Annotated in this window: 47 protein-coding genes and 1 pseudogene (1 of these 48 running past the window's edge); 37 read left to right on the top strand and 11 right to left on the bottom strand. The window is 56.4% G+C overall.

Going from position 1 to position 57,671, the window contains the following annotated elements; genetic code table 11:
- The 10 genes from C7459_RS19345 to C7459_RS19390 form a co-directional block, all read left to right on the top strand.
- Positions 1 to 6,663: amino acid adenylation domain-containing protein (locus tag C7459_RS19345; protein WP_146201055.1), on the top strand; the 6,663-nt coding region annotated here is incomplete at its 5' end.
- A 159-nt stretch (positions 6,664 to 6,822) separates the two neighbouring features.
- On the top strand, positions 6,823 to 7,788 hold the full coding sequence (locus C7459_RS19350; protein WP_109690932.1) for an ABC transporter ATP-binding protein: 966 nt from the start codon (positions 6,823 to 6,825) through the stop codon (positions 7,786 to 7,788).
- The gene (locus tag C7459_RS19355; RefSeq protein WP_109690933.1) at positions 7,781 to 8,728 is read left to right on the top strand and encodes an ABC transporter permease; all 948 of its coding nucleotides are present in this window, start codon (positions 7,781 to 7,783) and stop codon (positions 8,726 to 8,728) included. The genes C7459_RS19350 and C7459_RS19355 overlap by 8 nt, the downstream gene beginning before the upstream one ends.
- Positions 8,729 to 8,904: 176 nt before the next feature.
- Complete coding sequence (locus tag C7459_RS19360) at positions 8,905 to 11,694, top strand: PAS domain S-box protein (protein ID WP_109690934.1); 2,790 nt, start codon at positions 8,905 to 8,907, stop codon at positions 11,692 to 11,694.
- Between the two features lie 283 nt (positions 11,695 to 11,977).
- Positions 11,978 to 12,355 (top strand): holo-ACP synthase, encoded by a 378-nt coding sequence (acpS, locus tag C7459_RS19365; protein WP_109690935.1) that lies wholly within the window; start codon positions 11,978 to 11,980, stop codon positions 12,353 to 12,355.
- Positions 12,356 to 12,497: 142 nt separating this feature from the next.
- Positions 12,498 to 13,496: an outer membrane lipoprotein-sorting protein gene (locus tag C7459_RS19370; protein ID WP_109690936.1), complete on the top strand. Its 999-nt coding sequence runs from the start codon at positions 12,498 to 12,500 to the stop codon at positions 13,494 to 13,496.
- Between the two features lie 112 nt (positions 13,497 to 13,608).
- Entirely contained in the window at positions 13,609 to 14,760 is a 1,152-nt protein-coding gene (gene alr, locus C7459_RS19375; protein ID WP_109690937.1) for an alanine racemase, read from the top strand.
- Positions 14,761 to 14,966: 206 nt separating this feature from the next.
- Positions 14,967 to 15,218 carry a CopG family ribbon-helix-helix protein gene (locus C7459_RS19380; protein ID WP_038094469.1) on the top strand — a complete coding sequence of 84 codons (252 nt, stop codon included), beginning with the start codon at positions 14,967 to 14,969 and terminating at the stop codon, positions 15,216 to 15,218.
- Positions 15,219 to 15,222: 4 nt separating this feature from the next.
- On the top strand, positions 15,223 to 15,573 hold the full coding sequence (locus tag C7459_RS19385; RefSeq protein WP_109690939.1) for a type II toxin-antitoxin system PemK/MazF family toxin: 351 nt from the start codon (positions 15,223 to 15,225) through the stop codon (positions 15,571 to 15,573).
- A 91-nt stretch (positions 15,574 to 15,664) separates the two neighbouring features.
- Positions 15,665 to 15,922: a hypothetical protein gene (locus C7459_RS19390; protein ID WP_109690940.1), complete on the top strand. Its 258-nt coding sequence runs from the start codon at positions 15,665 to 15,667 to the stop codon at positions 15,920 to 15,922.
- A 115-nt stretch (positions 15,923 to 16,037) separates the two neighbouring features.
- Here the strand turns inward: C7459_RS19390 and C7459_RS19395 are convergent, their stop codons facing one another.
- On the bottom strand, positions 16,038 to 16,463 hold the full coding sequence (locus tag C7459_RS19395; RefSeq protein ID WP_109690941.1) for a hypothetical protein: 426 nt from the start codon (positions 16,461 to 16,463) through the stop codon (positions 16,038 to 16,040).
- Positions 16,464 to 17,152: 689 nt separating this feature from the next.
- Between C7459_RS19395 and alaS the strand changes: the two genes are divergently transcribed.
- The 6 genes from alaS (at position 17,153) to C7459_RS19425 (ending at position 23,764) form a co-directional block, all read left to right on the top strand.
- Positions 17,153 to 19,780 (top strand): alanine--tRNA ligase, encoded by a 2,628-nt coding sequence (gene alaS / locus C7459_RS19400; RefSeq protein WP_109690942.1) that lies wholly within the window; start codon positions 17,153 to 17,155, stop codon positions 19,778 to 19,780.
- 157 nt (positions 19,781 to 19,937) lie between these two features.
- Entirely contained in the window at positions 19,938 to 20,462 is a 525-nt protein-coding gene (locus C7459_RS19405) for a GNAT family N-acetyltransferase (RefSeq protein WP_109690943.1), read from the top strand.
- Positions 20,463 to 20,693: 231 nt separating this feature from the next.
- Positions 20,694 to 21,602: a cell wall-active antibiotics response protein LiaF gene (liaF, locus tag C7459_RS19410; RefSeq protein WP_109690944.1), complete on the top strand. Its 909-nt coding sequence runs from the start codon at positions 20,694 to 20,696 to the stop codon at positions 21,600 to 21,602.
- The gene (locus C7459_RS19415; RefSeq protein ID WP_109690945.1) at positions 21,583 to 22,722 is read left to right on the top strand and encodes a HAMP domain-containing sensor histidine kinase; all 1,140 of its coding nucleotides are present in this window, start codon (positions 21,583 to 21,585) and stop codon (positions 22,720 to 22,722) included. The genes liaF and C7459_RS19415 overlap by 20 nt, the downstream gene beginning before the upstream one ends.
- Entirely contained in the window at positions 22,691 to 23,350 is a 660-nt protein-coding gene (locus C7459_RS19420) for a response regulator (protein WP_109690946.1), read from the top strand. The genes C7459_RS19415 and C7459_RS19420 overlap by 32 nt, the downstream gene beginning before the upstream one ends.
- Before the next feature lie 42 nt (positions 23,351 to 23,392).
- Positions 23,393 to 23,764, top strand: coding sequence for a sirohydrochlorin chelatase (locus tag C7459_RS19425; RefSeq protein WP_109690947.1), 372 nt, complete (start codon positions 23,393 to 23,395; stop codon positions 23,762 to 23,764).
- Here the strand turns inward: C7459_RS19425 and C7459_RS19430 are convergent.
- On the bottom strand, positions 23,749 to 24,231 hold the full coding sequence (locus C7459_RS19430; RefSeq protein WP_109690948.1) for a Fur family transcriptional regulator: 483 nt from the start codon (positions 24,229 to 24,231) through the stop codon (positions 23,749 to 23,751). The two genes, C7459_RS19425 and C7459_RS19430, sit on opposite strands and share 16 nt — an antisense overlap.
- Positions 24,232 to 24,290: 59 nt before the next feature.
- Here C7459_RS19430 and C7459_RS19435 point away from each other — a divergent pair, with 59 nt between their 5' ends.
- On the top strand, positions 24,291 to 25,463 hold the full coding sequence (locus C7459_RS19435; RefSeq protein ID WP_281272792.1) for an MFS transporter: 1,173 nt from the start codon (positions 24,291 to 24,293) through the stop codon (positions 25,461 to 25,463).
- An 86-nt stretch (positions 25,464 to 25,549) separates the two neighbouring features.
- On the opposite strand, the gene C7459_RS19440 is transcribed toward C7459_RS19435, so the two are convergent.
- A complete protein-coding gene (locus tag C7459_RS19440) occupies positions 25,550 to 25,735 on the bottom strand; it encodes a hypothetical protein (RefSeq protein ID WP_109690950.1) in 186 nt (61 codons plus the stop codon).
- A 131-nt stretch (positions 25,736 to 25,866) separates the two neighbouring features.
- On the bottom strand, positions 25,867 to 27,159 hold the full coding sequence (locus C7459_RS19445) for a DUF6612 family protein (protein WP_170119567.1): 1,293 nt from the start codon (positions 27,157 to 27,159) through the stop codon (positions 25,867 to 25,869).
- Between the two features lie 119 nt (positions 27,160 to 27,278).
- On the opposite strand from C7459_RS19445, the pseudogene C7459_RS19450 reads away from it, so the two are divergent.
- Positions 27,279 to 28,138: pseudogene (locus C7459_RS19450) on the top strand (cation diffusion facilitator family transporter).
- A 48-nt stretch (positions 28,139 to 28,186) separates the two neighbouring features.
- Here the strand turns inward: C7459_RS19450 and C7459_RS19455 are convergent.
- The 3 genes from C7459_RS19455 to C7459_RS19465 form a co-directional block, all read right to left on the bottom strand.
- A complete protein-coding gene (locus C7459_RS19455; protein WP_109690952.1) occupies positions 28,187 to 28,735 on the bottom strand; it encodes a hypothetical protein in 549 nt (182 codons plus the stop codon).
- Positions 28,725 to 30,092: an AAA family ATPase gene (locus C7459_RS19460; protein ID WP_170119568.1), complete on the bottom strand. Its 1,368-nt coding sequence runs from the start codon at positions 30,090 to 30,092 to the stop codon at positions 28,725 to 28,727. The genes C7459_RS19455 and C7459_RS19460 overlap by 11 nt, the downstream gene beginning before the upstream one ends.
- Before the next feature lie 115 nt (positions 30,093 to 30,207).
- Entirely contained in the window at positions 30,208 to 32,373 is a 2,166-nt protein-coding gene (locus C7459_RS19465; protein WP_109690954.1) for an ATP-binding protein, read from the bottom strand.
- A gap of 155 nt (positions 32,374 to 32,528) precedes the next feature.
- On the opposite strand from C7459_RS19465, the gene C7459_RS19470 reads away from it, so the two are divergent.
- Positions 32,529 to 34,802 carry a DEAD/DEAH box helicase gene (locus tag C7459_RS19470; protein ID WP_109690955.1) on the top strand — a complete coding sequence of 758 codons (2,274 nt, stop codon included), beginning with the start codon at positions 32,529 to 32,531 and terminating at the stop codon, positions 34,800 to 34,802.
- Between the two features lie 46 nt (positions 34,803 to 34,848).
- Here C7459_RS19470 and C7459_RS19475 read toward each other — a convergent pair whose 3' ends face one another.
- Entirely contained in the window at positions 34,849 to 35,124 is a 276-nt protein-coding gene (locus C7459_RS19475; RefSeq protein WP_109690956.1) for a hypothetical protein, read from the bottom strand.
- Between the two features lie 161 nt (positions 35,125 to 35,285).
- Between C7459_RS19475 and C7459_RS19480 the strand changes: the two genes are divergently transcribed.
- Positions 35,286 to 35,498 carry a hypothetical protein gene (locus tag C7459_RS19480; RefSeq protein WP_109690957.1) on the top strand — a complete coding sequence of 71 codons (213 nt, stop codon included), beginning with the start codon at positions 35,286 to 35,288 and terminating at the stop codon, positions 35,496 to 35,498.
- An 80-nt stretch (positions 35,499 to 35,578) separates the two neighbouring features.
- Here C7459_RS19480 and C7459_RS19485 read toward each other — a convergent pair whose 3' ends face one another.
- The gene (locus tag C7459_RS19485; RefSeq protein WP_170119569.1) at positions 35,579 to 36,094 is read right to left on the bottom strand and encodes a GNAT family N-acetyltransferase; all 516 of its coding nucleotides are present in this window, start codon (positions 36,092 to 36,094) and stop codon (positions 35,579 to 35,581) included.
- Between the two features lie 111 nt (positions 36,095 to 36,205).
- Here C7459_RS19485 and C7459_RS19490 point away from each other — a divergent pair, with 111 nt between their 5' ends.
- Positions 36,206 to 36,691, top strand: a complete 486-nt coding sequence (locus C7459_RS19490) for a GNAT family N-acetyltransferase (protein ID WP_170119570.1) — start codon at positions 36,206 to 36,208, stop codon at positions 36,689 to 36,691.
- A 192-nt stretch (positions 36,692 to 36,883) separates the two neighbouring features.
- Here C7459_RS19490 and C7459_RS19495 read toward each other — a convergent pair whose 3' ends face one another.
- Positions 36,884 to 37,156, bottom strand: coding sequence for a hypothetical protein (locus C7459_RS19495; protein ID WP_109690959.1), 273 nt, complete (start codon positions 37,154 to 37,156; stop codon positions 36,884 to 36,886).
- Between the two features lie 60 nt (positions 37,157 to 37,216).
- Here C7459_RS19495 and C7459_RS19500 point away from each other — a divergent pair, with 60 nt between their 5' ends.
- The 8 genes from C7459_RS19500 to C7459_RS19535 all read left to right on the top strand — a co-directional run bounded on the left by C7459_RS19500 (position 37,217) and on the right by C7459_RS19535 (position 48,488).
- Positions 37,217 to 37,600 carry a DUF309 domain-containing protein gene (locus C7459_RS19500; protein WP_170119571.1) on the top strand — a complete coding sequence of 128 codons (384 nt, stop codon included), beginning with the start codon at positions 37,217 to 37,219 and terminating at the stop codon, positions 37,598 to 37,600.
- Between the two features lie 51 nt (positions 37,601 to 37,651).
- Positions 37,652 to 39,046 (top strand): ribonuclease H-like domain-containing protein, encoded by a 1,395-nt coding sequence (locus C7459_RS19505; RefSeq protein ID WP_109690961.1) that lies wholly within the window; start codon positions 37,652 to 37,654, stop codon positions 39,044 to 39,046.
- Positions 39,043 to 39,735, top strand: coding sequence for an HAD hydrolase-like protein (locus C7459_RS19510; protein WP_109690962.1), 693 nt, complete (start codon positions 39,043 to 39,045; stop codon positions 39,733 to 39,735). Before C7459_RS19505 ends, C7459_RS19510 begins: the two co-directional genes overlap by 4 nt.
- Before the next feature lie 26 nt (positions 39,736 to 39,761).
- The gene (locus tag C7459_RS19515; protein WP_109690963.1) at positions 39,762 to 41,030 is read left to right on the top strand and encodes an adenosylhomocysteinase; all 1,269 of its coding nucleotides are present in this window, start codon (positions 39,762 to 39,764) and stop codon (positions 41,028 to 41,030) included.
- Between the two features lie 35 nt (positions 41,031 to 41,065).
- Entirely contained in the window at positions 41,066 to 41,794 is a 729-nt protein-coding gene (locus C7459_RS19520) for a gamma-glutamyl-gamma-aminobutyrate hydrolase family protein (RefSeq protein ID WP_109690964.1), read from the top strand.
- Between the two features lie 93 nt (positions 41,795 to 41,887).
- Complete coding sequence (locus C7459_RS19525) at positions 41,888 to 43,069, top strand: M20 metallopeptidase family protein (RefSeq protein ID WP_109690965.1); 1,182 nt, start codon at positions 41,888 to 41,890, stop codon at positions 43,067 to 43,069.
- A 252-nt stretch (positions 43,070 to 43,321) separates the two neighbouring features.
- Entirely contained in the window at positions 43,322 to 46,798 is a 3,477-nt protein-coding gene (locus C7459_RS19530; protein WP_109690966.1) for a S8 family serine peptidase, read from the top strand.
- A gap of 85 nt (positions 46,799 to 46,883) precedes the next feature.
- On the top strand, positions 46,884 to 48,488 hold the full coding sequence (locus C7459_RS19535; protein WP_170119572.1) for an S-layer homology domain-containing protein: 1,605 nt from the start codon (positions 46,884 to 46,886) through the stop codon (positions 48,486 to 48,488).
- Between the two features lie 553 nt (positions 48,489 to 49,041).
- Here C7459_RS19535 and C7459_RS19540 read toward each other — a convergent pair.
- Complete coding sequence (locus tag C7459_RS19540; RefSeq protein WP_170119573.1) at positions 49,042 to 49,284, bottom strand: YuzB family protein; 243 nt, start codon at positions 49,282 to 49,284, stop codon at positions 49,042 to 49,044.
- Positions 49,285 to 49,475: 191 nt separating this feature from the next.
- On the opposite strand from C7459_RS19540, the gene C7459_RS19545 reads away from it, so the two are divergent.
- From C7459_RS19545 to C7459_RS19580, 8 genes are all read left to right on the top strand, one after another.
- Entirely contained in the window at positions 49,476 to 50,762 is a 1,287-nt protein-coding gene (locus C7459_RS19545) for a YqaA family protein (RefSeq protein ID WP_109690969.1), read from the top strand.
- Between the two features lie 82 nt (positions 50,763 to 50,844).
- The gene (locus C7459_RS19550; protein WP_170119574.1) at positions 50,845 to 51,198 is read left to right on the top strand and encodes a BsuPI-related putative proteinase inhibitor; all 354 of its coding nucleotides are present in this window, start codon (positions 50,845 to 50,847) and stop codon (positions 51,196 to 51,198) included.
- A 67-nt stretch (positions 51,199 to 51,265) separates the two neighbouring features.
- Positions 51,266 to 51,910 carry a flagellar brake protein gene (locus C7459_RS19555; protein WP_170119575.1) on the top strand — a complete coding sequence of 215 codons (645 nt, stop codon included), beginning with the start codon at positions 51,266 to 51,268 and terminating at the stop codon, positions 51,908 to 51,910.
- A gap of 161 nt (positions 51,911 to 52,071) precedes the next feature.
- A complete protein-coding gene (gene crcB / locus C7459_RS19560; RefSeq protein WP_245884647.1) occupies positions 52,072 to 52,455 on the top strand; it encodes a fluoride efflux transporter CrcB in 384 nt (127 codons plus the stop codon).
- Positions 52,455 to 52,814, top strand: coding sequence for a fluoride efflux transporter CrcB (gene crcB / locus C7459_RS19565; protein ID WP_109690972.1), 360 nt, complete (start codon positions 52,455 to 52,457; stop codon positions 52,812 to 52,814). The genes crcB (C7459_RS19560) and crcB (C7459_RS19565) overlap by 1 nt, the downstream gene beginning before the upstream one ends.
- A 22-nt stretch (positions 52,815 to 52,836) precedes the next feature.
- Entirely contained in the window at positions 52,837 to 53,850 is a 1,014-nt protein-coding gene (locus C7459_RS19570) for a PfkB family carbohydrate kinase (protein ID WP_109690973.1), read from the top strand.
- A gap of 9 nt (positions 53,851 to 53,859) precedes the next feature.
- The gene (locus C7459_RS19575) at positions 53,860 to 56,139 is read left to right on the top strand and encodes a Tex family protein (protein WP_109690974.1); all 2,280 of its coding nucleotides are present in this window, start codon (positions 53,860 to 53,862) and stop codon (positions 56,137 to 56,139) included.
- Positions 56,140 to 56,471: 332 nt separating this feature from the next.
- Positions 56,472 to 57,671, top strand: partial view of a helix-turn-helix domain-containing protein gene (locus C7459_RS19580; RefSeq protein ID WP_109690975.1) — the 5' portion only. Its footprint extends 90 nt past the window's final position; 1,200 of the gene's 1,290 nt are visible here — the first part of the coding sequence; it begins with the start codon at positions 56,472 to 56,474; its stop codon lies off the right edge, out of view.

Raw genomic sequence — 57,671 nt, forward strand, 5'->3', positions numbered from 1 at the left:
GAGGTAACCGCGCTCTATGAGGCGGACGTTCTGGGAACCGACCTGTCGCTCGACAACCTCCAGATTCAATATGCCGACTATGCCGCATGGCAACGTGACTGGCTGCAAGGCGATGTGCTGGAGGGGCAACTTTCCTATTGGAGAGCGCAACTGGGCGGCGAACTGCCAGCTCTGCAATTGCCGACCGATCGTCCGCGCCCACCCGTGCAAACGTACAACGGCGCAACAGAGACCGTCGCGCTCTCAAAGCAGATGCAAGATGCGTTGCACGAACTCAGTCGCCGTCATGGAGCGACCCTGTTCATGACCTTGCTCGGCGCGTTCCAAACGTTGCTGTACCGCTACTCGGGGCAGGAAGACTTCGCAGTGGGCACGCCGATTGCCGGACGTGTTCATGAAGAGACGGAAGACCTGATCGGCTTCTTCGTCAACACGCTGGTCATGCGCACCGATCTGTCGAATGATCCGACCTTTGTTGACTTGTTATCTCGCGTGAAAGAAACGGCGCTTGGCGCTTTTGCGAACCAAGATGTGCCGTTTGAAAAATTGGTCGAGGAGCTTCAGCCGGAGCGCGACACCAGTCGCACGCCGCTGTTCCAAACGATGTTCATCTTGCAAAACACGCCGACGACCACCGCGCAACTACCGGGTTTGCAGCTCGAGTCGATCGAGATTGACAACCAATCGGCGAAGTTCGACCTGACGCTCACACTGGAGGAAACGGTCGCGGGCTTGAGCGGAACTTTCGAGTTCAACACCGACCTGTTCGACGCAGAGACGATTCAACGCATGTCTCAGCACTTTGAGAATCTGTTGACGGCGATGATCGCCAACCCGATGCAAAAAGTGGCGGAAGTACCGTTGCTGTCGGCATCAGAGGAGCAAGTCTTGCTGGTCGACTGGAACCAGACAGATGCGGACTTCCCGCGCACCGTGACGATGCACCACCTGTTCGAAGCGCAAGTGGAGCGCACGCCAGAAGCAATCGCGCTCGTGGTGGGCGAACAGCGTCTGACCTATCGCGAATTGAATGGCCGTGCAAATCAAGTAGCGCACTATCTGCGTCGTCTCGGCGTGCAACAGGAATCGTTGGTCGGGGTCTACCTACAGCGTTCCGTGGAGATGGTCGTCGGGATGCTGGGGATACTCAAGGCTGGCGGTGCTTACGTTCCGCTCGATCCGGCCTATCCGCAGGAGCGGATCTTGTACACGATGGAAGATGCGGAAGCGACCGTGCTGTTGACGCAATCAGACCTCCAAGAACAACTGCCTTCTTCATTGAAAACGGTATGTCTGGACTCCGAATGGGAGCAAATCGCACAGGAAGCGGATTGTAACCTCACCGCCGAATCGCTCAACACCTCTGCCACCCACTTGGCGTATGTCATCTACACCTCCGGCTCCACCGGCCGTCCGAAGGGGGTCGCGATCGAGCACCAAAGCGCCGTGGCGATGATCAATTGGGCACAAGGAGAGTACAGCCAGCAGGATCTCGAAGGTGTTCTGTTCTCGACTTCAATCTGCTTCGACCTCTCTGTCTACGAGCTGTTCGTCACGCTCAGCAGCGGAGGCAAGCTGATCCTCGCTGAAAATGCACTGCACCTGCCGCAACTGTCTGCCAAGGACGAAGTGACCCTGATCAACACGGTGCCCTCAGCGATCGCGGAACTGTTGCGCATCGGCGGGCTACCGACAACCGTGCGCACGGTGAACTTGGCGGGGGAACCTCTGCACCGCGTGCTGGTGGAGAAACTCTACCAACTGCCGCACATCGAAAAGGTCTACAACTTATACGGACCTTCTGAGGACACGACCTACTCCACCTACACGCTGGTGGAAAAAAGCAAGACCACAGCGCCGACGATCGGCCGACCGATTGCCAACACCCAACTCTACGTGCTCGACCGTTTGTTGCAACCCGTACCGCTGGGTGTCGTGGGCGAATTGTTCATCGCGGGTTCTGGTCTGGCACGCGGCTACCTGAATCGCGCAGAAATGACAGCTGAGCGCTTCCTCCCGAACCCATTCGGTGCAGGGCGGATGTACCGCACAGGCGACCTCGTTCGCTATCTGCCAGACGGTGAGTTGGAGTACATCGGACGCGCCGACCATCAGGTCAAGGTGCGCGGGTATCGGATCGAACTAGGCGAGATCGAGGAGCGACTCACGCTGTTGCCGACGGTGTCTGCAGCGGTCGTGTTGGTACGTGAGGACGAACCTGGCGACAAGCGCCTCGCCGCCTATGTGGTGTCGGAGTCCACGGTCAGCGAACTGCGAAGTGCGCTGAAAGAGACCTTGCCGGAATACATGATCCCATCCAACTTCGTGAAGCTCGACGCTCTGCCGTTGACACCGAATGGCAAAGTGGATCGCAAAGCACTGCCTGCACCTGAGCGCACGCTGATCGAAGCGGGAGCCTACGTGGCACCGCGCACAACTGGAGAACAGCGCGTAGCGGAGATTTTCGGAGATGTGTTGCGCGTCTCGCCAATCGGGGCACACGACAACTTCTTCACGCTTGGTGGGCACTCGTTGCTTGCGATGCAAGTGATCTCGCGCCTCCACTCAACGCTGGATGTCCAAGTGCCGCTTCGCGCCTTGTTCGAACATCCAACACCACAAGACATGGCAACCTTCATTCAAAGTTCGCAAACGGATCAAGCGCATCCAAGCGCCTCCTATGCGCCGATCTCCCGTGTGGACCGCGATCGTCATCTGCCGCTGTCCTTGGCCCAGCAACGCCTCTGGGTGCTCGATCAACTGCTGCCGAGCAACGCGTCGTACAACATCCCGCTGGCGGTACGTCTCGTCGGTGAACTCGACGTCCTCGCTCTGGAACGCAGCTTGAATGAGATCCTCGTGCGCCATGAATCGCTGCGCACGACGTTTGTCGAAGTCGACGGACAACCTGTGCAGATGATCGTTGCGCCATCGCATCACGTCTTGTCCGCACTCGATGTGCAGGGACGTGGGGAGCAGGAGATCTATGATCTGCTCCAGCGAGAAGCCCAACGGCACTTCGACCTGACGACAGGACCGCTCTTCCGCTTCCACTTGTTGCAGTCTGGTGAACAGGAGCACGTGCTGATGCTGAACATGCATCATATCGTGTCCGATGGCTGGTCGATCGGCGTGCTCGTGCGCGAATTGGCCGCCTTGTATGAAGCCTACGCACAGGGTCTGACATCACCGCTGCCGGAACTCACCGTGCAATACGCCGATTACGCGATGTGGCAACGAGAGCGCCTCCAAGGAGCGGCGATGGAGCAGCAACTCGCGTATTGGAAACACAAGTTGGGTGCGGAACTTCCCGTTCTCCAACTGCCGACCGATCGACCGCGTCCCTCCCTGCAAACACAGCGTGGAGCGCAGGAGTCTGTGGCGCTCTCCCAAGAGACATCAAACGCGCTACAAGCGCTCAGCCAACGCATGGGAGCCACGTTGTTCATGACGTTGCTCGGCGCCTTCCAAACGTTGTTGTACCGCTATACGGGACAAGACGACATCGCGGTAGGCACGCCGATCGCAGGTCGCGTTCATGAGGAGACCGAGCAACTGATCGGCTTCTTCGTCAACACCTTGGTCATGCGCACCGATTTGTCGGGGGATCTCAGCTTTGCAGACCTGCTGGCCCGCGTTCGTGAAACCGCCTTGGGAGCCTATGCCAACGCAGAAGTTTCCTTTGAAAAACTGGTCGAAGAACTGCAGCCGGAACGGGATCTGAGCCGAACGCCGCTGTTCCAAGTCATGTTCATGTTGCAAAACACGCCGATGCCGGCGGTGGAACTGCCGAACCTGACGCTTGAGTCGATCGAAGTGGACACCAGCACAGCGAAGTTCGACCTCACGCTGGCGCTTGAAGAGCGCCCCGAGGGTCTGTCTGGCGTGATCCAGTACAACACTGACCTGTTTGATGCGACGACCATTCGCCGCATGTTCCAGCATTTTGAATGCTTGCTGCAAGCGGCTGTCTCCGATCCGATGCAGAAGCTGGCACAACTTCCGTTGCTGTCTGAACAGGAACAGCAACAGATGGTGGTGGATTGGAACGCAACACATGCGGAGTACCCGCTTGAGACGAGCGTACACCAACTGTTCGAGGAACAGGTTGCGCGCACCCCTGAAGCGGTGGCGGTGGCCTATGAAGGGCAGACGATCACCTATCGCGAGTTGAACGAGCGCGCCAACCGCATCGCACATCACTTGCAAAAGCAAGGCGTGGGGCCAGAAGTCCTCGTCGGCCTCTACGCAGATCGTACGCCGGAGTTGGTGGCTGCCGTGTTCGGTGTGCTCAAGGCCGGCGGTGCCTACGTGCCGCTCGATCCGAGCTATCCACGAGACCGATTGGCCTACATGCTCAGCGACAGCGGTGTGCAGCACCTGCTCACCCAAGCGCACCTGATCGAGCATCTGCCAGCGCATCAAGCGAAGGTTCTATGCCTGGATACAGAGTGGGCACAGATCGCCGTAGAGCCAAGTCATAACCCAGCGAGCGACGTCGGACCTGAGAACCTCTGCTATGTGATCTACACATCCGGCTCCACGGGTCAGCCCAAAGGCACGATGATCGAGCACCGTGGCTTGACCAACTATCTGCATTTTGCCAAGACTGCGTATGAGGTGGAACAGGGAGCAGGGGCACCGGTGCATTCCTCGCTGTCCTTCGACCTGACCGTCACGTCGCTGTTCACGCCGCTCTTGACGGGTCGGACGGTTGTGCTGTTGCCGGAGACGGGCGATCTGGAAGCGCTCGGCCGCACGCTCAAGGAACAAGGACCTTTCAGCCTTGTCAAAATCACCCCGGCCCATCTGCAACTGCTCGCCCAGCAACTCGCGCCAGAGGAGATGGCCGATGCGGTTGGCACATTGGTCGTCGGTGGCGAGGCGCTGACGGCGGAGCATGTGCGCCCGTGGAAGACGCACGCGCCCAAGACGCGCTTGATCAACGAGTACGGCCCGACCGAAACGGTGGTCGGTTGCTCGATCTATGAAGTACAAGGCGATGAAGGGACACCGACGCTGTCGATCGGACGTCCGATTGCGAACATGAGCCTGTACATTCTGGACAGCGCGTTGCAGCCGGTACCGGTCGGCGTACAGGGGGAACTGTACATCGGCGGCGTTGGTGTTGGACGCGGCTATTGGAACCGTCCCGAATTGACGGCAGAGCGTTTTGTCCGCGATCCGTTTGCGAAACAGGACAGCGCGCGGATGTACCGGACAGGAGATGCCGCACGTTACTTACCAGATGGGAACATTGAATTCCTCGGTCGCCTCGACCATCAAGTCAAACTGCGCGGATACCGCATTGAACTTGGGGAGATTGAAGGGGTGCTGAGCCGTTGCGAGGCGGTGCGCGACCAAGTTGTGGTCGTGCAAGGGGACCGGTTGGTCGCCTACGTCGTCTTGGAAACCGAGGGGCAGGAGGTCCGCAGAGAGGTGCGTGCCTTCTTGTCTGAACAATTGCCGGAGTACATGATTCCTTCCGCGATCGTTCCACTCGACACCCTTCCGTTGACGACGAATGGCAAAGTGGATCGCAAAGCGCTGCCACAGCCTGAGGATGACCTCTTCGAGCGCAGTACGAGCTATGTAGAGGCTCGCGATGGTCTCGAAGCCCAACTGCTGAGCGTGTGGGAAGACATTCTGCGCGTCGAACCGATCGGTGTTCGCGACAACTTCTTTGAACGAGGCGGACATTCGTTGCTCCTCGTGCAATTGGGTTCCGCGATCCAGAAACAGTTCGGGCGCAAAGTACCGCTGGCGATGCTGATTCAGAATGCGACGATCGAACAACAGGCGAACTTCTTGCGCCAAAGCGAAGGGGTCTCCTACTCCCCGCTGTTGTCGCTCAAACGTGGCACTGCACAGACCCCGCCGCTCTTCTTGATGCATCCGGCCAGCCCCTTCGCGATCGGCTATCTGGACTTGGTTCGTGAACTGGGAGATCAGACGGTGTATGGGCTCCAATCCTACGGCATGAACGAAGGAGAAGCGCCGTTCGAGACGATCGAAGAGATGGCCTCCTACTATTTGGAGATCATCCGCTCCGCCCAAGGAGTCGGTCCTTATCGGATCGGCGGTTGGTCACTCGGGGGTGCGATCGCCTATGAAGTGGCGCGCCAGTTCGAGCAGCAGGGGGAAAAAGTGGAGCTACTCGTGCTGTTCGACAGCTATGTGCCGACAGAAGAGCATCGCCACCAAGCGCTCCAAGGGGAGATCGCGATGCTCCACGAATTCGGCTCGTCCTTGGCCCGCCGTGTAGGGGTCGACTTGGAACCGTTTGAAGATCTGCGCAACGTGACCGATCTTGAAGTTGCGATCCCACTTGTGCTGGAGCATGCGCAGCGCACCGGAGTGCTACCCGCCGAATTCGGAAGAGAGGAATTCGAGCGCCTGTACCGAGCGAGCAGTGCGAATCTCAAAGCCTATGGGAACTATTACCCGACGGGTTCGATCGAGCGGATGATTCTGTTCCGCGCCGAGGTCGACGCGATGGGCGTGCAGGACCCGACCTTAGGCTGGGATCAATTTGTGCAAGAAATCCAGATCCATCAGGCCGCTGGCGACCATCACGAGATGCTGACACCACCCTTTGTCTCTGGGGTAGGCGAACAGCTCAACCGCATCCTCTCGTCTACGGCATTCGAACGCACGAAATAAGAGAAAAAAGAGCAGAGGGAAGTTCCTCTGCTCTTTTTTTCGTTACATGAGAACTTCGTCACAATTTTATCTGCAACTTGTTCGAGTTGAAAAATACGCGATCGCAAAAATCTAGTGTAAAATCATCTCAAAACCAGCAAACAAAGGAGGTGGGACGTGATGAAGCAGGCAATCGTCGAAATTCGCGGGCTGACCAAAGAGATCGGAGGCAAACTCATCGTCGAGGATCTTTCGTTCGACGTACGAGAGGGCGAGGTACTCGGACTACTCGGGCCGAACGGGGCGGGCAAGACGACGACGATCCGCATGATCGTCGGGCTGATCTCGCGCACAGCAGGCACGGTGAAGATCGGCGGCGTCGATCTGGGTCGCGACTTTGAAGCGGCGTTGGCACAGGTCGGGGCGATCGTGGAGAACCCGGAGATGTACAAATTCCTGACCGGCTGGCAAAACCTCGTCCACTTCGCCCGCATGTCGAAGGGCGTCTCCGAGGCGCGCATCGAGGAAGTTGTGCGCCTCGTCGGACTGGAACAACGGATCAAGGACAAAGTCAAAACCTACTCGCTCGGCATGCGCCAGCGCCTCGGCCTCGCACAGGCGCTCCTGCACCGCCCGCGCGTGCTGATCTTGGACGAGCCGACCAACGGTCTCGACCCGGCGGGCATCCGCGAACTGCGCGACCATCTGCGACGGTTGGCAGAGCAGGAAGGCATCGCCGTGATCGTCTCCAGCCACTTGTTGGCGGAGATGGAATTGATGTGCGACCGCATCGCCGTCATGCAGCAGGGTCAGCTCGTCAGCGTGACGTCGCTCCATGAATTGGTCGGCCCGTCTGGTGCTGAGCAACTCCTCGACGTGCAGTTCGAGGTGGACGCAGCAGAACCCGCTCGTCAGATTCTGACTGCCTACGTAGGCGATGCGAATCTCGTGCGCGCTGTCGACAGGCCCTCGTCGAGTGGGCACCCGCATTCTGAGCTGCTCACGGTCCACGCCACCCGCAAGCAAATTCCAGACCTGAACGCCCGCCTCGTGCAAGCGGGGATCGCCGTCTATGGCATTCGCACGACGGTGAAGACGTTGGAGGATAAATTCTTGGAGCTGACGGGAGGCGGGGGCATTGGGTAACTTGATCCAGAACGAACAACTGAAGATCTACATACGCCCGCGCACGTGGGTGCTCGTCGGTCTGGTCGTCCTCTCCCTGCTCATCAACGCGATTTTTGCAGCGAAGCAAGTGGATGTCATGCCCGATTGGAAGGAAAAACTCACCCAACAGATCCAGCAGGAACAACAACAACTGCTCGATCCATCAGGCAAACTCAGCCCGCAGAAACGCAGTCAGCTTCAACAAAGACTCACCTTTGACCAATACAGGCTCGACCACAACCTCCCGCCAACGCACACCACTTCGTGGCTGTTTGCCAAGGGGTTCGCGGGACAGCTCGGTCTCGCCGCCATCGTCTGCATCGTGATCGCGGGCGACATCGTGTCCAGCGAATTCGCATGGGGCACGATCAAACTCTTGCTGATCCGACCGGTTACGCGCACGAAAATCTACCTGTCCAAATACATCGCGACACTCCTGTTCAGCCTCTTCCTGATCGTGCTGATGGGCGGGGGGAGTCTGCTGGTGGGCGGTCTCTTATTTGGCTTGGACGGGCTCGCTGAGCCCTATATTCCCAACGTCCCGCTCGAAGACATGGTGCCGGGCACGTTGAGCGTCGGACAGGATCTGCTGATCACCTATGGTGCAGCCTTGCTCTACCTCTGGGTGGTCTCGACCATCGCCTACATGTTCTCCGCCGCTTCGCGCAGCTCCGTTTTGGCGATCACGCTGACGATGGTCGTGACTGCGGTCGGGGAGATCGTCGCCAAGTCGTTACCTTCCTTCTCGGGCATGAAATTCTGGCTGTTCACCAACACCAGCCTGCTGCAGTATTTTGAAGGCATCCCGCCGTTCCCCGGCATGACGCTCGGTTTCTCACTCGCGGTGATCGCGGTGTATCTGCTGCTTTTCCACGCGATCGCCTGGGCGATTTTTACCAAAAGTGACGTCGCGGCGTGAAAAAAACCTCCATTCCAAATGGAAACGGAGGTTTTTTTATTCTGATCTTCTAATGTGAGTAGGAGAAATGTCACAACCTGTCGAAGTGAGAGTTTACCGATGCAAACAGAAACCCAAATTGGTCCCCAGACACCACGACGAATCGGGAGTACCGAACGGAGGAGGAGGAAGCGTTAGTGGAGAGCGAACGGCGGTTGCGCACGTTGATCGATGCCATGCCGGACTTCGTATGCTTTCTCGATATAGACGGTCGCTGGCTGGAGATAAACCGCTACGGACGTGAACTTTTAAACCTTCAAGAGGCGGAGATACGCGGGAAGACGCAAGCTGAGCTTGCTGAATTGAGCCCGCTGTTCGCCACGTTCGTGAACTTCGTCGAACAGGATTGTGAGCCAGATGGCCCGCCTGTGGTGACGGAGCAGCATGTCGAGCAGGCAGATGGCAATCTGGCAGTCTATGAAATGAAACGGGTGCCCGTCTACCGAGAGGATGGCACCTGTGAAGGAATGCTCGTCTTGGGGCGCGACACGACCGAGAAACAAGCTGCGATCCAAGACTTGCAGGAGAAGCAAGGGCTGTACAGCTCGATTATGGAAGGTTCAGCGATTGCGATCTTCCTGCACCAAGGCAAGCAGGTTGTGATCGCCAATGAAGCCGGATACAAGATGGTCGGAGCGGACGAGCCGACCGACCTCATCGGACGCTCCATCTTGGAGTTCATGCACCCCGACTTCATCAAGTCGATGCAGGCCAACGCCGGCCTCCAAGGCCGTCGCACCTACGAAGAGGAATGGATCTACCGCAGCGACGGCAGTATGCTGCCGGTCACGGTCACCGTCAGTCCGATCACGTATCAGAGCCAGCCTGCGATGCACATCTTCGTCCAGAGCCGCACGGAGATCAAGCAGGTGGAGGACAAACTGTCGGAGAGCGAAGCGAAGTACCAGATGATCGCTGAGAACACCTCCGACTGGATTTCACTGCTCGATGCCCAAGGCACGGTTCAGTATGCGTCACCATCCCATGAAGCCCTGCTGGGCTATTCGGTCGACAAGTTGGTGGGCAAAAGTTCGATGGACATCGTCCTCCCAGCAGACCAAGAGCAGGCGCGTGCAGCCTTTCAAGAGTGCGTGGCGACCAAGCGAACATCGGTGATGGAGTTCCGTTCTCTGACCAAGAACGGGGACATTTTGACTTTTGAAGCGAAGTGCTCTCCGATTTTCGATGAAACCGGCACGGTCAACCGCATCATGGTCGTCTCGCGCGACATCACCGAACGCAAGCGGGCGGAATTGGAATTGGAAGAGAACGAACAACGGTACAAATCGCTGTTCGAGTATAACTTGAACGCCGTCATTTCGATGGACCTCGAAGGTCATATCAAATCGATGAACCGGGCGGCCGAGGCGCTGTCCGGGTACGGAACGGACGAAGTGATCGGGCAATCGATCCTCAAGTTCATCCCGCGATCCAACTACAAGTTCGGACGGATGTCGATCGAGAAAGTCAAGGGCGGCGAACCGCACTACGGCGAGATCCTCTTGGTCAACAAGCGGGGCGAGCAACTGAACGTGGAAGTCGCGCTGATGCCGATCCACGTCAATGGCGAGATGATCGGCGTCTACGGCATGATGAAAAACGTCACGGAGCAAAAGCGCGCCGAAGCGCTGGTTTCGCACATGGCGTACTACGATTCGCTGACCGACCTGCCGAACCGCACGCTGTTCCGCGATCACATCTCCCGTGCGCTCGAACGTCGCAAGCCTGATGAGATGGTCGCGATCTTGTTTGCCGATTTGGACCACTTCAAGCACGTCAATGACACGATGGGTCACTCCGTCGGGGATCAATTGTTGAAAATGGTCGCTGAACGCATGCGCGAGTGCTTGCCAGAAGCAGCCTCCCTGAGTCGCAACAGCGGCGACGAGTTCGTGATCCTGCTCACAGGGCTCACAGATCGCACCGTCGTCGAGGACGCCTCACGTCGCCTGCTAGACGCCATCCACGCGCCGTTCACGCTGCATGGACAACTCACCTACCTGACCGGAAGTATCGGGATCGTGCTGGCCCCGGAACACGGCATGGACCCGGAGACATTGTTGCAGCATGCGGATATCGCGATGTATGACGCCAAGGACAAAGGCAAGAACCACTATCGGATCTTTGATTACATCCTGACCGAGCGCATGGCGAAGCGTGTGGAGTTGGAGCGTTCGATGCGCACCGCGTTGGAGCGCGACGAATTTGCGCTGTACTTCCAGCCGCTGATCTGTGCCAAGACAGGCAAAGTCGTCGGGGCCGAAGCGTTGATTCGCTGGTTCCGTCCCGGCCACGGGATGGTCTCGCCAGGGGAGTTCATCCCGATTGCGGAGGAGACCGGCCTGATCGTCGACATCGACCACTGGGTGTTGCGCACCGCCTGCAAGCACCAAAAGCAATGGCAAGCGCAAGGCTTTGAGCCGATTCAGATCTCCGTCAACCTCTCGACCCGCCAGTTCCAAGAGCCGAACTTCTTGGAGCGCGTGCGCCATGTCGTCGAGGACACCGGCGTCGATCTGAGTTGGATCGGGTTTGAGATCACAGAGAGCTTGATTATGCAGAACGTAGATTATGCGATCAAAGTGCTCAACGAATTGCGCGATATGGGCAGCATCATCTCGATTGACGACTTTGGCACCGGATACTCGTCGCTTGCGTATCTGAAAAAGTTCCCGATCGACAAGCTGAAAATTGACCGCACCTTCGTCCGTGACATCACCACACACGCCGAGGATGAGGCGATCACCAAGACGATCATCACGCTGGCGAAGAGCCTGCTCCTCAAAGTCGTCGCCGAGGGTGTCGAGACGATCGACCAGATCGAGAAGTTGAGACACTTGGAGTGCGATGAGTTCCAAGGCTTCTACTTCAGCCGCCCCGTGCCCGTCGAGGAATTTACGCACATGCTATCCCCACGGGTGCGCTGAGCAAGCAACCAGCGCCCCGTCAAAAAAGGAGGTGACCCGCCGCGGGTCACCTCCTTTTTATACGCTACTTTCGCTTGCGACGTTGGTCCGACTTGCCGAGCGCGACACAGAGCAGGACGAAGATGGTCGCAATCATCGCTAAGATTATGAAGCCCATCCCCTTGGCCCCCCTTCTACTACCCCCATCATATGGTCTAGGTCGACAAACCGTCACGGACAAGCAGGTCGCGTTTGCTGTACAATGTAAATAAACACTAGGCAGATGTAAAAGGAGGAGTCACCGATGATCATCGGGACCGGGATCGACATCACGGAAATCGACCGCATGGCAAACTTGCTCGAACGCCACGGCGTGACGATCTGGCAACGGGTCTTGGCCAAGGAGGAGCGTGAGATGTTCGACAACCCGAAGCGCCGCGCCGAGTACTTGGCCGGGCGCTGGGCCGCCAAGGAGGCCGCCTCCAAGGCGCTGGGCACAGGGATCGGAAAAGTCGGTCTGCACGACCTCGTGATCACCAAGACCGAACTCGGCGCTCCCCAACTCACCCTGCGCGGACATGCGGCCGAGCTCGCCGCCGAATTCGGCATCACGCACACCCATGTCTCGATCTCGCACAGCCAACAATTCGCGATCGCCCAAGTCATCCTCGAACGCAACTGAGATTCAACTTGTACTAAGCCCTGTCGGACAGGAATAGACATGTACCAGAGTGCATCGAATCGCAAACACTCGTCATAGTTCCCAAGGCAATTCCGACAAGTCCGCACACGGCTTGTCGACAAATGTGGGAGGAGTTGAGCAGATGAGAAAGACCTGGTATCGAGTCCTCGTCAGCCTGCTGATCCTGTCGCTCACCCTTGTCGGATGCGGCAAGCAGGATCAGGAAACGGTGTTGAAGGGCCTCACCGACATGCAGGGCAATTTGAAATCTTATGAGTCAAAAGCGACCATGACGGTCACCGCGAACAACACGCAACAGAAATACTTTATCGAGACCTGGTACCAAGCCCCGCACTTTTACCGCATCGCACTGGGGAACGACCAGAACCAGATCACCCAAGTGATCGTGCGCAACGACGACGGAATTTTTGTCGTGTCACCGCAATTGAAGAAAAGCTTCCGATTCAAAGGGGACTGGGCGGAAAACCAAGGCCACGTCTACCTCTACCACGCGGCGGTCGACCGGATCTTGCAAACGCAGGACAAGAGATTTAGCGCAAGCGATGGCAACGTGTCGTTCCTGATGAAGATGGAGCCGGAAAATCCGCTCGTCAGCACACAGCGCGTCACGCTGAAGGAAAATAGCTACGAACCGCAACAGATTGCCCTGCTGGACAAGGAAGACAAGGCGATCGTCGCAGTTGATTTCACCTCCTTCAAAACCGGCGTCGAGTTCAAAAAAGACGCCTTCACCCCGGAATCCGCGATGGCGATGGCACCGTCTGGCACCAAGCCAGTTCTGGCGGGTGCCAAAGACTTTGGCGTGATCGAACCGCGCTACGTGCCGTCGGGCGCGAAACTGCTGGAGCCGCAGGAAACGCAATCCAGCGTGATGCTGCGCTTCGCTGGCAAGGACCCGTTCACGATCATCGAACAGCGTCCGGCTGCCAAGGATTCCAACTTGAACAACGGAAAAGTGGTCGACCTCTGGGGCAGCACGGCCGTGTTGACCGGACTGGAAGGCGAAACGCGCACAATGCAATGGTTCAACAACGGTGTCGAGTTCTCGCTGACCGGTAAAATGACGTCCGATGAGATGATCAAAGTGGCACAGTCGATGATCAACTCCGGCGGGAAATAAAAGTTCTGGGGGTGCAAAGGGTGTCGGCGGACACCCTTTTTGCCTCAGGTGAAGGACACGAGTAGTCCTTGTCGAAGTGATAGTGTCATACAGAAGGAAAGAAGGGAATCTGATGTTTGTACGACCGACGTGGGCGGAAATCCACTTGGACAACCTCGCGCATAACATCCAAGGTATACATGCATTGTTGCCAGCGGGCACTCGGCTGATGGCGGTCGTCAAGGCGAATGCCTATGGGCATGGCGCGATCCCTGTCGCCCGCAAAGCGTTGCAAGCGGGCGCGACCTATCTCGCAGTCGCCTCTGTTGACGAAGCGCTTGAGTTGCGCAAAGCAGGCATCCATGCCCCGATTTTGGTGCTGGGGTATACGCCGCCTGGGCAGGCTGCCCTCGTGGTTGAGCACGACCTGACGCAAACCCTCTACCAAGAGGACATGCTGGCTGCCTTGAGCGCGGCCGCCTTGGAAGCGGGCCAGTTGGCCAAAGTTCACGTCAAGGCAGACACGGGGATGGGTCGACTCGGATTCACCACCGTGGCGGACACCACCGCGTTTGTCAAACAGGCGCAGAGTACAGCGGGCGTCGTCGTCGAAGGGCTGTTTACGCACTTCGCCACCGCAGACGAAGCGGATACGTCCTATGCAGAGGAGCAGTTGGCGCGTTGGCGGGACCTGCTGTCCGCTTGTGCCGAGGAAGGTCTACAAATCCCACTTCAGCATATATCAAATAGCGCGGGCATCTTGCACCTCCCCCACAGCCCTGGCAACATGGTCCGGCTAGGCATCTCCATGTACGGATGCTGGCCTTCGGAGGAGGTTCCGCACGAGGTGGAACTGCGCCCGGTGATGAAACTGGTTTCGCAGATCGTCCACCTGAAGGACGTCGGGCCGGGAACGAAAATTTCCTACGGCGCGATGTTTGAAGCACAACGTCCCACCAAGATTGCCACCCTCCCGATCGGCTACGCGGATGGGTATTCACGCCTGCTCTCGAATCGAGCCACTGTGCTCGTGCGCGGCCAACGCGCTCGCGTCGTCGGCCGAATCTGCATGGATCAATTGATGGTCGATGTCACCGACATCGACGATGTGCAGACGGGCGATGAAGTGGTGCTGTACGGAGCCCAAGGTTCGGACGAGATCACCGTCGATGAAGTGGCGGGTTTGATCGGCACGATCTCCTATGAGGTGATCTGTGACCTTGGCCGCCGCGTACCGCGCTTGTATACGGAAGGACAGGAGATTGTCGAAGTCCGCACGATCTGACATGAAACAGGGACGGGTTGGGAACTTTGAAGGAGGGGCCTATGATCCACGGCGCAAAAGTGCCACAAGTTGGCATGATCTGGTATACGCATCCACATGCTTTGACATACTTAGGCTATGATGGGTATAATACGTTTGGATGTCTGTGGAGATTAGGTAGTATTGTTGCTTGGAGGTGCCGCGTGTTGTCCAAAACCAAACGCATTATGGTCAGTGTTCCGAATCATCTGTTGCAGGAAGTCGATGGGATCGTGGAGGCCGAAAACCTCAACCGCAGCGAATTCATTCGCGAAGCCATGAACTTGTACCTGCTGGAGAGAAAGAAGCGCTATATCCGGGAATCGATGCAAAAGGGCTATCTCGAGATGGCAAAGATCAACCTTAACATCGCATCAGAAGCGTTTTTGGCGGAGGAAGAGGCGGAGACAACTCTAGACCGTTTAGTTAGCGGGGTGTAAGTCGGTGAATGTAAAGCGCGGCGACATCTATTTTGCTGATTTATCGCCCGTCGTGGGTTCCGAACAGGGCGGATTTCGTCCTGTGTTGATCATTCAAAACGACATCGGCAATCGATTCAGCCCCACCGTGATCGTCGCGGCGATTACCGCGCAGATTCAGAAGGCCAAATTACCCACCCATGTGGAGATCGACGCTAAGACTTACGGTCTGGACCGCGACTCCGTGATTCTACTGGAACAAATCCGCACCATCGATAAACAGCGGTTGACCGATAAAATCACTCATCTGGACGATGAATTGATGTCCAGGGTCAATGAAGCCCTCTCGATCTCGTTAGGACTCATCGACTTTTAAACAAGAGAGCTGACACTGGAACGCACAGATTCAGCTCTTTTTTTGTTGCACAAAAATGGGCACACTACCTCCGTGAAAGGGGGGAGTAGCTATGGAAATCAAACCGCACTTGCAACGCCGCTCCGACTTCATCGGGAACAGCCCAATCGCCGAGCACAACGATGCCGGCATCCTCGTCCTGCGCGATGGCAACGAGTACCGATTTGCTGTCGAACTGGACGTGGATACTGTGGTCGAGGTTGAGAAGACCGAGAACAAGCACCAAGTCAACGCGATCATCGACAGCCTGCGCGAGCGCCTGCCGGAGATTCGCGACCAGTTCGGCGACTGCTATCCAGAGGAAAGCTAATACGGCATAAAATAAAACCACCTGAATTTCTTCAGGTGGTTTTATGTAAGACCATAGGCATAGATGAGTCGGACCCGATGAACCGACAATCGGGTGCTTGCTTGTCTCGCTCGACTTACGCGAGGTGGCCTTTGCCTGGACCTGGGTGGCGCACGATGTACGCGAGTTCGTCCTCACCCGGACCTGGGGTGCGCACGATATACGCGAGTTCGTCCTCGCCCGGACCTGGGGTGCGTACGATGTACGCAGTGGTAGCTTCTTCGCCAGTGCCAACCACTCCGTGCTTTTTGCCGCGGACAATGTAGGCGGTTTCAGAACCAGCCACTTTCTTTTTACCGCGCACGATATAAGCGAGTTGGTCGTCGCCCGGACCCGGAGTCCGAACGATGTACGCGGTGACCGGAGGCATAATCGGGATGTCATGATTGATTGCGAGAGTTGCACTGGAAGGAGCGACCGAGGTGTTAGCGGTCTGTGAAGATGCAGGCACCAGAAGTGCAGCTGCCAGGGCAAGACCTACGAAAGCGAAAGCTTTTTTCATGTGAAACTCCTCCTTTGTGGTGCGTTTGATAATAAAGGTTTAAATAAACATTCATCATCAAGCTGAATATATCACAATTGTCCGTCGAATTCAAATCAATTTTGAATTTTATATACAAATTGCGCAATTGATCGACACGAAGGGACAGCCGTGAAGGTGAAGCGTTGAAGGTTTTCAAGTGTTCTTAAACCCGTCCGTAATTCTTGCTGTCATTTACATTATAGAACTAAAGTGAGCGAACGAGCAATAGTCTTTACTGCCTTCTCTATATAGGACGTTGGGCGCAGGGAAAAGTTTCACGTTCAGGACAAAATTCTCTTGTAATTCGTATAGGGGGGTCTAATCAGGGGGAGACTACTTTACGAAATGAGGTTGTCGCACGTATAATGGAAAGTAACACCTATATACGAATGCATCGACGAAGAGGAGTATGGCATAGCCTCCCCGCAGAGAGAGTGTCCCACAGGCTGAGAGGACACTTGGGTGAAGGATGTCGGAACGCTGCTTCTGAGTGCAGGTCAACCCTGCCGGATCGTGCCCGTTACCGCACTCCAAGGTGACCGTGGTTTGTAGTTTACTCAAAAACCCGGTAACCAGGGTGGTACCGCGAATGTGTCTACAACAGCCTTTCGTCCCTGGATTTACAGGGATGGAAGGCTTTTTTTACTATCTGAAGGGAGTTTTGTCTGATGAAGTCCTCTGAGATCCGCAACCGATTTGTGAAGTTTTTTGAATCCAAAGGTCATGACATCGTACCGAGCGCTTCGCTCGTTCCGTACAACGACCCGACCTTGCTCTGGATCAACGCGGGGATGGCACCGCTCAAAAAGTTCTTTGATGGTTCTGAGCTTCCGAAAAACCCGCGCATGACCAACTCGCAGAAGTGCATCCGCACCAACGACATCGAGAACGTCGGGAAAACAGCCCGCCACCACACGATGTTCGAGATGCTCGGCAATTTCTCGATCGGTGATTATTTCAAAAAAGACGCGATCCATTGGGCATGGGAGTTCCTGACCGAGGAACTGAAATTCGACAAGTCTCGCCTGTATTGCACGATCCACGTTGAGGATGACGAAGCGTTTGACATCTGGACGAAGGAGATCGGCATGCCGGAGGATCACATCGCCCGCACCAAGGAAGACAATTTCTGGGACATCGGCGAAGGCCCGTGCGGTCCTTGCTCGGAGATCTTCTTCGACCGCAAGCCGGAGCTGGGCCCGGATGAGACGTTCCACCCGGATAACCACGGCGAAACTCGCTACCTCGAAGTGTGGAACCTCGTCTTCACGCAGTTCAACCACAACGCAGACGGCACGTACACCGAACTGCCCAAGAAAAACATCGATACCGGCGCCGGTCTGGAGCGTCTCGTCTCGCTGATCCAAGGCGGCGAAACCAACTTCGACACCGACTTGTTCCTGCCGATTATCGAAGAGACTGCGCGACTGTCTGGCCAGACCTATCACGCGTCGCCGGACGTCGACATCGCGTTCAAAGTCATCGCAGACCACATCCGTACCGTGACCTTCTCCGTCGGTGATGGCGCACTGCCGTCCAACGAAGGCCGTGGCTACGTCATCCGACGTCTGCTCCGCCGTGCGGTTCGCTACGGGAAGGTATTGGGCATTGAGAAACCGTTCATGTTCTCGCTGGTGAAGATCGTCGGCGACATCATGGGCGAATTCTACCCGGAAGTTTTGCAAAAGCGCGAGTTCATCGAGCGCGTCGTAAAAGCCGAGGAGGAGCGCTTCCATGTCACTCTCGCTGACGGGGAAACCCTGCTGGCGGAAGTGTTGGGTCGCGTAAAAGGGGCAGGGGCGAACATCCTGCCAGGCGAGGAAGCGTTCCGCCTGTACGACACCTACGGCTTCCCGATCGACCTGACCGAAGACATCTGCGCGGAGCAAGGGATCGAGATCGACCGAGCAGGTTTCGAAAAAGCGCTGAACGAACAGCGCCAACGCGCACGCGCAGCACGCAAAGACGTCACTTCGATGGCGGTGCAAACCGACCTCTACAACGAGCTGGACATCAGCTCGAACTTTGTCGGTTACTCGGAGACGGCTACGGCTGCACAAGTGCTGGCGATCATCACGGGTGAAGGGATCGTCGAGGAAGCGCATGAAGGCGAGGAAGTCGCGCTGTTCCTGTCGCAAACTCCGTTCTACGCAGAGTCGGGCGGTCAGGTTGGCGACATCGGCCTGATCCATGTCGGGGCATCGGCGATCGTTCAAGTTCTCGATGTGCAAAAAGCGCCGAACGGCTACAACCTGCACAAAGCGCGCGTGCTCTCGGGCACGGTGAAAGTTCTGGACGAAGCAGAAGCGTCGATCGACTACGAGCGCCGTGTCGCCATCACCCGCAACCACACCGCGACACACTTGCTGCACAAAGCCTTGCGCGATGTGCTGGGCGAGCATGTGGCACAAGCCGGTTCCTTGGTCGGGCCGGAGCGCCTGCGTTTTGACTTCTCACATCTGTCGGGCATGAATGCGGACGAGATCGCTGAAGTCGAGCGTCGCGTCAACGAGCAGATCTGGGCAAATGAAGTGGTGGACATCAACGAGATGTCGATCGACGATGCGAAGAAATTGGGCGCGATGGCGCTGTTCGGCGAAAAGTACGGCGATGTCGTGCGCGTGGTCAGAGCGGGCGACTACTCGATTGAACTCTGCGGCGGTTGCCACGTGCGTTCCACTGGCGAGATCGGCTTGTTCAAGATCCTCACAGAGTCGTCCATCGCGGCAGGTGTGCGCCGCGTAGAAGCGGTTACGGGCAAGGGGGCTTACGAGTTCGTAGCAGAGCGTGAACGCCTCCTACAGGACGTTGCAGGCAAGCTCAAGTCGAACATCACCGACATCCCGATGCGCGTCGACATCCTGCAAGGCAACATCAAGGATCTCGGCAAAGAAATCGAATCGCTCAAGTCGAAGCTGGCGATGGGTGAAGTGAAAAACCTCGTCGAGCAGATCCGCGACGTGGACGGCGTCCCGTTCCTCGCAGCGAAGTTGGAGGGCGTGGACATGGACGGCCTGCGCGCGATCGCCGAAGACTTGAAAGCGCGTCTGGACTCCGGCGTCATCGTGCTCGGGGCTGCACAGGGCGCAGACAAAGTTTCGTTTGTCGTGGCGGTCACCAAAGACCTCAACGCCAAAGGCATCCAAGCCGGCAAACTGGTGAAGGAAGTCGCGTCGATCACCGGCGGTGGCGGCGGCGGTCGTCCTGACCTCGCGCAAGCAGGCGGCAAGGACGTCACCAAACTGCAAGAAGCGCTGGACAAAGCACAGGAATTGCTCCAAGGCATGTTGGTCTAACCTCATCGAATTAAAAAAGAGCGTCTGCCCTCGCGGCAGGCGCTCTTTTTTCTCCACTTGTGCAAAACGACCGATACTTTTTTCGTATTTCTGCAGTAGTGTAGGTGCTATACTCTACAAGGGGAATGTTCACAGATGTAGAGGGGGATGTACACGCATGGAGATTCGATTGGCGGAGGACTTGGATCATACGTACTTGGTGCGCGAGTACTTGCAGCATTTTAGTCCAGACTTTGGGGAAGCCAAGCGCTATGCAGAATGCAATTTGCTCTGGGATCGGACGTTGGTCATCGAGGAGGACGGGCTGATTCTCGGCACCTTGAGCTGGGGAGTCAGGGAAGCGATTCAATCGGGAATTGCGCAGTTGACAGGCTTGCGGATCATCCCTTCTCGACGGCGACAGGGATTGGGGACCCGTTTACTCGAAGCCGGTTTCGCGGATATGTCCGCGTACTTCACCGCACGCTCGACCCGCTTGCGCCAGGTCTATGCATTTGCACCAGGCGACGTGCTCGCCTTGCCGTTTCTCTTGAAACAGCAGGGGTTTGCACCGGTGATCCATCTCGACAACTGGCGCGAGGAGGGGCGGACCGATTGGTTGTACATACATACTTGTAACGAACTCGCATCTTGTTTAGGGGCGCTAGACTTGGGTGAAGCTGGCACTTGTCTAGAACCATGAGGAGAGGTGGTCGTACTGAAAACGATCAGTTTCTAAAAAAATCTCGCACGAAGCGATGAGTTGCCAAAAAGAGGAGTCCCACATAGGGAACTCCTCTTTTTTCACATTACAATGATCTCCGTCTCAAGACGGAGGCGCGCACCGTCTATCGTGGGGGGCAAGCGCAGGGGTGAGGAGGTATAATGAGGTTAACAGAGAAATTTGGTAGGGTGAAGAAAGGAAGCGGAGATCATGAGATTTTGGGGAGCGCTCTTGCTAGGTGTCGGTGCGGTGATGGCACTTGTGAATTTTGGTGTATGGGAAGGACAGACCGTCCGGGATGTGTTCCACACGTTTTGGCCTGCGATCATTATCTATTTTTCACTGATCGGCTGGATCGGGGATGTTGCGCGTCGGGCGTGGTTTGGTATGGTTTGGAATACAGTCGGGATCGCGGGCGGAGCGATGCTGTTGCTCAACAACCTCGGCTTGCTCAGCGTCTCGTGGGCCAAACTGCTCGTCCCAGGTGCATTGATCGTGTTCGGGTTCCTGCTCCTGTTCGGCAAGTCTGGGGGGCGCAAGGCACGCACGTCGATTCGCTATGCGGACCCGGAACCACTACAGGAGCCGGACAGAGCACCAGATCGAACACCTGACCGAGCACCTGACCGAACGCCGGTGAGCACGAACAAGATCAGTCTGAAAAAAACGGATCACGTTCCCACAGCTCCGTCCGGCACGGCATCGAGTGGACCAACAGCTACATTGACGAGTTCGACCCCGCAGCAAGCAACACCGCGCATCATCTCGAACCAAGCGGGTGACCTGCGCATCGGGGGCGCGAATTGGAAACTGGAAACCTCGCGGATCATGATGCGTGCAGGAACGATCTGTTTGGACCTGCGCGACACGTTCATCCCCGAAGGGGAGACCACGCTCGACATCGAGTGCAAAGCAGGTGATATCGACATCTTCCTGCCCGATGGGTTGGATGTGTTGGTGGAATCCAAAGTAAAACTGGGCTCCAACCGCGTGCTCGACCAGCGCAATGCCAACGGCACGCTCTACTACAAAAGCAATGGCTACGAAGAAGCGGACCGGAAAGTTCGCTTACACATCCTCGTGAAGTTTGGTGATATCCATGTTGCGCGGGTTGGATAGCCGATTCAAAAGCGTCCGCTGGTCGTTGTTGCTCGCCTTCGTGCGCACAACGGCTGCGGCGCTTGCTGTGTTTGTCGGGCTGGTCGGCGGCAGTGTCACCCTGCACGACTGGCTGTCCACGACCCCGTTGCTCCCCCTCGCTGCGTTGACGTCCGGGCAATGGATCGTGCTCGCGGTGATTTTGTTGCTGTCCGCGCTGGTCTCGATCCTCGTCGTCGGCATCAGCGGCGGCTATACGCAGTCGCGCGCGATGCAGGAGCGGATGCGCACCTTGGTCGAAGCGACGATGCTCTGGGCCAACGGTCGCCTCGGGCACCGGATCGAGGTGCTCGGCGAGGAGAACGAGATCAACGAACTGGTCGGCGCTCTGAACGGGATGGCCGAACGCTTGGAAGACCATGTGCTCGCCCTCGGGCGGCTCGTCGACAAAAACGAACGGCTGGCACAACGTGCGGCTACGCTTGCCACGGTGGAGGAACGCCAACGTCTGGCTCGCGATCTGCACGACTCGGTCTCGCAGCAGTTGTTCGCGATCGGCATGACGGCAGGGGCGGCCAGCAAGATCTACGACCGCGATGTCGAGCGTGCTCGTCCGCTGATCGCACAACTGGAGGAGATGGCCTCCAAGGCACAGGCGGAGATGCGGGCGTTGCTGTTGCACTTGCGACCGGTGGAGTTAGAAGGGCGATCCCTCGCCGAAGCGTTGGATCGCTTTTTACAAGACGTATGTCCACGCCACCAGATCTGTTATGACATGGAGCTCAACGGCGTCGTGCGGCTGAGCGATGGGATGGAGTCGCACTTGTTCCGCATCGCGCAGGAGGCGGTGTCGAACGTGATTCGCCATGCCTCAGCGAAGCGCTTGACGGTGAAATTGGTGCGTGAGGGCGAGCGCGTCTGCCTCGCGATCTCCGATGACGGGCAAGGGTTCGACCCGAAGCAGTCCCGCGGGGGATCGTATGGACTCCAGTCGATCCGCGAACGGGCGGAGGAAGTCGGCGGGCGACTGGATGTTTTGACAAGTCCCGGCCAAGGCACGGAGATGCGCGTCTGGGTGAGTTTGTACGGCAAGGGGGAAGGGGATCGCGATGAGCAACATCCGAGTGTTATTGGTAGATGATCATGACATGGTGCGGCTAGGTGTACGCACCTACTTACTGACCGAGCCGGACGTTGAAATCGTCGGCGAAGCGAATTCTGGAGAGCTGGGTGTCGAGCTGGTGCAACAGGTGAAGCCAGATGTGGTGCTGATGGACCTCGTGATGGGCGGCATCGACGGGGTGCAAGCGACACGCGAAGTGCTGGCGGTATACCCGCAGACCAAAGTGCTGGTGCTGACCTCGTATCTGGAGGATGAAAAAGTGCTCCCAGCCTTGGAGGCGGGAGCATCTGGTTATTTGTTGAAAACGGTGCTCGGCGATGAACTCGCCATCGCGATCCGCAAAGTTTTCCACGGCGAGACGGTGCTGGAGCCGCAAGTGGCGGCGAAGGTTGTCGCCAATTTGCAAAAGCCGAAGCCTGTTGCGCCTGTGACCGACCTGCTGACGGAGCGTGAGATGGATGTGTTGCGTCTGATCGGCCAAGGGATGACAAACCAGCAGATCGGTGAGACTCTCTACATCGGGATCAAGACGGTGAAGACACACGTCAGCAACATCCTCGCCAAACTCAGTGTCGAAGATCGTACACAAGCGGCGATCCTCGCAATCCGCAAGGGCTGGGTGGACGGGGAGAGCAAAAAAGGGTAAGGTAGAAACTATTGAAGTGAAGTAGTTCGGAGGGCGAAGGAGATGCCAAAGCTTGGAATCGTGGTGCTGGCACATGGAAGTGAAGTGCCAGGCAGCGGCGAGGAGACGCTTGCGGAACTCGCCGCTTTTTTGCGATCGGAGAGCGGAGCGGTGGTGGAGGTGGGCTACTTGAACTTCCAGAGCCCGCGCATCGCCGAAGCGGTGACCCGCGTCCTAGCGGCGGGCGTCGACCGGGTGACGGTCGCGCCTTTTTTCCTATCCGAGGGTTATTTGATGCGCAAGGCCGTGCGGCAGGCGAAGGAAGCGGCGCATGGCGTGGAGATCAAAATCGCCTCGCCGCTGGGCCAACACCCGCGACTGCTCGACGTGGTGTTGGAGAGGATGGCGGAGGCGATGGGTTACAGGCTGGACTGACAGCAGTCCGCACAGTGCCCGAAGATCTCAAAGCGATGCGTTTCAATGTGAAACCCGGCCGGAGTCTCCAGTTGGAGGGCATCCATCGGGCAACCTTCGACGAGTTGGGTGCGTCCGCATACGGTGCAGATGAAGTGGTGGTGATGGTGGTTGGCATCGCAGGCGATGCGGAACTTGCTACCGCCGTCACCGAACACCGATTCCTCGATCAGTCGTTCCTCCTTCAAGAGATGGAGGTTGCGATAGACCGTGTCGAAGCTCAGGCGTGGGAATTGGATTTTGAGCAGCTCCAGCAGGTCTTTGGCGCTGATGTAGCGGTCTTCCTCTAACAGGATGTCCACGATGGTGCGGCGTTTGCCGGTGAGCTTGAAGCCCTGTTCCTTGAGACGTTCCAAAAACTTCTCCTTGGTGTTGGGCGTTTCGTGTGTATGAGTGTGATCATGGCTGTGATCGTGACTGTGCGACATGAGGGCACTCCTTTCCAAACTTCATTTCTAGTATAACACATGCGGGACGGTGGTCGATTCTGGAACTCTTACAACCTTCGAGATCCGAAGCACGTGGCAAGACACGGACGCTTGGGGCCTATTATTTCTTTTTCTTCATCGCATTTGGTGCGCTGTATCCGATGTTGCCGCTGTTCCTGCGCGAAAACGGCTTGAGCGGGCAACAGATCGGGATCATCACCGGCATCGGGCCGGTCATGACCGTGCTGTTCCAACCGATCTGGGGTATGATCGTCGACCGTTGGCAGGCGCAACGATTGGTGTTGTATGTGACGTTGCCGACCGCTGGGGTGTTGGCGTTGCTCTACCCGCAAGTTGGTGGGTATGTGATGTTCCTCGTGCTGTTTGCCGCGATGTCGACGTTCCATTCCTCGACGATTCCGATCATCGACAGCATCTCGCTGCGCACGGTGCAACAGCACGGCGGTGACTACGGGTCGCTGCGCTTGTGGGGCGCGATCGGGTTCGCGGTCGCTTCGATGTTTGCCGGGCGGATGGCGGATGTGACCGGTTTGCAGGCGATCTTCTACATCTACGCGGCGGCGATGTTCGTCTGTGTGTTGTTGACGAGGTCGTTGCCACAGGAGTCCACGCGCATGGAGTTCCAGCTCTTGAAGGGACTTGGGCAGTTGGTGCGCCTGCCGCGATTTATGGTGTTCCTGTTCGGGACGTTCCTGATCTTCGGGACGATTCAGGCGAACAACAGCTATTATTCGATTTTCTTCACGGCAATCGGCGGGAACGTCGCCGGCGTGGGCTTGTCGTTTCTGATCGCGGCAGGCAGTGAAGCGCCGGTGATGAAGCTTGCTGGGCGGGTGATTTCGCGCACCGGGTTGATGTGGGCGCTGGTGCTCTCCGGTTTGATTTCCGCACTGCGCTGGCTGTTCTATGGCTTGGAACCCGCGCCGATGTTGGTGATGTCGCTGCTGTTCGTGCAAGGGCTGTCGGTCGGGTTGTTTCTCCCGGCGGCTGCACAGTTTGTGCGGGACAACACCCCGACAGAGATTCGCGTGACGGCGCTCGGGATCTACTCGGCGATCGGCAATGGGCTCGGCTCGATGGCCGGCACGATGGTCGGCGGGTTGTTGCTGGACAGCGTAGGGATTTTTGGCACGTACACGGTGTTTGGAGTGGCTTCGCTGGTCGGGGTCGCGGCGATGTTCTCGCTGCGGTTTTTGCCGGAGAAGGTGTGAGACCTTCGAGAGGATCGATTGAGGAGGTAGCATGCAAAACCCCTTTGCCTAAGCAGGCAGAGGGGTTTTTTCGCAGTCGCAGGTTTTTAGGATTGTTCTTGGCTTTTTTTCTCGGCTTGCTTTTTCATCTTTTCAATGAGTTCCTGTTTCTTCGCAGCAGCACTGCCAAATGCCCCACCATTCGAGCCATTGGCTTGCTTGTTTTGGAATCCACCTGGTTTCATGCCACCCGATTGATTGGTCGGTTTCTTACGGTTCTCCGCTCTTGGCATCTTGCTCACCTCCTGTATGTCCTTTCATTCTAAACCATTCGCCCGTACTTTCACACCATCTATCACAAGCGGGAGAGAGTATGGTAAAAAAAGTCGAAGCCATCAGCGATGGCTTCGACTTTTTTACGTGCTTACATAGCTGTTGCGTTGGTTTTGATCTCGTCGGGGACGGTGATCGGTTGGACGCCGTTGAAGTTGGTCAGGGTCATGTCGAACGTGGATTTCTCGCCGGTGGTCAGGGCGGTCTCCGTGTGCGACTTTACTTGGTAGTGCGTCGTTTTGTCGAGGACAAACGAGTAGGCCGCACTTTGGAATTGCACATCGGGGGTGCTGGCGTCTGGGGCGGCGACGACTTTGTTCAGGACAACGCTAGGCACCGTTCCTGACAAGGTGTAGGTGGTCGCATCCTCGGTCACGGTCAGATAGGGCGCGATGGCATGGTATTCCTTGGTGCTGGTGTTGTGGGAGGGGACGAGGTCGTCGAGCGACCCTTGGAACGCCATCTTGCCCCAGGTTTTGTCCGGGCTCTGCATATAGGCGGTGCCGTCCGCGACGTAGGACTCGCTTTGCACGTTGAGCGCCTGGCCGTCCACATCTGTACCGGTCACGGTGCTGGTTTCGTGCGCAGTGAACGGGGAGCGGGTGAAATCAACCTCGGCGGCAACCACGAGATCGGGCGAGGCGGTCATGCGCTCGGTGGCATGGAACGAAGCGAGGCTGTTCATCGCTGCATCCGTTTGGTCGAGCAGGGCGATCACGCGCCCGATCTGGTCGGCTTTGCCCGTGTAGGTCGTGCCGTGGGTGGAGAATTCATAGGCGAGTCGGGCGACCGCTTGGCGCTCGGCGTTGCCTTGTGGATCGAATATCCAGCCGCTGGTGCCTTGGCTGCCCTTGATGAAGCCGATGTGTTGTGTGAGCGCGACGAGCGGTTTGGCATAGTCGCTGGTCTGGCCTTCGTCTGCAAATGAGGAGGTCAGTGCATAGGTGTTCGCTTCCTCGGACTTGCCCATCGCCCGGATGAAGAAGGTCGCCAACTGCTCGCGGGAGATCGGCTCCAGCGCGCCAAATGTCGTGGTTCCCGTCCCTGAGGTCAGGTTGGCGGAGACCAGCGCACCGACATAGGGGCGAGCCCAGTCCTCGACGTCGGTGAATTTCGCAGCGGCCGTGGAATCGGGGGTGAGCTTGAGTGCTTTGGCGAGCAGGGTGGCGAATTCTTGGCGGGTCATCGAAGCGCTTGGACGGAAGGTGTTGTCCTCGTAGCCGGAGATGATGTTCTGGTCGATCAGGGCTTGAATTTCAATCTGTGCGTAGGAGTTGCCGAGGTCTGTCAAGTTGCGTCCTTGGGCATGAGCGGTCGTGGCTGGGACGCACAAACTCGTCGCGAGCAGACCAGAGAGGAGCAGCGGGAACAACGTGCGTTTCATGAGAACCCTCCTTAGGGGAATGCTAGGAATGAGAGCACGTAGATTACTGTTCCCCCGTCTCGCGTTTTTCATCGGGGTCTTTGATAGAGTAGTAAAAAGGGGATGTTCAACGTGAGCGCATGTTCTGGGAGCTTGTGAAAAAAGGCAATCGTTCCTCCGCGATCGGCAATACATTGCTGGTGGTGTTAAAGGAGTTGCCGCCGCTCTGAGCGGCAATGGGGCGATGTTTGCCTCCACGATGCATTCGGTGGCGGATGCGGTCAACCAAGGGCTTGTATTTGTCGGGAGTGTGATGGCAGAACGCAAACCGACGCGCAAATTCCCGACCGGTTTCGGGCGGGTGATCAACTTGGTCTGTATGGTGGCCGTGCTCGTGGTGACGATGATGGCCTACGAGACGATCTGTGAGGGCTGGCATCTGATCCAGCATCCGGCGACCGTTACGAGTGTGCTCTGGGATGTGATTGCGCTGGGGGCGGCGATCCTCGTCGACGGCTATGTGTTGCATAAAGCGATGCATGAGATTGCACAGGAGAGCCGCGTGGAGGCGCGAGGTGTCGGGCTGTTGGTAGCTGCGTTTCGGCATGCAGGCCAGGCATCGCCTCCGACGCGGTTGATGTTCTATGAGGACTTGGTTGCCACCTTGGGAGCGTTGTTCGCGTTGGTAGCGATCTTAGTGTCTAACTATACGGAGTTCAAAGTATTAGACGGGGGTTGTCGCGGTGCTGATCGGGTAGCAGAATTGATTTTTGCCGACCCGGACGTGACGGATACCAACAAGATGCGGATTGTGCAAGAGGGACGGAATAACCATTCCGAGACATACATCGAATTGATGCTAGGCTTCTCGCTCGCCGATGCGGACGATATCAAACTCCGTGTGCGCGACTTGATCCTGCGGGACCACGACGTATCGGATGTCACGCTGGGGATTCTGGAGGACGACGGCGTTCGCAACTGGCTCCCGGAAGAGATGTAAGGAAAAAAGACCCCTCTGCGTGGGCAGAGGGGTCCTTTTTTGTAAGGCCTAAAAGAATTCATCGATGCTGTAGGTTTGGTTGCATTTTTCAAAGTAGACTTGCAGCTCACCTACAGTACTAGGTTCTCGTTTGGCGCGACGGAACGTTCCTTTTTGGGCAGATTTGCGGGTGTGGAAGATGATGTGCCGGTATTGGCATTCGAATTGTTTGTTGAAATGTAAGTCGATGGTACGGAGCAAGTAGTCGACAAAATTGCGACCAGCCTTGAGCTGGATGACACCATCTCCAGGGTTGCCTGATTTCAGTTCGATGATAAATACAAAGCAGTCGGTACCGTCTTGGCAAAACAAGATGGCATCGTTTTTCTTTTTGATCCCGCCTGTCGTGTTTTTGAAGAACGGGAAGACGTCGAGACCTTTTTGGTCGAGGGAAAAGGCGAAGATCTTGCCTCGTTTTTTCAGCCAGACAGACTCGCCTAAAGTACCTTCTCCTTGGTTGTGCTCTTCTGCGAGGAGGAGGAGGTTTTGCGGGTCAGGTTGGAGGACGAGTTTGGATTCGACAACCTGATGCAAGGCATCGAAAAAATCAGTCGCCATCCTGTTGTTCCTCCTGTAGCGAGTAATAGATGTCGTCTGCTGCTTGGTTTGCGCTATTGATGACTTTGTCGAATGTTTCCGCGATGATGCCTTCATTCGGATCGATGAGCATAGGCTCGATCCGATTTTCGATGAAGAGATAGGGGGCTACATCGGTGGGCTTGAGGAGCTCATCTTCGGTGTAGCCGTATTTTTGCATGATTTCTTCGCGGTTTTTGGTCAGTTTGGAGAGCATGAGCAAGTTGTTGAATTCCTTCACCATGTAGTCGCTGTGGGTGGATATGATGACGTGAAGCCCACGGTTTGCGGCTTTTGCTAGAGCACGAGCGAGTTTGCGCTGGTTGTCAGGGTGGAGGTTGAGTTCGGGTTCGTCGATGATGAGGTATGCTCCCTTTTTTGCCATATAGGTAAGGTAGAATACTAAACCGAACAGTGACTTGACAGTTGAGGAGGAGACATGCAGATTGATTTGTTTTCCATCCTGATTTATATAGAATACCTGTTGGTTTTTTACTTCGTAAGTTCCTTTGATGATGTTGGTTTGGATTTCTCTAGCAATATCAACAAATGGGCCTTCCTGATTCGCATAGAGTTCTAATCGGTTTAAGAATTGGAGATAGTCTGAGATCGGAACCGCATAGGGGGAAATATTTTGTTCCAGCTTGTTTCTGACATCCAAAAGATCATCATTGACCAATCCGATCCCGAGGTCATGCACAAGTTCATTTCTTGAAGCATTCAATTCTTTGAAAAATAAGTTCATACCTGAGCGTTCTGCAGGCAATAAAAATGTCTCAGAAAACAAATCGGAAATAACATACCGACTAAGAATTTGCGCTCCAAGAGAAGCGACAAGTTGTTTTTGGATTTTGTTTTCTGTCAAAAACCCTGTGGAAATAACTCGGGTAGCTAATGTACCAAGTTTCTTGAGAAATTGAAGTCTTCCAAAAGACGCATAGTGGATAGAACTATTATATTCGGTTTCTCGAAGCACGTTTTTAAATTGTTCAATGTCTACTTGCAACCCAATGTCAGCAGACGCAAAGGCATCGAATTTTACGCTAAATAAACGAAAGAGGTTACGTGAGAATTCAAAACACACCGTATCTAGTTTTGTATCCAACTGATCAAGTGCATCCTCTAAGTCAACTTGTATTTCACCCACATCTTCATTCTGCATGTCAATAAGTTCTGGGAACTCCATTTCGAGATGAGAAAGCTCCTTTGATAACCCATAAATCGCATACGTCCCATATGTCTTCCCCGTATTATTCTCCCCACACAGGATCGTCAGATTTTTAACCTGAACTTCACCTGTTTCAATGGGCCCGAGGTTTTGAAAGCGATACTGTAACATATAGAACCTCCCGTAGTGTGTGTTCTCCGAATCTCTCAAAGATATTATTTCCATTATACCACGATAAGTACCCGACCTAAAAAAAGACCTTGGCCCGGGGCCGAGGTCTTTTTTCTCAAAACCGGATCGTAAACACCGTCCCGACCTCAACCGCGCTCATCACTTCGAGCGTGCCTCGGTGGGTCTCCACGATCTTGCGACAGACGGGCAGTCCGAGGCCGGTGCCTGTCGCTTTGGTGGTGAAGAATGGTTCAAAAATGCGCTCGATCTGCTCCAACGTCATGCCACAGCCGTTGTCCGCAACTTCAATCACACCATTGCGCAGACGGATCTCGATCCGTCCGCTCGGGCCTTCGATCGCATCGAATGCGTTGCGCACGAGGTTGATCAAAACTTGCTTCAACTCGCGGGCGTTGCCTTCGATGCTATGCGTTTCCTCCAAATTCAACTCCAGCAACACACCCCGGTAGTTCGCTTCCCCCTCCAGCACGAGGAACGTCTCCCTGATCAACGAGGCCAGATCGATCGGCTCCCACTCCAATTCCTGCACAGGACGCGCCATGCTCAGGTATTCGGTGAGGATCGCGTTCATCCGGTCGATCTCCGTCTGCATCACATGTAAGTACATCTGTTGGACGTCGCCCTTGAGATCCTTGGCCAGCAGTTGCAGGAAGCCCCGCACCGAAGTCATCGGGTTGCGCACTTCATGTGCAATCGTCGCCGCCATCTGTACATAGTTGGAGTGTGCATCCACTCGGCGCGACAACTGCTCCCACTCTTGGTAGAGCGTGGTGTCCTTGACGAAGATCATGCAGCCGTCCGCATCCTGCGTCAACGGGTTGAGGATCGGGAACAGATCGTACTCCAGCAGATACTCACGGCCTTGCAACAGGGCCGGCCCCTGTGGCAAGTGGTCGCGGCGACCGTTCGCGAGCACTTTTTGCAACGCTTCGTGCAGGGCGTGCTCCCGATCGGGCAACTGCCAGAGCATCGCGTCCGCCAAGTGCTGCCCGACGACATCCGATTCGTGACAGCCGACCAACGTACACAGTTCCGGCGAGATGTATTCGATGCGTTGGTTGGCATCGAGCAACAACACGTTCAAGGCGACCGATTGCAGGAGCACTTGTGTCTTCTGCGTCAGGCGGTCGATCGTGAATTCCTTCGAGAGATCGTAGCAGATCAACAGCCACCCCGCAGGCTGGGCTTGTACCGGCGGCAGTTCGCGCATCGTCAACGAGAAGGGGATCTCCTCCCCGTTTTTGTGGCGGAACAGTCCGATGCGGTTCTCGATGCGTCGCCCCTTGCGCAGTTCGTTTGAGACGTAGGTTCCGTCTAACATGCGGTAGACTTGTTGCCAGCGCGTGCCATCCCACGAGAGCACTTCCTCCCCGCTGTACCCGAACATCTGGGAGAAAAACGGGTTCGTGTACAGCACACGCCCCGTTGCATCGAGTGTCAACAGGCCCAGCGGCAACTGGTCGAGCGCGTGGCGTTGCTGGCGGCGGTAGTGGTGGACGAGATCGACAGCGTCTTTGAAAGCGTGGGGGAGGTTTTTCAGCAGGTCGAGTTGAGAATTCATGGTGTTCACGGAGAGCGTGTCGCCATCGTAGGATTTTAACCAGTTGATGAGATTGTTCTGTTCGAGTTGCAGATGCTGCTCCTTGCGGTAGGTGCTCACACCGATGGCGAGCAACAGCGTTAACGCAATCAAGCAGATCGCCGAGCCGGACAGCCAGATCGCCGTCTCCTGCATCTGAATCGAGTTGGCCGTCTGGCTGACGGAGAGCACCCCGAGCACGTTGCCCGCTTGGTAGACGGCGGTGGCATAGTTGTAGATCCGGGTGCCGCGCATGACGGAAACGGTGTAGTAGAAATGCGGTTTTCCCGTCTCGATCGTCGCCAACAACTCAGCCGGCTGCAGGTCGCCGGGCAGCTTGAAGGGCAGCGCTTCATTGTTGTGATGTGGAGCGTAGGCCACCACCTGATGTGTTTGTGCGATGTACAGCGAACCGCTTAGATCGCTGTCAGCAGGAAACGTTTCATCGAGCAGGTTTTGGATCTGCTGATAGAGCACCGGTTGGTTTGCGTAGGCCATCGCATTGGTGATGCTCGGATCGGTGGACAAGCGGTGTTGGAGGATCACCGAGATCGCGGAGAGCTTGTCCTGTTTCTCTTGATAGAGCGCATTGAGAGCAACTTGAACCAGCAGGATGGTGGTGCAGAGCAAAAGCAATGCCGGTACGAATAGCTTCAGTACAGTGGATAGTTTGCGGCTCATGTGCCAGTCCTTTTTTATCGAATATTCTCTAGTAATAGGGTGGGTTTACAAATCTTTACTCTCTTCTACTATACTCCATTTCTGTAAACTATTAAAGTTGCTAATTTCCAAGAGGAATTCAATACCCCCAACGAGAAGGGGTACAAGCTAAGGAGATGAACAACTTCATGAATCTCGATCTGTTGCTCGACGAGTGGAAGCGCACCGAGTCGTTCATGCGCAATGTCACGCATTGGCGTGTCTACCCAGCGCAGGAAGCGGTCTACACAGACTTCCCGACGGGGATGGACGAACGTATTCAAGACTCGTTGCAGAAAAAAGGCATCCGCCAACTCTATTCCCACCAAGCACAGGCTTTTGATACGATTGCACGCGGCAAAAACGCCGTCGTCGTCACGCCGACGGCGTCTGGCAAGACGCTCTGCTACAACCTGCCCGTGCTCAACCGCATTCTCAACGACCCTTCTGCCCGCGCGCTGTACCTGTTCCCAACCAAAGCGCTGTCACAGGATCAGATGAAGGAACTGCATGAGATGGTCGAGCATTTGGAGCAAGACATCAAGACGTTCACCTACGACGGGGATACGCCGGTCACCGCCCGCCAAGCGATTCGGCAGGCGGGGCACATCGTCGTGACCAACCCGGATATGTTGCATTCGGGGATTCTGCCGCACCACACCAAGTGGGTGAAGCTGTTTGAGAACTTGAGATATGTCGTCATCGACGAGATTCATATGTATCGCGGCGTGTTTGGCTCGCATGTGGCGAACGTCATCCGTCGGTTGAAGCGCGTCTGCAAGTTTTACGGTTCCGATCCGCAGTTCATCGCTTGTTCAGCGACGATCGCCAACCCGCGCGAGCTGGCGGTGGAATTGTTCGGCGAGGATTTTGAACTGCTGGATCAGTCAGGGGCGCCGCGCGGGGAGAAGCACTTTGTTTTTTACAACCCGCCGGTCGTCAACCAGCAGCTCGGCATCCGCCGCAGTTCGCTGCTGGAGGCACGGCGCATCGCGACCAGCCTGCTGACGAACAACATCCAAACGATCGTGTTCACCAAGGCGCGGACACAGGTGGAAGTCATGCTCACCTACTTGAAGGAGAGCACCGCCGGCATCGTGCCGCAAAAGTCGGTCCGGGGCTATCGCGGCGGCTATCTGCCCAACGAACGCCGGGAGATTGAGCGGGGACTTCGTGGCGGGGATGTGCGCGGGGTCGTCTCGACCAACGCACTGGAACTTGGCATCGACATCGGGAGTTTGGAAGCTTGTGTGATCACAGGCTACCCAGGAACGATCGCGTCTGTCTGGCAACAGGCGGGACGCGCCGGACGGAGGCATGGTAAGGCGGTCACCGTCCTCGTCGCTTCGTCCGCACCGCTGGATCAGTACATCATCCAGCACCCGGAGTACTTTTTTGAAGGATCGCCGGAGCATGCTTGGGTACACCCGGAGAATTTGATCATCCTCGTGGACCATATCAAGTGTGCGGCGTATGAGTTGCCGTTTGAACAAGGGGAGCAGTTTGGCGTGGCGACGACGGAGGAGGTCTTGGATTTCCTCGTTGAGGAGCGCGTGCTGAACAAAGCGTCGGACGAGCGGTATTATTGGATGAACGACAGCCTGCCGAGCCACAACATCTCGCTGCGTTCGGCGGCGCAGGAGAACGTCGTGATCATCGACATGACGGAGCAAAATCGCGTCATCGGGGAGACCGACCGCTTCTCCGCGCTGACCACCCTGCATGAGAAGGCGATCTACATCCACGAAGGCATCCAGTTCCAAGTGGAGAAGCTCGATCTCGAATACGGCAAAGCGTTTGTGCGCAAAGTGGACAGCGATTACTACACAGATGCAGAATTGGCGGTGCAGTTGACGGTGCTCGACGAGTTCAAGCGTACAGATGCCGAGCAAGTTCAGCATGGGTTTGGCGAAGTGGCGGTCAATGCGTTGCCGACGATTTATAAAAAAATCAAGTTCGACACGCATGAGAACCTCGGCTGGGGCAAAATCCACCTGCCGGAAGCCGAATTGCACACGATGTCCTACTGGGTTGCGTATGACGAAGCGTTCACGAAGGATCTCAGCAAGGAGCAGATTGAGAGCGGTCTGGTCGGCACGGCGAATCTCTTAAAAGGCGTGGCCCCGATCTATCTGATGTGTGCGCCCGGCGACCTGCATGTCCAGCCGCAAGTGCGCGCGCTGCACACCAAGGCCCCGACGGTGTTCCTCTATGATTCCTACCCAGGTGGCATCGGGCTCGCCGACAAGCTGTACGGCGTGCATGGGTTGCTGTTCCAATCGGCGTTGGATATGCTCAATGGCTGTAGTTGCGAAACGGGCTGCCCCTCCTGCGTTGGCCCTGTCGAGATCGTCGGCGAGCACGGCAAAGCCGTAACGCGCCGCTTTTTGGAGGCTGGGGTCGGGATGTGATGAACTAAAAAGTGCTCCCTGCACGGCGGGGGGCACTTTTTGCATGTTAGGCGAGGTTCGAATAGATGACCAGCAACAAGCCGGACAGGGAAAAACTGATGCTGACAGGATCGTAGAGTTCCCCCGGCTGCCGTCGATGCAAGGTACGGATACCCCCGAAGACCAGGAGCAACAACCCCATCAGGAAAAAGTAGCACTCCGCTGGTATCCATCTGTCACGGCCCCCGTCAAACAGGAATGTGCGATAGGCAATCACGGTAAGTGAAAGCCAGAACAATGTATAGAGCGTCACGTATAAACTGTACCCCCAGGAAAATCGCACCCTGTATCCCTCCTCGGTAAGCCCCTGTTCCATGTATATTCGCGTGGGGGTCAGAATTGTGCGTACATTTATTCTCAAAAACTAGCAAGCAACAGGAATAGTTTTGCTAGATCGGGTCATACTCTATACCAGAGACCAATTCGATCTGGAGGGATTCCACCATGACCCATGAACAAGTGCTGAAACAGTTCTACGCTCGTCTGAAAAACGTCTCGTCCGATTCCATCGTCCGCGTCGTCGATCTGGCGCGTGAGCACCACGTGAGCTACCGTCACTTGAGCAAGTTGTTGAAAACGTCAGGGTTGAATCTCCTCTGGATCAATGGCAAAGCGTTCGTGTATCGTGGGGAAGCGGTGTCGGTGTTGGCGTCCTGAGAGGGAGTTCGTAGACACCTGTTTGGAAAAAAGAAGCCTGTCGCAAGGGTGTTTGCGACAGGCTTCTTTTGGTATAGGAGTTAGTGGGGTAGTTTGAGGACCATGTGGTCGTCGTCGTAGAAGGTATCTCCCACCCGGATCGCGCGAGCTTCATGCCCGTAGGTTTGGAACCCGAGTTTGGTGTAGAGGGTGCGGGCGGCGGTGTTGCTGGCGGTGACGGTCAGGTTGATCTGCTCGACGCCGGGGAGGTCGGTCTGGACTTTGGCGACTGCGGCACGGATCAGGTCTTGGGCATAGCCTTTGGCGCGCGCTGCTGGAGCGACGTACATCGCGTAGAGGTTCGCTTTGTGTGCGAGTTTTTGCGACTGTTCGCGGACGATGGTGACGACGCCGACGAGTTGGTCATTGTCGGTGAAGGCGCCCAAGGTGAAGGAGGTGGGGGATGGAGCGAAGCGTTTTTCAAAGATCTCGATCGGGTTCGGGCGCTGGAGCGCTTCTTCATAGGAATCGGAAAAGGCTTCTGGGTGCGCTTGGAGCATCTGCAGCCGCAACTCCCAGTATGATGCGGCATCGGCCGGGGTTAAGGGTCTGATCATGGGGGTCATCCTTTCTGGTGTGTGTATGCTTAGTGTACCACCCGCGCTACCCGGAAGCATGATGCAGGTGTTACAATGTTCAAAATACGATCGGGTGATGGGGGCGACGGCATGTTGACATTTCGCGCGATCGATCCACAGCGAGATCAGGCGTGGGTCATTCCGAACCGGCGGGATTCGTTTTTGGTCAGTTTTGGTTCGTATGAGCATTATGGGCGGGATGAGGAGTATCTGGTGTGGTTGCAGATGCGCTGTGAGCAGTTTCCGCTCGGGCAGGTGCTGGCGTTTGAGGGCAGGGAGAATGTCGGGCAGTTGGAGTTGACTCTGCGTGAGGGAGGGAAGGTTGGGTATGTGAATTTGTATTACTTGCGTTCAGAGTATCGTGGGCGCGGGTATGGGAAGTTGTTGCATGAGTATGTGGAGATGTTTTTTCGGCCGTTTGCTGTGCAGCGGTTGGAGTTGCGGGTGTCGCTGAGCAATGCGAGGGCGATCCGTTTTTATGAGAAGTTGGGGTTTGTGGTGGCGTATGAGGAGGAGATGAAGGGACAGCGCGTGTTTCGGATGCAGAAGGAGATGGGTGGGCGGGTGGAGGGGTAGGGGCTGTCGGCGGGGTGTGTGCCGCTCCGGGTGGGGATATCGTTGCCCCGCTCAGACACCCCAATGAGGAAAATCACCTCATTGGAGAACTCGCTCCTCCAACGACATCCCCACCCTCCGCACGGTCGCCCCGTTTGGGCGGCGCGGGGATGAGGCTCTCGATCATGTCGCAAGTCGATTGGAGAGCTATTGTTAGTGCCACCCGGCACTGCGTTTGTGGGCGAGGATGCTCATGTAGGAGAGCGTGATGACTTGGTGCTCGCCTGTGACGAGGCGAATTTGATTGATCGGCAGTTGCCGGTAACGGCGCTGGATGTAAGAATAGACATTGCGGTCATCAAAGGGGTCCTCGAAGCGACCCAGCTCTTGGGCGATCTCGACGTCGGTGTGACGCGAGAGGTACAGGGTTAGTATGGTTCCGTTCTCCGTCTCTTGGAGAAAATCATGCACGATCTGCAATGGCACTTGGATCACCTCTTTGTCTAGTATGGGCGTGACGGTGCCGTTCTATAGGGGGGCTTGGCTTTGAACGATCAGGTGAGGGAGTTTCTGCGCCTCTTTAATGAAGAGCGCGATTTCTATGAGTGTCACGAGCTGTTCGAATTGGCGTGGAAGGCGGAGTCGCAAGAGCCGCTCAAGTCGTTCTACAAGGCACTGGTCCAAGTTGCCACGGCCCAGTTCAAAATCAACCAAGGCTACTTGCGCGGCTTCCGCAAGTTGTATGCATATTGCTTCAGCACGCTGGAAGCTCTGCCCGATGTCTACCAAGGTCTCGACATCGCCCGTCTGCGGCTCGAATTCACGGCGCAATTGGCGCTGTTGCCTGCGGTGGATAGCATTGAACCGGGGTCGTATCGTGAATATGGATTGGATTACCTGACTCTGGGTGTGCAGGAGTTCTACGTCTGATCTCGAATATATGTTCGGATCTGAAAGTGACGGAAAAGGGGGCCACCGCCGATGCGCAGTCTTCGCGATCGCTTGAAAACATATAGGAAGGACGTCGCCTCTGAAGGTACGGCGGTGGCTACGGAAACGAACGCTGCGACATCCTCTGAGCGGACGGGGGCGGCACTCGAAACACATTGTGATGTGGACGGAACGGGTGCCTTTTTTTCGGATCGTCTTGATTCGGCGACGCTTGAGACGCTTTTATCTGAAGCGGAAGCACAGACCCATGGTCTGCCGGAGTCCGCGTTGGAAGTGGTGATTCCGGGAACGGTGGAGCAGACGCCATTTGGCCCGTGTTATTACAGGGATGTTAGGTTTGATGTGCTCTCGTTGCATGGGCATTATCCACTGTCTCGCACCCGACATTTGCCGCTGTCTGTCCTGCAGAAAGTCTGCAAGGTGAAAAAAGCAGACGCCCTCTCGTGGGAGGACATCTGCTTTTTTGATACGGAGACGACGGGCTTGGGCTCGGGCGCGGGGAACTTTATTTTTTTGTTTGGTTTGGGGTTTTATGATGAGGACGAGTTTGTGGTGCGCCAGTATTTTTTGCGCGAATATGCGGAGGAGCGGGCGCTGCTCTGGTCGCTGCGCGAATTGTTGGGTCGGTTTCGGGCGATGGTTTCGTTCAATGGCAAAGGTTTTGACTGGAAATTGCTCGAAACTCGCTATACGATGGCTAGACTTGATCTGGAACAGACCGTCCACTTGGACCTCCTGCCACCTGCTCGTCGTCTTTGGAAAAAAGTCCTCGCCAACTGCCGCCTGATCACGCTGGAACAGGAGATTCTCGGGTTCGCTCGCGTCGATGACACGCCGGGCGCGATGGCACCGGAACTGTACTTTGCCTACCAGACTGATTTGGACGCGCGGCGGTTGACCGGGATCTTCACGCACAACGTACATGACATCCTGACGCTTGTGACGCTGTCGCATCATATCGGGCAGTTGGTCGAGGAACCCTTGCAAGCGGCGACGCACCCGGAGGAGCTTTTTGGGTTGTCGAGGTGGTATGAGGAGTGGTCGCAGGGTGAATTTAGCGAGGCTTGTCTGGTGCGCGTGACGGAGATGGAGGAGCGCGAAGAGTATGCGAGAGAAGCGCTCTGGAAGCTCTCCTTACATTACAAACGCCTCCAGCGCCATGACAAAGCCGCTCTGCTCTGGCACGACCTCCTGACCGGCCCCGCTCTCTGGCAAACAGCTCCGCGGGTGGAGCTGGCGAAGTACTATGAACACAAAGTCCGCGATTATCAACAAGCGCTGTCACTGACGGTCGAGACTCTTGAACGCGTGCAGGCCCGCAAACTCGCGTTGCGGTCGCTTGCGGTCGACCACGAACTGGCGGAACTCAATCATCGCCGCGAGCGGCTTTTGAGGAAGCTACAGAGGGAGGTGCAACACCGATGAAACGATTGTTGCTATGGGACATTGACGGGACGCTGATGCATTGCCGAGGCTGTGGGAAACGCGCGATGGAGCAGGCTTTTGAACAGGTCTATGGGATTGCCGACGCCTTCCACGGGATCGGCATGGCGGGCGGTCTCGATCTGCATTTTATCGAGGGCGCTTTTGCCAAGCATGCACTTCCCAATGCGGAGGCGGACATGCCGCAATTTCTCGATCTCTACTATAAACTGTTGCAACGAGAAGCGGACAGCGAGGACAACATCCTGCTCCCTGGGGTCGTCTCGATCCTCGAACACACGCTTCATGAACCCGCGTGGTACAACGCGCTTGGGACAGGGAACTTTGAACGCGGTGCTCGCATCAAACTCGATGTGCACGATCTCAATTCCTACTTCCCGGTCGGCGGCTTCTGCGAGGTCGCGGTGGACCGTTCGGTGATGCTCCAAAAGGGCGTCGACAACGCGTCTGCCCATTACAACATCTCCTTTTCCCCAGAGCAAGTCGTGGTGATCGGGGATACTGACAAAGACATTCAGGCTGCCCGCGCCATCGGCGCCCAAGTCGTTGCTGTCGCGACCGGAGGCTGTACGTATGAAACGCTCGAAGCGCTACACCCAGACCTCCTGCTGCGCGACTTCTCAGAGCCGAGCGCTCTCTATGCCTTTCTGCTGAAAAATAGTGTAAAATAAAAGCAAATAAAATATGAGGTGATCCTGTGTCCACAGCCATCGAGAATTCCATCATTACCGACCTCAAACTTGCCCCGCAGGGCAAGCTGAAAATCGACTGGGTCGCGCAGCACATGCCGCTTTTGAACACCTTGAAGGAAGAGTTCGAACGCGAGCTGCCGTTCAAGGGCAAGAAGGTCGTCATCTGTCTCCATCTGGAAGCGAAAACCGCGTACCTCGCCCTCGTCGTCAAAGCGGGCGGTGCCGACGTGACCGTCTGCGCGTCCAATGTGCTCTCTACCCAAGACGATGTTGTCGCAGCACTCGTTGACGCTGGCGTCACCGCGTTTGCCAAGTACGGCGCATCTGAAGAAGAGTACCATCTGCACATCAACAAAGCGCTCGATACCAACCCGGATATCATCATTGATGATGGCGGCGATCTCGTGTCCACCCTACATAGCGACCCGGCTCGCGCAGAACAACTGAAAAACATCCAAGGCGGCTGTGAAGAAACCACGACCGGGATTCTCCGTCTAAAAGCGCTCGCGAATGAAGGCAACCTCAAGTTCCCGATGGTTGCGGTCAACGATGCGTTCTGCAAATACCTGTTCGACAACCGCTATGGCACAGGCCAATCGGTTTGGGATGGCATCATGCGCACCACCAATCTCGTCGTCGCGGGCAAAACCGCCGTCATCGTCGGCTACGGCTGGTGTGGCAAAGGGTGCGCGATGCGTGCCAAAGGTCTGGGCGCACGTGTCATCGTCACCGAAATCGACCCGATCAAGGCTGTGGAAGCCATCATGGATGGCCACGAAGTCATGCCGATCGTCGAAGCGGCGAAGCACGGCGATTTCTACATCACCGTGACGGGCAACAAGGATTGCATCACCCGTGAAGCGTTCGAAGTCATGAAGGATGGCGCGATCCTCTGCAATGCCGGCCACTTCGACGTGGAAATCTCCAAACCGGACCTCAACGCCCTCGCTGTGCAGACCCGCGAAGTGCGCCGCAACATCCAAGAATACACCTTCGCAGACAACCGCCGCGTGTTCCTGCTCGCAGAAGGCCGCCTCGTCAACCTCGCTGCTGGTGATGGTCACCCGGCTGAAGTTATGGACATGACCTTCGCCCTGCAAGCGCTCGGCCTGCGTTGGATCTCCGAAAACGGTCGCTCGATGGAACCGAACGTCTACTCCGTTCCGGCGGAGATGGACCGTTATGTCGCAGAACTGCGCCTGAAGACTTGGAATGTTGGCATCGACAAGCTCTCCGATGAGCAAGCGCGTTACCTGAACTCGTGGGCTGAATAGACTGGTTCGAAGACACTGGAGAGGGGGAGAGACACATGAGGCCGATCATTGGGGTTTCCGGCAAGTTAGTCAACCACCCGAATCCGAGCAGTCCGCGCGGCTGTTTCTTGGCAGAGGGCTACACCAACGGGTTGGCAGAGACGGGCGGGATTCCGTTCATCATCCCGTACTTGGAGCGCGAGGAGGACGTCCGTGCTCTCGCGGCCCGACTCGATGGACTGCTGCTCTCGGGTGGCGTCGACATCACGCCTACATCGTTTGGCGAACAACCGGCGACTGGACTTGGTGAGATCTGCCCGGAACGCGACTGGATTGAAGCGATTCTGTTCGATGAGATGCAAAAGCAAGGCAAGCCGGTGCTCGGCATCTGCCGTGGCATGCAGGTGATCAACGTCTTCCTCGGCGGCACGCTGATTCAAGATCTGGCGTCGCAAAAGCAAGGGGATCTGATCCAACACGACCAGCGTGCCCCCCACTGGTACCCAGGTCACCATGTCACGCTCGAAGCAGGCACGCAGATGCACCGCATCTTCGAAGGCATCGACCGGCTCGGCGTGAACACGTTCCATCACCAAGCGGTGCGCGATCTGGCACCGGGCTTGGTGGTGACGGCGGTCGCTGACGATGGTGTGATCGAAGCCTACGAACGTCCGGATGGCCCGTTCCTCGTCGCCGTGCAATGGCACCCGGAACTGATGTGGCACAAGGACCGCACGTTCCTCAAGCTGTTCCGCGCTTTTGTAGAAGCCTGCGAACAACGCTAACTGCGCGCAGTCAAAAGAGACCTTCATCGCCCATGCGGCGGTGAGGGTCTTTTTTTGTTACAATGGATTTAAAAATGAGGGAGGGCTTTCCCCATGCGTGAACAGATCGCCACTCGCATCCGCGAGTTGCACCCCAAGTTAGTGGAACGCCGCCGGGACTTCCACCAGCACCCAGAACTCGGCTTCCAAGAATACCGCACTTCGAAAATCGTCGCCGACTGGCTGACTGAACTAGGACTCGAAGTTTGTACCGGCGTTGCCAAGACGGGTGTCGTCGCCCGCCTGCGCGGTGGCAAGCCTGGTCGGACCATCGCACTGCGTGCCGATATGGACGCACTGCCGATTCAAGACGTGAAGACTTGCGAGTACAAGTCCACCGTCCCTGGCATGATGCACGCTTGCGGTCATGATGCCCACACCACGATGGTGCTCGGGGCCGCGTCTGTGCTCGCCGGGATGCGCGATCAATTGGAAGGCGATGTCGTGTTTCTGTTCCAACCAGCGGAGGAAGGTCCTGGCGGTGCCGAACCGATGATCGCTGAGGGCGCGCTCGCAGGCGTCGACTTCATCCTCGGTCAGCACATGGCGCCCGTCTATCCAGCCGGCTACATGGCGGTCGCAGAACGCGAGGCGATGGCAGCGGCCGATGAGTTCACGCTGCGCATCCTCGGCACCGGTGGGCACGGGGCCTACCCGCATATGACTGTCGACGCTGTGCAGATCACCGCACAAGTGATCACCGGCCTCCAAACGGTCGTCGCCCGCCAAGTGGACCCGTTGCAATCGGCGGTGTTGACGATCGGCACGATCAAAGGCGGCTATCGCTACAATGTCATCGCCGATGTTGTGGAGATGACCGGCACCGTGCGCACGTTCGACGGTCTGTTGCGCGAGGAGATCCCCAAGCGCATGGAGCAGATCATCGACGGCATCACCAAGGCGTATGGCGCACGCTATGAACTCGACTATCAGTTCCACTATCCCGCAGTGCTCAACCATACGGTCGCCGTCGATCTGATGCGTCGCGTCGCGACGGATGTACTGGGCCGTGAGCATGTGCTGGAAGCACCACCGTCGATGGGCGGCGAGGACTTTGCCTACTTCCTGCAAAAAGTGCCTGGTTGTTTCTACTGGCTGGGATGCAAACACCCGGAACCTGTGCATGTCGGCTATAACATTCACCATCCTGGCTTTGACATCGACGAGGAATCGCTCTTCTACGGAGTACAACTGATGGTTGAAGGGGCTCTTACCTATTTGAAAGAAAGTAATTAAAATTTTAACCAAAAATAAGCTGTGCGGCCTCGCGCAGGGCTTATTTTTTTTACCATTGCATAAAAAACAGGAAATTCCGAAGAAAACGAAGATTGCATATATATGAAATGCTTCAATAATGTTATAATCTCTCCTAGATAGCAAATTCTGCTACACGACTGCTCAGGGTAAGGGTTGTGTTTTGACAAACTTTACGAGTTTGTACGATTTGCAATCATAGAGCTTTATTTCTTTTAGAATGGGGAGATATAAGTGAAAAAGAAAACAATGCAGAAGGTTTCTTCTCTCGCGCTTGCTTCCACGATCGTGGTCGCCGGCCTGCCCTTCCACAGTGTGGCAGGAGCAGCAACCGTTACCAGCGTTGCAACCAACTTGAATAAACAGGTTACTCAGAACAGTATCGCGACAGGTGGCTTCATCTCGCCGAACCTCGACACTGCATCGACTGCAAAAGTGAAAGTGCTCGTGCAAATGAGCGCTCAGCCGACTGCAGTAGGTCGCTACGCGTCAAGCCAAGGCAACAGTGCGTTCGCAGCTGAATCCACGGAAAGTGCGATCAAGGCACAGCAAGCGTCTGTCGTCAGCACCGCCAAAGCAAAAGGAATCGACCTGACCGTCAACTACCAGTTCAACACGGTACTGAACGGCATGGAAGTTACCATTGAAGCGAACAAAATTCCGGAACTGGCGAAGATCCCGGGCGTTGTCTCGGTCTTTGAAAACAAAACCTACTACGCCATTCCGGATGAGCAAGCGGATCTCAGCGATCCGAACAATGTCAACTTTGACATCACCCCGCTTTCTCAGGTGGGCGCTCCAGCAGTATGGGCGAAGGGCATCACAGGTGCAGGTCTGAAAGTCGGCGTTATCGACACCGGCGTTGACTACATGCACCCGGACTTGGCACCGGCTTTCAAAGGCGGTTTTGACTCCTTCTTCCAAGATAGCGACCCGTATGAAGAAGGTCCTGTTGAGAAGGATGTTGACCCGTATGGCACTGGTTTTGAAGGGACGAGCCACGGTACCCACGTATCGGGTACGATCGCGGGTCATGCTGCGAACGGCACTTCTGACATCGTGCAAAAAGGCGTCGCGTATGAAGCAGACCTCTATGTCTACAAAGTACTGGGCCGCAACCCGGTAACCGGTCGTTCCTCTGGTTCGTCCGCACAAGTCATCGACGGGATCGAACGTGCTGTCAAGGACGGTATGGACGTCATCAACTTGTCGCTGGGCTCCGATGCGGAGAAGGACCCGAACTCTCCGGATGCAATCGCGATCAACAACGCGGTACTGGCGGGCGTAACCGCTGTTATCGCCAACGGCAACGCGGCTGACAAAGTCCCAGGCCAATACTACTACTCGATGGGCTCCCCGGCGTCCTCGCAACTGGCGATCTCCGTCGGTGCGACGACCAGCCCGGCGAACCACTACGATGCAACGACGAAGAGCTCCTTTGATGCAGCGCTTGACTACAACCTGAAAGTCATGGGTTGGGGCACTGGCAAGGAAAACTTCGGGGATATCCTCGGCATCAACCCGAACGATGCTGTGTACGTAGGCCTCGGCAAACCGGGCGACTACGAAAGCGTAGACGTCACTGGGAAAGTTGTGCTCGTCTCGCGTGGTGACATTCCGTTTGTTGATAAAATCAAAAACGCGAAACATCACGGCGCCAAAGCCATCCTCATCTTCAACGGTATCAACACATTGGTAAACGATGTTTCCGTGCCGAACCTCGCAGAGAACATCGCGGGCCGTGATGGCAACATCGGTGCGACCGCATACGTAGGGGACAGCTTCGAGTTCATTCCGGCATTCGATATGTCGGGTAAGGAAGGCCGTGCACTGGCACGACAAATTCTGGCGAACCAAGCGACCCCGCTGCAATTCACATTTGGCGCAGACTTCCCGAAATCGGTGGTTGCAGGCGATACGATGGCAACCTTCTCCTCCCGCGGACCGGCATCTGACGGCAGCTTCGGCATCAAGCCAGACATCACCGCACCGGGCGTGAACATCCTCTCGACCTGGCCGGCTTACAAGAAATACAACGAAGATGCAAATTACGACCAAGCGTACAACCGCATCTCCGGCACTTCGATGGCGACCCCGCACGTAGCAGGTCTCGCCCTGTTGATCAAACAAGCGCACCCGGATTGGACTCCGTTCGATATCCGCGCTGCACTGGCGAACACCGCAGATGAGATCTCCGATGCAACTGGCAAGCTGTACGATGTGTACTCGCAAGGTGGCGGTCGTGCAAACGTTGCAAAAGCGGTCGAAACGAATGCAGTTCTGCAAACGGTCGATGCGCTGACGATCCTCGACAAAAACCTGCAACCGCAACAAGTGATCAACTACAACGACAACGCAAGCTTCGGCTTGATGGCGGCAGGAAGCGCTGCAAAAGTCGAAACCTTGCAACTGAAAAACACAGGTGCGGATGCTCTTACGTACACCGCTTCTGTCAAAATGCACGCCAGCGTAACGTCCGATCCGGGTCACCCGGTGGCAACGCCGAATGTGAACAACATCGAAGCTGTCTTGACGGGCGTCGATGCAAACAGCATGATCTCGGCTGCTGGTCATACCGCTACACAATTCGGCCTCAGCGTGAAACCGAAGGCTGGCGCAGTTGATGGCGTCTATGAAGGCGAAATTCTGCTCGAAGCTGCCAACGGCATCGTTGCAGGCGCACCGTCCCTGCACATCCCGTTCGTCGTCCATGTGGGCACAAAAGCGGAAGATACCGGATTTGGCGTTCAAGAAGCAACCCTCAGCCATGTCAACATCTCGCCGTACAACCCGACCGACGTCAGCTTCCGACTCACGGCAGATGACATCAACCATCTGGAACTGAATGTCTATGACCTGAACGATGATTTTGTAGGCACGCTTGCTGAACAAGGAACCAAGGATGCAAAAGGCGTCTACACGATGATCGCTCCGGGTCTGAAAACCTTCACCGGTATCGATGGTAGCTACACCGATGGCACCCTCGATGCACAAGGTAAAAAAGTCGTCAAACACTTGAAACCGGGCATGTACAAGCTCGAAGTGAACGCGAACTACCTCGACAACACCGGCAAGAGCTTGGGCGGTTACCAAACCTACAAGACTTTCGGTGTTCTGGATTCCGCGCTCAACCTCTCGAACGTAACCAACACCACCGAACTTCAAGCTCCGGTTCTGACGCTGCCGTCCTCTCCGGACCTGCAGTTTGCGGTCACCAAGTCCAGCCAAGCGGAGTACATCGGCAACGATGGTATCCTCAAAAAGCTCCCGACTGTCGGTACGCTTGCTGTTGACTTGACGGTCAGCGTGTCAGCGACTGCGAATCCGTCCGTCAAAACGGAAGTCAACGTCAAGGTCTTCCTCGGCGCGAATTCGACCAAGCCGTTCCTGATCAGCTCCGGCTCGCTCGATCGAACCCACGGTCTGGTAGCGAAAGTCAAAATTGTAACGAAATCGGATAAAAACAGAGCTCTCAACCTGAATGTCGGCCCGGATGTCGGCCCGGCTGTCACGGTCTTCCAGCTGATGAAAGGTTCGACCCCGGTCAACCTGATCGCTGTCACCAAAGGTAGCATGAGCACCGATGAAGTGACCGCTCAATTCCAAGTAACCGGTAGCGACTACTGGGTACAAGCTTACGTGGTTGACTCGATTGACAGTGTCATCACCAGCGTCCCGACCTTCTTGGGCGATCGCGTAGAACTGAAATAGTCGGAAGTCAGGAGTTGCAAAAAAATCGATCGGACCTAGCTGGTCCTAGGTTCGATTGATTTTTATGAGAGTGAGGTTGAGGAAGTTGAAAAAGAAACTGTTAGCCATTCTGACAGGCGCAGCTTTGCTGACCAGCACCATCTCCGTTCCGGCATTTGCCGCGACCAGCAAAGTAACCCTGTTGGATATCTCAAACAAACATCGCGGTGATGTGGTCACGATCACAGGTACTTCCAGCTTCTCCGAAGTGGTTGTGAAAATCATCTCGCCAGACGGGTTGGTCATGTACGTCGACAATCTCTATGTTGCAGGTGGTCAATTCTCCAAATCGATTACGCTGTCCGAAACGACTCAATTTGGCACCTATACGGTTGTCGTGGGTCAAGGCACAGAGGTCCAGAGCGATCTCTTCACGATCCTTGAGGATAACGCCGGTGGCGGTGGCGGTGGAAGCACCGGCGGCGGTACCACCACTACCGGTACCTCGATTCCGGGCGTTATCAACCAAGGCCAAACCCAAGCTCCGGTCAAGGCAGACACCAAGACCGACGGCAACAAAGTCTTGGCAACGGTCAGCGACGCAGATCTGGCAGCCGCTCTGAAGGACTCCAGCTCGGCAGTCGCCGTGGTCGTTTCCATCCCGACCACCGGTACGCAACAAGCGCAACTCACGCTGTCCTCTGCACAGTTGAGCTCCTTGAGCGGTGCGAATACGGCGACTACGTTCGTCGCGAGCACTGGGGTATCCTCCGTGGCTCTGCCGGTCTCCGTGCTCAAAAAGATCCCGGCAGGTGCCAGCATCAACATCGTGATCGGACAAGCGGCAGATTCCAGCGCGACCTTCACGAACCAAGTGGCAGGGGCAACTGTCCTCAGCACTCCGGTTTCGTTTGAAGTCAATGTGGTTACCGGCACCGAATCCGCTCCGATCGACCTCGCAGGTCAAGACTTCGTGAAGCGTTCGTTCCTCATCAACGGCAACGTTGATACGGCTACGGCAGGCGTGTTGTTCATCGAGAATGGCAGCGTGCGCTCCGTTCCGGCGACCTTCACCAAGAACGCGGACGGCACGATCACGGTCACCGTCAATCGTCCGGGCTTCTCGACCTATGCAGTCGCGTCCCGTCCGGTGTCCTTCAGCGACATCGGAACGTCCTACGCACAAGATCGCATCCAATCGCTGGCGAGCAAGTTCCTGCTCTACGGAACCTCCACGAACACCTTCTCTCCGGAGCAGAACGTAACCCGCGCCGAATTCGCAGCGATGCTGGTGCGGGCACTGGGTCTGCAACCGAGCAACTCGGCACCGTTTAGCGACGTTGCCGCGACTGATTGGTTTGCACAGGATGTTGCATCCGTCTACGAAGCCGGTCTGGTCAACGGTGTGGGCAACGGTCAATTCGATCCGAACGCCGACATCAGCCGCCAAGACTTGACGGTCATGCTGTCCAACGCGATCAAGATGCTCAACATTCCGAAAAAGCAAGGTTCGGAACATGTGGAGTACGTCGATGCTAGTGGTTTTGCGTCTTACGCAAAAGACAGCATCGCAACGGTCACCGAAAGCGGCCTGATGACGGGCGAAGCGGTCAACGGAACCTACTCGTTCCACCCGACCGACTCGACCACCCGTGAAGCGGCAGCAACGGTGCTGTTCTTCCTGCTCCAAAATGCCAAGCTGATCAACTAAGCCGTAACCGAAAAGCTCCTGATCGAAGGGTTTCCTTCGTATCAGGAGCTTTTTTGCGTGGCACGATGCCCATTTTTGAACAAGTTAGGTATTTGTCCCTTACGAAATCCGAGACTCCAGCATGTACTGTTATCAAGACTCAGGCGATTACGAGAAGCGAATCTCCTTGAGGGAATGGATCACGAAAGGGGGTCTGTTTCATGTACGGTGCATTTGGTGGTTACACCCGTTGGGCTGTGGTCTTCCTGATCATCTTCGTCCTGTTCTTCCTGCTTGTTCCGAGCTACTACGGTGGCCAACAAGGCGGCTGCTAGTCTCCTCAGTTCGACAATCAAAAACGCTCGCCAGTCTGACTGACGAGCGTTTTAAGAAGGTATAGAAAGGGGGTCTGTACATGTACGGTACATTCGGTGGTTACACCCGTTGGGCAGTGGTCTTCTTGATCATCTTCGTCCTGTTCATCCTGCTCGTTCCGGGCTACGGCGGTCAGCAAGGTTGCTAACGAAAAAACGCTCGTCGGATTTCCGACGGGCGTTTTTTCTTTTTACATAACTCACTCCGTCGCCATCTCCGGCTTCAATTTCTCCAGCAGTTCTTCCTTGGTCGGGGCTTCGATCAAGTGGCGGTTGTTCGCCATCACAAAGGGTCGGCGGTAGCAGTTGCCGCAGTTGCCGAGGCAACCCCAGCGCTGGCCTTGGAGGTTGGGGTGGTCCTTTTTGAGTTCCTCGATCACCCAGTCCACGCCTTTGTCCTCGTTGGCGATGCAGATGTCTATTTTCTTGATTTGTTTGCTCATAATTGGTTTCATCCTTTTTTGCCCATCGGGGCACACTACGTGCTACAGATATTGTATCAGAAAAAATTCATCGTTGACCAGCCACAGACCATATCGAAACATGTCGAAAGGATGGTACAATAGTAATAGTCAGAATACGGATATCTCTCACCTGCAAATAGATCAAACCATCCAAAAAGGAGGGGTGCGATGTGATTCACGTCTTGTTGGAATACGGTTGGATTGGCCTGTTGTTCGTCTCGATAGCGGAAGCGTCGTTTCTTCCGGTCGCTCCCGATCTGCTGTTGGTTCCGATCGTCGGCGCGCATCACCACATGGCGTTGTTCTACGCATTGCTCGCCCTCGGCGGCTCGCTGGTCGGCGCGATGTTCGGACACTTCCTCGGCGCCAAAGCGGGCTACCCGATCCTGCGCAAGTTCATGAGCGAGGATCGCCTGAACCAAGTCAGGAGCATGTTCGATCGCTATGGCATCTGGGCTGTGGTCGTCGCCGGTCTGATCCCGCTCCCGTTCAAGCTGTTCACGATCTCCGCTGGCGTGTTCAAGATGCGCCGTCGCACCCTGCTCACCGGGGCGCTGATCGGACGCGGCATTCGCTTCGGTCTCGTCGCCTGGCTCTCGACGCTGTTCAACATCAAGATCCCGCATGGATTGGAAACCAAGTTCCTGCTCGGGTTGCTCGTGGTGGTTGGACTCGTCGTCCTCTACCTCTACATCAAGTCGGAAAAAGGCCGCTGGCTGCGCGATCCGCTGCTGAACCTCGTGCAGTTTTTCAAACACGATTTCCTGACCCCGATTCGCAAAGGCAGCCGTCCCGGTCTGGTCGTGCTGGCGATCGGCACGATGTGCTCGCTGTTGGTGGCGGTGTTTGGCGGGGATCGGGTCGCGGATTTCCTGTACACGTTTGACGGGCCGGTACATCATTATGTGATCGAGACCTTACAACCGCGCTTCGATTTTGAAGTCAAGATGATCAACTGGCTGTTCTCGATGCCTGTTGTGATCACCGGCTACTTGTTTGTCGCCTACCGTCTGCTGTTCACACTGCGCAAACTGCCCAAAATGCGTCTGTTCGCAGGGCTTCTCCTCGGCACGATGCTGATGCAGTTTTTGTTCAAGTCCTTCGAATGGAACCCGTTGACCGAGTTTGATGTCGATCTCAACGCCTTCGACAAACTGCTCGGCATGAATGCGTTACCAAGCGGTCGCGTGATGGCGGCGATCTTGCTGTACACCTCGCTTGCGTATCTCACGTGGGTGACGATTCGCACCCTCTGGGTCCGCCTGCTAGGGATCGCAACCTCGATGCTGTTGATCCTCTGTGCGCCGCTCAGTCACATCCTGTTTGGACACCACCGCATGTCGTCGGCGCTCGGCGGCTTGGTGGCGGCGATCCTCTGGATTCTCGGATGCATCTGCACATGGTTGGTCTGGCGCTATGTCGAACAACAACGTTCAAGTCTTTCAAGGGAGCTGTAGCCATACAGCTCTCTTTTTTGCGTGCCGTGCTAAAGCGTTCCTTCCACGAATAGGATGTTGGAAAAGAAGGGAGGACGCAAGCATGCTCATCGTTCGGACCGACAAACCGACGTACAGCCGGCACGAACCGGTGCTGATGACGCTGACCTGGACCAACGACAGCAAAGCCCCGCAGGAAGTGACGTTTCCCAGCGCCCAACGCTACGATGTGCTCGTCGAACGGGACGGGCAAGTGGTGTGGCAGTGGAGCGCGGGGAAGTTTTTTGCGCAGGTGCTGACGACCTTGGTGATTCAGCCGGGCGACTCGCGCGTCTTCAGAGTGGAATGGGATCAAAAAGGCGAACACAACGAACTCGTGCCCGCGGGCGCGTATGTCGTCCGTGCTTGGATCTATGGGACCCACGAACAAGGCGGGACGCACATCGTCCTCGCCTGACCATATGTGTGCCAAAAAACGCCAGATGCTGCACACTGGCGTTTTTTTTCAATCAGGAGGTGGCGAGATGGGGTATCCAAAACCCTTGCAACTGGTGACGTTGTATCGCAAACAGGAGGGCGATCGGGAGTCGCTGTACCGCGTGCGCGTACAGGAGGTCGCGAAGGATCGGATGGTCCTCGATCTGCCGCTGGCTGCCAAGGGGGTTCCGGTGGAGATTCCGGCGGGGGAAGCGGTGCGGATCGGGTACGTGATCGAGCACCGGGCGTTTTATACGTTTGCAACCGTGGCGTTGGAGACGATCGAGCAGGAGGGGATTGCGCAGTTGGTCGTGGCTTGTCCGATGTTGGAGCAGATTCGCAAAGTGCAACGGCGAAACTTTTTCCGCGTGTCGGTGCTGGTGGACGGTGTGCTTCGGCCAACGCCGGGGCAGGCGATGCCGGTGAAGATCTGTGATTTGAGCGGAGGTGGGTTTTCGTTTCGTGCGGCGCGCGCGATGTTTGAACTCGGGCAAGCGATGAACGGCGTGGTGCAGGTGCCCGGGTCGGGTGAGGTGCATTTTGAAGCGGTGATGCGGCGGGTGGAGGTCAATCACGAGGCGCAGGTCTATCTGCATGGCTTTGAGTTCAAACATCTCACCGAAGCCGGGCGCAACAAGATCGTGAAGTATTGCTTGGATCGCCAATCCAAACTCCGCAAATTTACGCCTTAGCTGTTGTTGGGATTCCTGTCGCGACCAGAGCGAGAGATTTGGTAAACTAGAGGGGAAACAACCTGCCAGCAGGTAGGATCGTCGCAATGGCGTGATCGGAGCGTAGCGAGTCCGCACGGGTGCGTGCGGGCTCGTTTTTGATACAGAAGGATGTGGTGGGCGTGTTCAAGCAGTATCTGGCTGTGATGATTGGCGGAGCGATCGGGGCTGTGGGTCGTTACGGTGTGAGCGTGTGGGTGCCGGCTGACCCGTGGAAGGTGCTGTTGATCAACTGGGTGGGGTGCTTCGTGCTCGGGTTCTTCACTGCGTTTGCCGTGCGCACCGGACGGGTGTCTGATGTGGTGCGCGTGGGAGTTGGCACGGGAGTTTTGGGCGGGTTCACGACGTTCTCGACGTTTAGTTTGGATGCGGTGAAATTGATGGAGCAAGATCTGTGGCTGGATGTGGCGCTGTATGTCGTCGGCAGTTTGGTCGGCGGAGTGGCGCTGGCTTGGGTCGGGACGATGTTGGGGAGACGCGGGCGTGTGCAGGAGGTGAATTCGTGATGGAGTTCCTCTGGGTTCTGCTCGGTGGGTGTATCGGTGCGCCGTTGCGATTTGGCGTGGGGCGGTTCGTCTCGAAGAAGTGGCAGGGGGCATTTCCACTCGGCACTTTTTTGATCAACATCATCGGCTCGTTCTGCCTCGGGTTGTTGTATGGGGCACAGACGAGCCAGAGTGTTTGGCTGCTGTTGGGCACCGGGGTGTTGGGGGCGTTTACAACGTTCTCGACGTTTGGGGTGGAGACGGTGGGGCTGTTGGAAAAAAAGCGCGTTGCGCTTGCGCTCAGCTACGTGCTCCTCTCCGCGCTGGTCGGCATCCTGGGGGCTTATCTGGGACAGGCATGGTATACTGGGAGGACATAGAGGTACAGGAGGGAATTCCCATATGTATGACGTGTTAGCGATCGGAGAGATGTTGATCGACTTCACGCCGTCTGTGCGCGGCGTGGGCCTCGCAGACGTGCCCGCATTTGAGAAAAAGCCGGGCGGTGCTCCGGCCAATGTGGCAGTCGGCGTCGCCAAACTAGGTGGGAGTGCCGCGTTTCTCGGCAAGTTTGGCGACGATCCATTCGGCGACTTTCTGATCGGGACGCTCGAGCAGTATGGGGTGGACGCGGTCGGATGTGTGAAGACCAAGGAAGCAAAAACCGGCCTCGCGTTCATCGCGGTGGAGGAGAACGGGGAGCACGAGTTTCATTTTTACCGTGATCCATCGGCGGACATGCTCTTGCGCGAGGAGGATATCCGGGAAGAGCTGATCCAGAATTCGCGGATCGTTCATGTCGGGTCGGTCACTCAAGTTCTGCCCGAAGCGACAGCGGCGACGCGCAAGGCCTTGGAATTGGCACGCAAGCACGGCGTGATCACTTCGTTTGATGTCAACTTCCGCCTCGGTATCTGGCGGGGGCGTGAGGCGGAAGGCAAGCAGAAAATCCTCGATACGATCAAGCTGACCGATGTGTTGAAGGTCAGCGAATCGGAGATGGTGTTCATCACGGGCACAGAGGATGTGGAACGTGGGGCGCAACTGTTGCTGGAGATGGGGCCCAAGATCGTTTTCGTCACGCTGGGGGAGCAGGGTGTCTATTACATCACGTCGAAGCACCGCCGCCGTGTGCCGACATTCCGCGTGACTCCTGTCGATGTGACAGGAGCGGGGGATGCGTTTGTCGCAGGCTTCCTGCGCCAACTTGCCGACCGGATTCAAGGGCGGGGGATCGAGTACTCGCTTTCCATGCATGAGGAGATCGAGGAGATGACCCGCTACGGAGCAGCCGTCGGAGCGCTGACCGTCTCCAAGATGGGTGCGATCCCCGCCCTGCCGACGAAGGAAGAAGTCTATCAGTTCATGTATAGAGGGGCGAAAGGCAATCCATTGCGGATTCCAACGCAGGAATAACACGGAATCATGGAAAAATCCATAACGCGAAGTGGTAGAGCAAGACCGGAACGCACGAAGGAGGAACAAGGTTTGACAGATCATGCAAAAGCATTCACCCGCCGCATCGCGGAAGAACTTCACTTGCGGGTCAACCAAGTCGAGGCCGCCGTGTCGCTGCTCGATGAGGGCAACACCGTCCCGTTCATCGCCCGTTACCGCAAGGAGATGACCGGGGAACTCGATGAGAACCAACTGCGCGACGTGCAAGAGCGCCTACAAGCCCTGCGCAACCTCTCGAACCGTCAGGAGGAAGTCCACCGCCTGATCGACGAACAAGGCAAATTAACGCCCGAACTCGTGGCCTCAATCCAGAGCGCCAAGACCCTGACCGAACTGGAAGACCTCTACCGCCCCTACCGCCCGAAGCGCAAGACACGAGCTTCTGTCGCGCGGGAAAAAGGTCTCGAACCCCTGACAAAGTGGCTTCTCGACCGCCCAACTGGCGATGTGCTCACCGAGGCGGCTCGATACATAGACGAAGAAAAAGGCGTCAACACGGCCGAGGAAGCGCTCCAAGGCGCACTCGATATCTTCGCCGAGGAAGTCTCCGATGACGCCCCAACGCGCCAAAAAGTCCGGGATCTGACCACGCGCAAGGGCTCGATCAAGAGCATCGCCACCGGCAAAGCGGATGCGGAGACCGATGTATACGCGATCTACGCCGACTATGAGGAACCGATCGCCAAAGTTCCACCCCACCGCATCCTCGCGATGAATCGTGGGGAGCGCGAGGACGCGTTGCGCGTCAGCCTGCTCGCGCCGACCGGAGAGATTCACCAGCTCCTCGAAAGCCGCCACATGCCGCGAAAACCGACTGTGGCGAGCGAACATCTGCGGGCGTCGCTCGAGGATGCGTACAAGCGCCTGATCGCCCCGTCGATCGAACGAGAAGTGCGGGCTGCTCTGACGGAGAAGGCGGAGGAACAGGCGATCAAAGTGTTCGCCCAGAACCTGCGCAACCTGCTCCTGCAACCGCCGGTGCGCGGTCGTACCGTGATGGCCGTCGACCCAGCCTTCCGCACGGGGTGCAAGATCGCCGTGATCGACGAGACGGGCAAAGTCCTCGACATCGCCGTCACCTACCCGACCGCGCCGCACAACAAAACGATCGAAGCCAAAAAAATCCTCACCAACCTGATCACCAAGCACAACGTCCAAGTCATCGCGATCGGCAACGGCACCGCCTCCCGTGAGACGGAGCAGTTCATCGCGGAATTGATCGGGGAACTTGAAGGCGGCGGTGCCAACGCAGGCACTCCAACTCGCGAACTCGCCTACCTCATCGTCAACGAAGCCGGAGCTTCCGTCTACTCCGCCTCCAAGCTCGCAGGTGAAGAGTTCCCGTCCCTCGACGTGGCAGAACGCTCGGCGATCTCCATCGGTCGCCGCTTGCAAGACCCCTTGGCAGAGTTGGTCAAAATCGACCCGAAATCGGTCGGTGTCGGTCAATACCAGCACGACGTTTCGCAAAAGCGCCTCGAGGAGCAACTCGGCGCGGTCGTCGAATCGGCCGTCAACTCCGTCGGTGTCGATCTGAATACCGCGTCACCGTCGCTGCTCGCTTACGTCTCCGGCCTCTCCGCAACCGTTGCCAAAAACGTGGTCGCCTACCGTGAAGAAGTCGGCAAATTCACCTCGCGCAAGCAGCTCGGCAAAGTCCCGCGCCTCGGGCCGAAAACCTACGTGCAGGCGGTCGGCTTCCTGCGCATCCCAGGGGCCAAGTACCCGCTCGACAACACACCGATCCACCCGGAGTCCTATGAGGCTGCCGAAAAACTGCTCGCCGAACTCGGGCTCGCCGTCACCGACGTCATCGATCCGTCCAAGCGCGACCTCGTCCATTCGCGTATGCAGGGCCTCGATCTGGAGCACACGGCCACCCGGCTCGAAGTCGGTGTGCCGACACTTCGCGACATCCTCGATGCGCTGCAAAAACCGGGTCGCGACCCGCGCGATGAACTGCAACCGCCGCTCCTGCGCAAGGACGTGTTGAAAATGGAAGATCTACAAGCCGGCATGATCCTCAAAGGGACCGTTCGCAACGTTGTTGACTTTGGCGCATTTGTCGACATCGGGGTCAAGCAGGACGGCCTCGTACACATCTCCGAACTCGCAGACCGCTTTGTCAAAAACCCGATGGATGTCGTCCAAGTCGGGGACATCATCGACGTGCGCGTCCTCGGAATCGACGTGAAAAAAGGGCGTGTCTCGCTGAGCCGCCGCAACCTGACGGACAGCGTTTTGTAACGCAGACGTAATCCGCGCGTAATAAACGTAAATTTTCTGAAAATATATTGACTTGTCTTTCAAAGTTAGGTACGATGTAGAAGACGGAATCACACCACAACTTTCCATTCGCCCCCAGCAAGCGGCTCGCCGCAACTGGGGGCCCTTTTTTTGCCTGCTCCCAAACGATTGCTCCAGACAAATGCACCCGCGATCTCCATTGCAGTTTGTTTGCATCGGGCGATATTCATTGAAGTCATAAATAAAAGTAAAACATGAGTGGACACACCCGTTTCTCCTATTGTATAATTCAGTCACACAAACTATAGGTATTGAGGCAGGTGCATCCCTTCATGTTCTCCTTAGGCCAACGAGTCCGCGAACTCCGCTTGAAAAAAGGCTTGACGCAAATTGAGCTCTCCCGTGAAATCTGTACCCCGAGCATGATCTCGCAGATTGAATCAGACCGCGCACGACCTTCCTACACGATTTTATACGCAATAGCAGAAAAACTGGATGTCCCGCTCGAACGGTTGCTGGTGGATGTCGACCTCAACCTCGAGTTCTTGAGCACGTTCAAGATGGCGCGTGCAATGGTCACGGCCGGAGAGTATGCGTCGGCGATCCCGCTGCTCGAAGAACTGATCGAGACGCCGCGCCCGCAGATCCCGATGCTCGAAATTCAACTGGATCTCGCCGAATGCTACCTCTACACGGAGCAATTGGATATCGCAGAAGACTCCTTTCACAAAGTGATGGAACAGGGAATCCTGCGCAAGGACAACCAACTGATGTTGCAAGTGTTGCGCAACCTCGGGCAGCTTGAGTTCTTCCGCAACCGCTACCAACTGGCTGTCTACCACTGGCAACGCGCACTCGACACAGCAGAACGCTTGCCAGAGGCCGACCCGATCCAACTCGCCACGATCTACCACCATCTAGGAGAAGCGCACGGCAAGCTCGGACTGATGCACGATGCGCTGGCCTATTACGAGGAAGCCTCGAATCTCTACCAAGGTCTGGAAAGCCTCGACCAGATCGGTCACGTCTACATGGGGCTGGGCATGACTTACAAGCGTCTCAACGAGTTGAAAAAAGCGCAAGACTTCGCAGAACGCGCACTCTCGATCTTCGAAGGGCTGGACAACACACTGATGACGGTGAAACTCCAAGTCACCCGCGCCAGCCTGCTGGCACACGGTGACCAAACCGCAGAAGGAGTCGCGATGCTGGAGGAAGCGATCGCCAAGTTCCATGAACTTGGCTGTCGGGACGACCAAGGCATAGCCAGCGTCGAACTCGCCAAAGTGCATCTGCTCGCCGGTGAACTCGACCAGGCGGAGGAAGCCTGCCAAGCCGCCCGCTCGTTGCTCCCGGAACTGCATGTCTACCAAGGCTGGGTCAACCGCGTGTTCGGGCGCATCGCGATCCGCCGTGGTGTGCGCGACGAAGGCCTGCGCCGTCTGCAAAAAGCGGCAGACTGTTTCAAACGCCTCGGCGAAGCGGGCGAGTGGGATGACACGATGTACGAAGTTGTCCAATTGCACCTCGAA

Source organism: Tumebacillus permanentifrigoris (assembly GCF_003148565.1).
Lineage (GTDB): Bacteria > Bacillota > Bacilli > Tumebacillales > Tumebacillaceae > Tumebacillus > Tumebacillus permanentifrigoris.

Bases quoted from the DNA above. Each gene is read 5' to 3' on its own strand.
- crcB (WP_109690972.1), top strand. From the start codon at position 52,455: ATGGAGTTCCTCTGGGTTCTGCTCGGTGGGTGTATCGGTGCGCCGTTG.
- C7459_RS19465 (WP_109690954.1), bottom strand. From the start codon at position 32,373: ATGAGCCGCAAACTATCCACTGTACTGAAGCTATTCGTACCGGCATTG.
- C7459_RS19570 (WP_109690973.1), top strand. From the start codon at position 52,837: ATGTATGACGTGTTAGCGATCGGAGAGATGTTGATCGACTTCACGCCG.
- liaF (WP_109690944.1), top strand. From the start codon at position 20,694: ATGAGATTTTGGGGAGCGCTCTTGCTAGGTGTCGGTGCGGTGATGGCA.
- C7459_RS19510 (WP_109690962.1), top strand. From the start codon at position 39,043: ATGAAACGATTGTTGCTATGGGACATTGACGGGACGCTGATGCATTGC.
- C7459_RS19540 (WP_170119573.1), bottom strand. From the start codon at position 49,284: ATGAGCAAACAAATCAAGAAAATAGACATCTGCATCGCCAACGAGGAC.
- C7459_RS19420 (WP_109690946.1), top strand. From the start codon at position 22,691: ATGAGCAACATCCGAGTGTTATTGGTAGATGATCATGACATGGTGCGG.
- C7459_RS19390 (WP_109690940.1), top strand. From the start codon at position 15,665: ATGGAAATCAAACCGCACTTGCAACGCCGCTCCGACTTCATCGGGAAC.
- C7459_RS19350 (WP_109690932.1), top strand. From the start codon at position 6,823: ATGAAGCAGGCAATCGTCGAAATTCGCGGGCTGACCAAAGAGATCGGA.
- C7459_RS19395 (WP_109690941.1), bottom strand. From the start codon at position 16,463: ATGAAAAAAGCTTTCGCTTTCGTAGGTCTTGCCCTGGCAGCTGCACTT.
- C7459_RS19575 (WP_109690974.1), top strand. From the start codon at position 53,860: ATGGAAAAATCCATAACGCGAAGTGGTAGAGCAAGACCGGAACGCACG.
- C7459_RS19380 (WP_038094469.1), top strand. From the start codon at position 14,967: ATGGTCAGTGTTCCGAATCATCTGTTGCAGGAAGTCGATGGGATCGTG.
- C7459_RS19555 (WP_170119575.1), top strand. From the start codon at position 51,266: ATGGGGTATCCAAAACCCTTGCAACTGGTGACGTTGTATCGCAAACAG.
- acpS (WP_109690935.1), top strand. From the start codon at position 11,978: ATGATCATCGGGACCGGGATCGACATCACGGAAATCGACCGCATGGCA.
- C7459_RS19425 (WP_109690947.1), top strand. From the start codon at position 23,393: ATGCCAAAGCTTGGAATCGTGGTGCTGGCACATGGAAGTGAAGTGCCA.
- C7459_RS19445 (WP_170119567.1), bottom strand. From the start codon at position 27,159: ATGAAACGCACGTTGTTCCCGCTGCTCCTCTCTGGTCTGCTCGCGACG.
- C7459_RS19505 (WP_109690961.1), top strand. From the start codon at position 37,652: ATGCGCAGTCTTCGCGATCGCTTGAAAACATATAGGAAGGACGTCGCC.
- C7459_RS19480 (WP_109690957.1), top strand. From the start codon at position 35,286: ATGACCCATGAACAAGTGCTGAAACAGTTCTACGCTCGTCTGAAAAAC.
- C7459_RS19490 (WP_170119570.1), top strand. From the start codon at position 36,206: ATGTTGACATTTCGCGCGATCGATCCACAGCGAGATCAGGCGTGGGTC.
- C7459_RS19550 (WP_170119574.1), top strand. From the start codon at position 50,845: ATGCTCATCGTTCGGACCGACAAACCGACGTACAGCCGGCACGAACCG.
- C7459_RS19405 (WP_109690943.1), top strand. From the start codon at position 19,938: ATGGAGATTCGATTGGCGGAGGACTTGGATCATACGTACTTGGTGCGC.
- C7459_RS19470 (WP_109690955.1), top strand. From the start codon at position 32,529: ATGAACAACTTCATGAATCTCGATCTGTTGCTCGACGAGTGGAAGCGC.
- C7459_RS19430 (WP_109690948.1), bottom strand. From the start codon at position 24,231: ATGTCGCACAGTCACGATCACAGCCATGATCACACTCATACACACGAA.
- alaS (WP_109690942.1), top strand. From the start codon at position 17,153: ATGAAGTCCTCTGAGATCCGCAACCGATTTGTGAAGTTTTTTGAATCC.
- C7459_RS19440 (WP_109690950.1), bottom strand. From the start codon at position 25,735: ATGCCAAGAGCGGAGAACCGTAAGAAACCGACCAATCAATCGGGTGGC.
- C7459_RS19525 (WP_109690965.1), top strand. From the start codon at position 41,888: ATGCGTGAACAGATCGCCACTCGCATCCGCGAGTTGCACCCCAAGTTA.
- C7459_RS19485 (WP_170119569.1), bottom strand. From the start codon at position 36,094: ATGATCAGACCCTTAACCCCGGCCGATGCCGCATCATACTGGGAGTTG.
- C7459_RS19460 (WP_170119568.1), bottom strand. From the start codon at position 30,092: ATGTTACAGTATCGCTTTCAAAACCTCGGGCCCATTGAAACAGGTGAA.
- alr (WP_109690937.1), top strand. From the start codon at position 13,609: ATGTTTGTACGACCGACGTGGGCGGAAATCCACTTGGACAACCTCGCG.
- C7459_RS19520 (WP_109690964.1), top strand. From the start codon at position 41,066: ATGAGGCCGATCATTGGGGTTTCCGGCAAGTTAGTCAACCACCCGAAT.
- C7459_RS19370 (WP_109690936.1), top strand. From the start codon at position 12,498: ATGAGAAAGACCTGGTATCGAGTCCTCGTCAGCCTGCTGATCCTGTCG.
- C7459_RS19455 (WP_109690952.1), bottom strand. From the start codon at position 28,735: ATGGCGACTGATTTTTTCGATGCCTTGCATCAGGTTGTCGAATCCAAA.
- C7459_RS19415 (WP_109690945.1), top strand. From the start codon at position 21,583: ATGTTGCGCGGGTTGGATAGCCGATTCAAAAGCGTCCGCTGGTCGTTG.